We start from the raw sequence: 56,205 nt of genomic DNA, 5'->3' as shown, positions 1-56,205 counted from the left end.
TCAGATAGACCAGCCCCGCAGCCTGACAGGCCGCGACCGAGCGGTGTGCGATGACAGCCCCGTTCACGGTGGCGCGCCCCTGCGACGGTCGCAGCCCCATCAGGCCCTCGCAAAGCTCTGTGCGGCCGGAGCCGATCATGCCGCCGATGCCCAGCACCTCACCGGGGCGGACGGTGAAACTGCCCTCGACCGCGCCATGGTCGACCGACAGGTTTTCCACCGTGAGCAAGGGCTCCCCCCGCGCAGGGGGGCGTTTGGCCGGATAGAGCATGTCAAGCTTGCGACCGACCATCAGTTCGGCCATGTCGCGCTGGCTCAGGCCCCGGGCGGGCCAGGTGCCGATCATCCGACCATCGCGCAACACGGTGATGCGGTCGGCCAATGCCTCGACCTCGTCCAGCCGGTGCGAGATATATAGCACCGCCGCCCCCTGATCGCGCAGGCCGCGCACCACGGCCAGCAGGGCTGCAACCTCGTCATTGGCCAGAACCGCGGTCGGCTCGTCAAAGATCACCACCTTGCGCGGTTCCAGCAGGGCGCGGGCGATCTGGACCAGCTGGCGCTGCGCAAGGGGCAGATCGCCGACGACGCTTCGCGGATGGCACTGCGCGCCGATCGAGGCCAGAACCTCCGCCGCGCGCCGGTTCATCTCGCGGTCGTTCACCAGAAAGCCGCGCGACAGTTCCCGGCCAAGGAACAGGTTCTCGGCCACCGTCAGATCAGCGGCGAGGAGGATTTCCTGATGCACCAGCACAACGCCCGCTGCCTCGGCCGCCACGGCATTGGGGAAGGCCACGCCCTGCCCTGCCATCTCGATCTGGCCCGCGGTCGGCGCCACATAGCCCGACAGCAGCTTCATCAGCGTCGACTTTCCCGCGCCATTCTCGCCGATGATGGCGTGAATTTCACCGGCGCGGATCTCCAGCGCCACCTCCGACAGCACGGTGATCGCGCCGTAAGACTTTGACAAAGCATCCGTCCGCATTGCGGGCACCGGCGTTGGCAAGGGCACGGAGGCCACGCCGAACAAGGGAGAAGCCTCGCTCATGGTCATTCGAACGCGGAAAGCAGGCGGTCGCGCGAGCGCAGGATATGGTTGCGCATTGCCGTTTCGGCGGCCAGCGGGTCACCGGCGCGGAAGGCCACCAGCAGGTTCTCGTGTTCTTCCAGCGCCTCTTGCGTGACGCGGGTGTGGAACATCAGCCGGAAGATGTGCAGATGCACATGCTGATTGAACAGCGTGGTGCGGATGACCTCGTTTCCGGCGATCTTCAGGATCGCATCGTGAAAATCGGCGTCGGCGCGGGCAAAGCGGGAATAGCGGCTGGTGCGGTCCACCGGGGTGGCGCCGTGACCCATGTCGGCGGCGGCATCCTCCAGCAGCTTCAGCGACTCCGGCGTCATGTTCAAAGCCGCAAGCCGTGCGCCTTCCGGTTCCAGCAGCAGGCGGAAGGTGTAGAGGTCGTCGAACTGCTTGCGGACCAGTTGCGGTGCAGCCGAGTAACCAATCAGATGCGCCTTGCGTACCAGCCCCTCGCGTTCGAGGAGCGACAAAGCCTCTCGCACGGGGGTCTGCGACACGCCCAGATCGCGGGCAATCACATCGATCGGAATCCGCGCGCCCGGTGCGATCTCCAGCGACATCAGGCGTTCGTAGATGCTGTCATAGACGCCATCCACGATGCTGGCCGGGCGCAGTGACGCCGTCCGTTTCCCTGCTCGATCCGCTGCCATACCCATTCCGTTTCTCCAGCATCTTCGACTTGACACAAGCGATTGACTCGCAAATATGGTATCAAATGTCAAACACAATATCATATACGATCCGATATAGGATTATGAATGCAAGTCGCTGAACCCGAACTGCGGCGGCTGGCAGTCTCGCTTTTGCGCGGGCGCGGCGCGTCGGCGTCGACGGCCTGGCTGCAGGCCGATTTGCTGATGGAGGCCGAATTGCGCGGGCTGCCGTCACACGGCGTGCAGCGCCTGCCCCGCCTTCTGACCCGGATCGACCGCGGTCTGGCCGACCCCAACGCCTCGGGCCGCCACCACTGGCGCCACCGCAGTTTTCTGGAGGTCGATGGCCAGGCCGCGCTTGGCCCGGTGGCCCTGATGGCGGCGCTGGAGGCCCTTGTCGGGCCGGCCAGAGACAGCGGCATCGCCCTGGCCGCGATCCGCAATTCCAACCATAGCGGCATGCTGGCCTATTACGCCGAGGCCGCCGCCAACCGTGGCCTGATCGGGGTTGTCCTGTCGACGAGCGAGGCGCTGGTGCATCCCTTTGGCGGCACCCAGGCCCTGCTGGGAACCAATCCGATCGCGATCGGCATCCCCACGGGCGAGACCCCTTTCGTGCTGGATCTGGCGAGCAGCCTTGTTTCCATGGGGAAAATTCACAACCATGCCCTGCGCGGTGCGCCCTTGCCCCCGGGCTGGGCGGTGGATGCCGCAGGGCACCCCACGACAGACCCCGAGGCCGCCAAGACCGGCGCGATTGCGCCATTCGGCGGGGCCAAGGGCTATGGTCTGGGCCTGGCTTTCGAGCTGATGGTGGCGATGCTGGCGGGCTCCAATCTTGCGCCCGACGTGCGGGGAACCCTGGATGCGACCTCTCCCGCGACCAAGGGCGATGTGCTGATCCTGATCGATCCCGGCTCAGGCCAAGCCATGGCGTCGCGCTTTGCGGCCTATCTCGACGTACTGCGCGGCTCGCGCGCGGCCGATCCGGCCACGCCGGTCGCGGTGCCGGGCGACGGAATGCGCGCCCGCCGGGCCTTGGCGCTGCGCGACGGCATCGACGTATCAGACAGCTTGATGAACGACTTGCGGGCCCTTTCGGCCGCCTGACCCCGTACTGGAGGAAACAGACCATGGATTATTTCGGCACCATCAGAGCCCCGCGAGAGATCGTTTTCGGGTCCGGGCAACGCCGGGCGCTTGGCGTGATTGCGGCGCGTCTTGGCCACAGGGCCCTCGTCGTCACCGATGCGCGCCTGGCCGGGGATGCCGAGTTTCTGGCCATGATCGCGGATCTGCAGGCCTCGGGGCTGGTTGTGCGAATCGAAAGCGGCACCCTGCCCGATGTGCCCGTCGACACCGCCGTCATCGCGGCCGAGGCCGCCCGCGCCTTCGCGCCGGATCTGGTGATCGCCGTCGGCGGCGGGTCCTGTCTGGACATGGCAAAATGCGTGGCGCTGCTGATCTCGCACGGCGGGCGACCGCAGGATTACTACGGCGAGCTGAAGGTGCCCGGCCCGATCCTGCCGTTGATTGCCATCCCGACGACGGCGGGCACCGGGTCGGAGGTCACGCCCGTGGCCGTTCTGTCCGATGCCGAACGCAGCCTGAAAGTGGGGATCTCCAGCCCCTATCTCATTCCCACGGTGGCGATCTGCGACCCCGATCTGACCATGACCTGCCCCGCCGGCCTGACCGCCATCGCCGGCGCCGATGCGCTGACCCATGCGATCGAGGCTTTCACCGCCACCCGCAGGACGCCGACCTCGGGCTTGGCGCAGGAACGTGTCTTCATCGGCAAGAACGCGATTTCTGACCAGTTCGCTTTGACGGCGATTTCGCTCCTGTGGAAAGGGTTGGAGGCCGCCTGCACCAATGGCTCGGACGCCGAGGCGCGCGCACAGGTGATGCAGGGGGCGACGTTTGCCGGGCTTGCCTTCGGCGTTGCGGGCACGGCAGCGGCACATGCCATTCAATATCCGGTCGGCGCCTTGACCCACACCGCCCATGGTCAGGGCGTCGCCTGCCTGATGCCCTGGGTCATGGCGTGGAACCGCCCCGCCATCGGCCCCGAACTGGCGCAGATCGCCGCGGCCATCGGCGTGCCCTCTGCTGACGAGGTGATCCCCGCGATCTCGGCACTTTTCGCCCGCATCGGCATTCCCCCGACCTTGGCGGCGCTTGGCCTGGCCGAAGACCGCATCACCTGGGTGGCCGAGCAGTCTTGCGGCATCGAGCGGCTGATCCAGAACAATCCGCGCCCCTTGGGCAAAGCCGAGATGACCCTGCTGCTGAGGGCCGCCTTCACAGGCGACCTTGGCCTGATCCACTAATTGTTAGGACATGACATGACCCTTGCGCCCTCCCTCACCCGCTTTGCCGATCCTGCCTTGCATGCCCAGGGCCTTTTCATCGGCGGCACCTGGCATCCCGGCCACGGCATTCCGGTGACCGACCCGTCTTCGGCGCTGGAACTCGCCGAAGTGCCGGACGCGTCCATTTCAGACGCCATGCGGGCGGTTGATGCCGCCGAAGCCGCAGCCCCCGGGTGGCGGGCAACGCCAGCCCGGCAGCGCGCCGAGATTCTGCGCCGCTGGTTCGCGCTGATGGTGGAAAACGCCGAAGATCTCGCCCGGCTGATCTCGCTGGAAAACGGCAAGGCCCTGCCGGATGCACGCGGTGAGGTGGCCTATGCCGCAGAGTTCTTCCGCTGGTATGCCGAAGAGGCGGTTCGCGTCGGCGGCGAGTTTCGCCACGCCCCCTCCGGCGCGCATCACATCCTTGTCGACCATGACCCGATCGGGATCTCGGTGCTGATCACGCCGTGGAATTTTCCCGCCGCGATGGCCACCCGCAAGATCGGCCCCGCCCTTGCGGCGGGCTGCACGGTAATCCTGAAACCGGCCTCGGAAACCCCGCTGACCGCCTATGCCATGGCTCGGCTCGGGGCAGAGGCCGGCGTGCCCGCAGGCGTCGTCAATGTCGTGACGACCACCCAGCCCGGCCCGGTGGTCAGCGCCATGCTGGCCGACCCGCGCGTGCGCAAGCTTTCGTTCACCGGATCGACCGGCGTCGGCCGCACCCTTCTGGCTGAAGCCGCAAAGACCGTGGTGTCCTGCTCGATGGAACTGGGGGGCAATGCGCCCTTCGTGGTCTTTGACGACGCCGATCTGGAGGCCGCACTCGACGGGGCGATGGTCGCCAAGATGCGCAACGCAGGTGAGGCCTGCACCGCCGCGAACCGCTTCTATGTCCAGGCGGGCATTCACGACGCCTTCGTCGAAGGGCTGACCCGGCGTATGGCGGCCTTGAAGATCGGGGCGGGCACCGATCCCGCCACGCAGGTCGGCCCGATGATCACCCCCAAAGCGGTGGCCAAGATCGATCGGCTTGTCCGTCAGGCGGTGGCGCGAGGCGCCAAGGTGACCACGGGCGGCGCGCCCCTGCCCGGCTCGGGCTATTACTATCCGCCGACGGTGATCGAGAACGTCCCCGCAGATGCCGAGATTGCGCATGAAGAGATCTTCGGCCCCGTCGCCGCCGTCTACCGGTTCGAGACCGAGGCCGAGGCGATCCGGCAAGCCAACGCGACCGAATACGGGCTTGCGGCCTATGTCTATTCGCGCGACCTTTCGCGGGCATTGCGGGTTGGAAAAGGGATCGAGGCGGGTATGGTGGCCATCAACCGTGGATTGATGTCCGATCCGGCGGCGCCATTTGGCGGGGCCAAGCAAAGCGGCCTGGGCCGGGAGGGCGGTGTTACCGGCATCCTCGAATTCATGGAACCGAAGTATTTCGCGGTGAACTTCTAGGGGCGTGCATGGAACAGGATCTCTACCGCAACCGCGATTTCATCCCGGATTTCGACGCATTGATGGCCGAAACCGCGGCCCGGTCACGCGAACTTGCCGCGCGGGTCACGGTCCAGGCGGATGTCGCCTATGGCGCCTCGGCGCGGGCGCGGATGGATATCCTGTTCCCGCCCTCCCCGGCCCGGGGGGCGCCGCTGCATATGTTCATCCACGGAGGATACTGGCGGGCGGGGTCGAAGACCGACCACCACCTTGTGGCCGCACCCGTCCTGGCCGTCGGCGGCATTGCCGCGATCGTCACCTATGATCTGATGCCGAAGACCCGTCTGGCACAGATCGTGGCCGAGGTCCGTGCCGCGGCCCGGCATCTTTCGGCGCTGGCGCCCGCACTCGGGGCGGACCCCGCACGCTTTTCCGTCAGCGGCCATTCCGCCGGAGCGCATCTGGCAAGCTATCTTGCGGCCCATGGCCCTGAGGAGGAGACAAAACCCAAGCTGCCCGACCTGCGCGGTCTCTTGCTGGTCAGCGGCATTTACGATCTGTCCCGGATCCCCTTCAGCTTTCTGAAGGACGAGGCGGAAATGACGGTTGCGGAGGCGCGGGCATGGTCGCCCCTGACATCATCGCAACTGCCCCTGCCCCGACGCATCGTGACGCGGGGCGCGCTGGAGATGGCGCCGTTTCAGGATCAGGCCGTGGCCTTTTCCGCGCAGCTGATCGCCGCGGGCCAGCCCTGCACCCTGCGCTGCGAACCCGGTCTCAATCATCTGAGCATTGTCCTGTCGCTCGCCGATCCCAAATCGGCCCTGGGCGAAGTGCTGTCAGAACTGACCCTGGCCTGACCCGGCAGAAGGCAAGCCCCCCTTTCCGACCGGGAATTGCCGCCGAAGCGGTCATCCACGCAAGGCGCAGAACGGACCCGGCCGGGCATGGTGGCCAGCCGCTTCAAGATGGCGGGCGGGGTGGCATGCACGACCCTGTGCCGACGTCTGCAGACCCTCGCGGCCCGGACCCCGCAGCGCCGCGCCCAAGGCCCGTTGAACCTGCCGGGGCTATAGTGCCACGGGAATGACGCCGGTGCGCCTTAGCATGGCGCGGGGGATCAATTGCCTCGGCGATGGCGCGTGGCAGGCCCGACACCATCGCGTTCCAGCGCGGCGCCAGTGGCAAAAGTGATCCGGCGATGGGCACCGCTGACCCCAGGCCCTGCGCCGATGACCAGCGCGTATTCGACCCCGTTTCGGGAAAAGCGACAGAAAAGACCGACGCGCGCGAATATCGGGAACCAACCCGGACCTCGGGCGTTTGCTTGTTACGCCAGATGTGACCCACGCGATCGTCACGGTGCTTTTGGCCAGCGCACGTCCGGGAGTCATGCAGACCTTCGGTGTGAGAAATCTCAGGAGACAGAAATGACCATTCGCACCGTCGGACCGACGTCCGACTTCCCCTCTATTGCTGCCGCAATGACTGTCGCCGGGCCGGGAGATACCATCTATCTGGAAGCCGGCTACAGCAACGAGACGGCGACGATCTCGTTCAACAACATGACGATCTTTGGCGGCGCCGCCTCGCAGGGCATCGTCCTGAATCTGGCGCCCGGCATTGCGACGGTGACGATGACCGGCACGGCGCCGATGCATCTGAGGGATGCGAGCGATGGAAACGGCATCGTCGGAAACGCCGGCAACAACCTCATCACCGTCACCGGCGGCGTGGATGCGGTCGATGGCGGCCTTGGGGTGGACCGTCTGGTCGTGGACTACCGCCATGCCACCGGCGCCGTCACCGGCGACAGCACCTCGAACTTCACGGAAGCCGGGGGTGGCGGACGTTCGGTCACGATGACCGACGGCACCATCGAGCATTTCACGATCCTGACCGGGTCGGGCGCCGATACCATCACCACGGGTGCCGGGAATGACATCATCAAGACCGGCCAGGGGGCCTCGACCATCTCGGCCGGTCAGGGGGCCAACGTGATCGTCAGTGGCGCGGATTCCGACACGATCACCGCGCTCGGCGGGGGCAACCGGATCCATGCCGGCGACGGCACCAATACCGTCACCACCGGGGGCGGCCGTGATGTCATCTTTACCGGAAAGGGATCTGACACCATCGTCGCAGGCGGCGGCATGGACCAGATCCACCTGCACGGCGGCGCCGATACGGTTGACGCGGGCGCGGGGTCGGACCGGCTGTTCCTCAACTACGCGGCGATGACCTCGGCGGTGTCCGGTGGCGTGGCGGGTGGCAATCTGTCGACCGGCTATGTCGGCCACATCGCGGACTTGCTTGGCAGTTCGGTGGATTTCCAGCGCGCCGAGAATTTCACCATCACGACCGGCAGCGGCAATGACAGCCTGTCCACGGGCAAGGGAAATGATGCCCTGTCCGGCGGCGCGGGGCGCGACGTCTTCAACGGCGGCGGCGGCAGCGACACGCTCTTTGGCGGCGCGGGCGACGACCGGCTTCGGGGCGGTCTTGGCGACGATATCACCCGAGGCGGCGCGGGCGCCGATGTCTTCGTCTTCGCCACGGTCAAGGAAACCGGCACCGGCACAGGCCACGACGTGATCCGCGACTTCGAGGCAGGAACCGACCGTATTGGTCTCGCAGGCATCGACGCAAACTGGAATCTTGCCGGCAATCAGGCGTTCCACTTCATCGGCGCGGCACAATTCTCCTCGATCGAAGGCGAGCTTCGCTATGCCGCGGGCCTGGTCACAGGGGATGTCAACGGCGACGGGCTGGCCGATTTCAGCATCGAGGTCGGACCGCTTCTCGCCCTCACCCAGCACGACTTCGTGCTCTGAAGCGACGGGCTGAGACCCACCCTGATGGGTTTCCAAATCCATGGGCCTGCACCGGTTTCGCTCCGGTCAGGTGCCCACGTCAGGCGGCGGTACGTGCAACGGCCCCGGGTGGTTTCCACCCGGGGCCGAAGTGTTTTCGAGGTGCCCTGTCGAAGCCGTTGATGTTCCAGAAGAACGGCTTCAAGCCCGCGCCGGGTTTGCCAATTGCGGCGGCAGACCCGTTCAGCGCCCCGCGATTGAAAGACGCTCTCGACGGCAGAATTGTTCGAGCAAGCGCCCTTCCCACCCATCAAGCGCGTCAGGGCGCGCCGAGCGCCCTGACGCGTATCCTGCGGTCGCTGATGGCTGAGCCGGGCATGCCAACGAGGAAACCTCAGATGGCGCGGTTCTAGGGGCGCCCCTCGCAGGCTCGATGCTGGCCTGCGCGTCAAACCCGCTGGCGCAGCCTACACCGGTTTGTGGTGACGCCCTCAGTCACCGCCCTCAGCCACGTCCTCAGTCACCGCGCTTTTCGGTCGAGGCGGCGTATATCTGGCTGATCGCGGCGCTCAGGAGGCGATGGAAGGCCGCGTCGTCCAGATCCTGGCGCAGGTCCTCCAGCAAAGCGCGGGAGAAACTGGCGATCATCCCATGGTTTCTGGCCAACCGCTCGCAAGCCTCGCGCCTCGACAGGCCCCCCGACAGCGCCAGCACGCGCAGCACGCGGGGATGTGCGGCGAGCGGGGCGTAGGTGTCGGGCTGTTCCGGAAGGGTGAGTTTCAACATCACCGGATACTGCCCGGGCATCGCATCAAGGCGACGGGAGATTTCCGCCACAAGGAAAAGCTCGGTGGCCCGGCGATCCGCCGCCTCTGTCAGCACCTCGGGCTCAAGGATCGGCAGAAGCCCTGCGGCGGCGATCTGCCCGGCCAAATCGAACTGCTGGTCCAGAAGGGCGGCAATCCCCGCGCGGTCCATCCTTCTGATGACCGATCTCATCTTGGTGCCAAGAACACCCAGTGCCGTCGCGCGTTGCAACAGCCGGCCCAGATCCGGAATGGGCTTCATCAGCTGGACGCCCAGCGCCTCGGGCGCCAGACCCTGATCGATTTTCAGGAAGGGCGCCACGCCACGGCTTCGCAGGTAGTGGGGGACGGGTTGGCCCGCCACCTGCCCCTCCATCGTCCGCTCGAAGAGGATCGCCGCCAGCACCTTGCGGCCATCGAAATCCGGCGCCGAGATGATGCGGACCCGCATCTGGTGGATCAGCGCGGCCATCTCCGTGGCATCGCCCCAGCTTTCCTTTGGTATTCCATAGGCTTGAAGGGTGGCGGCGGTGGAGCCTCCGCTTTGGTCGAGGGCCGCGAACACCCCGGCGCCGGCCTTTACATGTGCCATCATCGCAGAATCAGTCATGACCGACATCCATGCCCCCCAGAGGCTGCAGCCTGGCTTGAAGAGGTGCCAAAAGCGCAAAAGGTCAAAGCCTCGGCAGAACGCATGCCGTGAAAACCCAAGAGGGATTTCCCGGTGCGCAGCGGCGATCTCCGGACCTTTCCTGAGACTTTAGCAAGGCCTGGCGCCCGTCCGGAAGTGAAGCCTTGTGAGATGGGAAGAGCGGGTGGCGGAAGGCACATGAACCCCTCGGAGGACGGTCGCCCCGCAGACCGCGGCCGTGACGCGGAGGCGTATCGTGAAGCGTTGAAGGACGCGGGGGGCCTGTGGGCCGTGCGCATTGCAACACCCGCCAAGCATAGGGCCAAGGTGCCCGAATTGGGGCCGATCGCCCGCTCACAATGTCTCACACCCCCTCATTCCATCTGTTTGGCCGCCAGAAAGGGCAATGGCTAGGGTCGGGCCATGCAGTTTCAGGAGACCTCACGATGGGCATTCTCAAAACCAAGGATGGCACCGAAATCTACTACAAGGATTGGGGCTCGGGCCAGCCGATTGTCTTCAGTCATGGCTGGCCCCTCACCGCAGATGCCTTCGAGGACCAGATGTATTTTCTGGCCTCCAAGGGCTATCGCTGCATCGCGCATGACCGGCGCGGCCACGGCCGGTCCAGCCAGCCCTAGACCGGCAATGACCTTGATGGCTATGCCGATGACCTGGCCGAACTGACCGCGGCACTTGACCTCAAACACGCCATCCACGTCGGCCATTCGACCGGCGGCGGCGAGGTGTGCCGCTATATCGGCCGGCACGGCACCAAGCGTGTGGCGAAGGTGGCCCTGATCGGGGCCATCCCGCCCGTCATGGTCAAATCCGAAAAGAACCCGGGCGGAACGCCGATCGAGGCTTTCGACCAGATCCGCGCGGCGGTGCTGGCCGACCGGTCGCAGTTCTGGATGGATTTGAGCCTGCCGTTCTACGGCTACAACCGCCCCGGTGCCAAGGTCTCCGAAGGGGTGCGCAAAAGCTTCTGGCTGCAGAGCATCATGGCCGGCTTTCCCGCGTCCTACTTCTGCATCAAGGCCTTCTCGGAAACCGACCTGACCGAGGACCTCAAGAAGATCGACGTTCCGGCGCTGGTGCTCCATGGCGACGACGACCAGATCGTGCCGATCGCGGACTCGGCACTTCTGTCGTCCAAGATCATCAAGGACGCGAAACTGGTGGTCTACAAGGGCGCGCCGCACGGGATGTGCACCACGCACAAGGACCAGGTGAACGCAGAGCTTCTGGCCTTCATCGAGGCCTGACAGGCCGCCTGCCCCGCCCCCGCGCCCTGCCGGGCGCGCGGCATTTCGCGCCCCATGCACCTTCAGGAGATCGGCAATGATCATAAAGGACACGCGTTCCGCCCTGGCCCCTTCGCGGCGCAGCCTCCTGACCGGCGGGGCGGGGCTGATGGCTGCCTCGGTTCTGGGCATCGGGGGGCTTTCCGCGCTGCCCGCGCGCGCCAAGACGGCGCCCACGCACCACAAACTGACGGGCAGCACGCTGACGACGGCGGATGGCGCCGAGATCTATTTCAAGGATTGGGGCCAAGGACGGCCCGTCGTCCTCAGCCACGGCTGGCCCCTGTCCTCGGATGCCTTCGAAGACCAGATGTTTTATCTGGCGTCACATGGGTTCCGGGCCATTGCCGCCGACAGGCGCGGCCACGGCCGGTCCAGCCAGACCTGGGAGGGTAACGATCTCGACACTTTTGCCGACGATCTGGCAGCCCTGACCCTGGCGCTGGATCTGAAAGATGCCGTCCACGTCGGGCATTCGACCGGCGGCGGCGAGGTCGCCCGCTATATCGGGCGGCATGGCACCGGGCGGGTGGGAAAGGTCGTGCTGATCAGCGCCATTCCCCCGATCCGGGCCCAGACCCCGACCAACCCGATGGGCGCGCCGCTTGCGGCCTTCGACGATTTGCGCGCCACCTTGCAGGCCGACCGTACCCAGTTCTGGCAGGAGCTGTCGTTGCCCTTCTACGGCTACAACCGCCCCGGCGCGCGGATCTCGGAGGGCGTGCAGGCGCAGTTCGTCCAGCAATGCATGATGGCCGGCTTTCCGGCCTGCTATCTGGGGGTCAAGGCGCAATCGGAGACCGATCAGACCGAGGACCTGAAGCAGATCAGCGTGCCGACGCTGCTGATCCATGGTGCGGATGACCAACTGGTGCCGATCGCCAATTCCGCCGAATTGTCGCTCAGGTTGATCCCGGATGCGGCGTTGAGCGTCTACGCGGGCGCACCGCACGGTCTGCCCACCACACACAGGGACCGGCTGAACGCCGAATTGCTGGCCTTCTGCTCCGGTTGAGGCGGCAGAGGCGCCTGTCCACGAAGGCGCTGCCTGCGCGACGGCTCCCCTTTCCCCTTATCGAAGGATGAAATCATGCACATCACGTCCCCCCACAAGATGTCGCGTCGCGGCTTTTGTCTGTGCTGTCTGGCCGCAAGGACTGCCGCGCTGACGGGCGTTTTCCTGACACCCCGGCAGGCCTTCGCCGAGGCACGCGGGATTGTCACCGTCATCAAGGACAGCGCCGCGGTCACCCCGATCGCGGTCCACAAACTGCGGGGAAATATCACCGTGCTGGAAGGATCGGGGGGCAATGTCGGCGTGCTGAACGGGCGCGATGGAAAGGTGCTGATTGATGCCGGAATTTCGGTGTCGCGTGAGAATATGACCAAGGTGCTGGCCGAGATTGGCCCTGAACCCGTCACGCATCTGATCAACACGCATTGGCATTTCGACCATGCCGATGGCAATGTCTGGCTGAACGCGGCCGGCGCCTCGATCATCGCCCATGACAACACGCGCAAGTATCTCTCTCAAGTTCAGCGCGTCTCGGACTGGGACTATAATTTCCTGCCGACCGCGGCCGAGGGGCTTCCGTCGAAGGTCTTCACGAAAAGCCTGGACCTGTCCTTGAACGACACCTCCCTCGGCCTCAAGTCCTATGGCGTGGCCCATACGGACGGCGATATTTCGGTGACATTTGCCGAAGCGGACGTGATCCATGTCGGTGACACTTACTGGAACGGCATGTACCCGTTCATCGACTATTCGACGGGTGGCAGCATCGACGGCATGATCGCGGCCTCGGACGCGAACCTTGCCGCGACCACCAAGTCCACCATCATCATCCCCGGCCACGGCAATCCCGTCAGCAACCGCGCCGAACTGCAGGCCTTTCGCGACATGCTGGTGGCGGTGCGAGACAATGTCGCGGCGCTGAAAGCGGAAGGCCGGTCGCGCGCAGAAACCGTCGCGGCCAAACCGACCGCGGCCTTCGATGCCCAATGGGACAAGTCCTTGGTGGACCGTGACTATTTCACCTGGCTGGTTTACGAGGGCGTCTAGGTCCCGCTCCGGTCTGATCGGCGCCGCCGTTGGGAGATCCGGCAATTCCGGCGCTGCCACCGGCCAGCGACGCCGGCTTTCCAGCCCGGTGGAACCACAGGGTCAAGGCGGCGAAGCGCGCCGTCTGAAGGAGGAGAGACACATGGCATCAGACGGTTTCATGTCCATCGTCAGCGCGCATGACTTTGCAGAGACCCTCGGTCGTCTGGAAGGCGCATGTTTGCGGCACGGATTTACCGTCTTTGCCCGCATGGATCATGCGGCGGCGGCGGCCTCGGTGGGGCTTGCCATGCGCCCCACCCGGGTTCTTTTCGTCGGCAACCCCAAGGCCGGAACGCCCCTGATGCGCGCCCTGCCGCAGGTCGCCATCGACCTGCCGCTGCGCCTTCTGCTGTGGGAGGATGACGAGGGCCGCGTCCTCATCGGCACCAATGCCCCCGCATGGCTGATGCGGCGCCACGCGGATACACTGGCGGAAAGCCCGCAGGTCAAGGCGATGCAGGCGGGACTGTCCGCCCTCCTGTCCGAGGCGGCGGGTGAGATGCCCCAAGGCGCATAACCAGCCCGGCGACACGTTCGGGAGCACGGGTCAGGCGGCGGATCCGGCACGGTCCGCCCTCTCTCACACATCAGCATCGTGATCCGGCCACAGGCCCGGCGTGGCGCCACGGATGCAGATCGGCACCCGGTGGTGACATTTCGTCGGCACCGCCGGAGACGAACTCCGCCGCCCGCGGCAAGCTTCGGCGGGTCGGCGGACCACCGGACGATCCGGCCAAGAGCGGGAAATGCCACTGCGCCCCTTTCCGTCGCGAGTCGGGAAAGGATGCGGCCCGGGCTGCGGGCGCGCTGGCAGGATGCGGCGCGATTTTGACACGCGGGCTGCGGGTCGGCCCGGGGGCCGTAAAAAGCGACAGGATTGCAGGGCGAATAAGGGAAACTGGCGCCCGCAGGTGAAAATCAGGGTCACGACCCGGCGGAATCCTGCACATTCCCGAGATTTTTGCGACAGGTGTCTGCTAAGCTTGTCGGGAGATGTCCCGAAATCCCTCAGGCACAGGCGAACCCGACACTTGCGGACAAATCAAATTCAAGATCTTGAGGATCTGGTTTTCTTCGGGCCATTCAGACTTTCCGCTGCCGGACGGCGGCTTGAGAGAAATGGAATCCCCGTCGTTATCGGGGCGCGAGCCCTTGATATTCTGATTGTCCTTGTGGATCAGGCGGGCAAGATCGTGAGCCAGCAAGAATTGCTCGACAAGGTCTGGCCAAACCTCACCGTTGCCGAAAGCGCATTGCGGGTGAATATCAACAAGCTGCGCCAGGTGCTTGGCGAGGCCGATCTGGGTGCGGGATATGTTCAGAACGTGGCAGGCCGGGGCTATTGTTTTGTCGAACCGATTTCGCGCCTGCCAACCTCAAGGTCCTGGACGCTGAATGAAGTGCTCTGGACGCCGAAGCAAAACCTGCCCCCTGCCCCGATGCGGATGGTAGGGCGGGATTCAATCGCCGAAGGAATTGCGGACCGCGTTTTGGCACATCGGTTTGTGACCATTGTCGGCCCCGGCGGGGTCGGAAAGACCACCCTTTCCATCGCCGTCTGCTATGCCATTGCTGACCGGTTTGACGGAAAGGTCGTCTTTGCAGACCTTGGCGCGATCAGCGACCAGTTGCTTGCGCTGACGACCATCCGCACGGCGCTTCATCTTCCCAGCAACGTCGAATCCCTGTCCGGGCTTGTCGCCGCTCTGAAAGGACATCGCCTTCTTCTTGTCCTCGACTGCTGCGAACATGTCGCGGACGAGGCCGCCGCAATCGCCGAGCGGATCTTTCAGAACACCGACGATTGCCATCTGTTGCTGACCAGCCGTGAGCCCATGCATTGCGATGGCGAACAAGTGTTCAACGTGCCGCCGCTGCAATTTCCGGCAGCAACCGAAACGCTGACGGCACGCGAGGCCCTGGCCTATCCCGCCGTCCGGCTTTTCGTCGACAGTATCAGCGCCAAGGATCAGGGCTTTCAGCTGCAGAATACCGAAGCACCGGTCGCCGCGAAAATCTGCCAGCGCGTGGACGGCATCGCGCTGGCGCTTGAGCTGGCCGCAGGGCGGGTCAGCGCCTTTGGGCTTGACGAAGTGCTCAGGCAACTCGACGGCCGCATGAAGCTGCTGTGGCATGGACGCCGGACCGCCCCGCCGCGGCAACAGACCCTGGAAGCGACGCTTGACTGGAGCTTCAAGCTGCTTGGCGACATCGAGCGCATGCTGTTGTGCCGACTGTCGATTTTTGTGGGCGTCTTCACGCTGAAGGATGCCGAAGCGGTGGCGGCGAACGAACGGCTCTCCGAATTACTGATCTCGCAGCACCTCGGCAGTCTGGTGGATCGCTGCCTGGTTACCGTCGATCTGGCGGGGCCGTCGCCGCACTACCGCCTTCTGGACATGACGCGGGAATTTGCTTTGGGCAAAATCGCGACGGAAACCGAGCGGACCAGTCTGGCGCGCCGCCACGCCGCGCATTTCCTCCAGCTTCTGGCGGAGGATGCAGGCATTCCGCCGGGTCGGATGGCCGTGCACCAGAACCTGCCCGCGGCATTTCGGCTTGGCAACATTCACGCCGCACTCGAATGGTGCTTTTCGGCGGACAAGTCTGGGGACATGCGTCTCGGCCTGCGTCTGGTCGCAGCATCGGGGAATTTCCTGCTCTCGCAAGGATTGACGCTGGAATGCAGGAGGTGGGTCGAGAAGGCGCTTGCCGAACTGGATGCCACGGAATTGGGCACGCAGCTGGAATTGCAGTTGCAGATCATTCTGGCCTCGACCTTTGCTCTCGCCGAATATCACAAACGCGTTCCGATATTTGATCGCGCAATTGCGCTGGCGCGTGATCTGGGGGAGCGCCGCATTTATCGCACCCTGACCTATGAACGACGCTACGATCAGGCGTTCTGGGGTGAATCCGAGATCGCACTCCGGGCCGCCTTTGCGGCAAGGGCCGAGCTGTCCGACGACGATGACGGCGTTGAACTGATGATCGCCGAAGCCACGATCGCGTCAATTTCCCACACCTTCGGACTTGACCTTGAGGCGAACCGGCATTTCAGGTCCGCATTCGCGCATCTGAAAAGATCAGGGCATCAAGCCGCTGATCTGATGAGCGAAAAATCCTTCCGCCGAATGCGCTCCACCTATGCGAACAACTTGTATACCTGCGGGTTTGTCGATCAGGCGGCAGCCATCGGTGAGGATTTTATCGAGAGGTTTGAAACCTCGAGGGATTTTCTGGCCTATGGCGAAATCATGACCCGGATCTCCTTCATCTTCGAATGGAGACAGGAGTGGCACAAGGTCGCCCAGATCTACAATGCGTTCGTGAAGAACTCGCTGCGGCAACCCACCGATGACATGCACTACCTGTATTCGGTCATGCGGTGCAAACTGCTGATGAGCATCGGCGCGTTCAAGGAAAGCGTTGCCACGTTGCAGGGCCACTTCGACCAGGTCCCGGCAGGGTCGCCGGGGCGTTTCATCCTGTTTGTGCCGCTCTGTGAAGGGCTGGTCAGAATGGACCGGCAGGCCGAAGCGCTGCAGATCATCGCGCAGGCGCTGGTATATGAGGCCACCTATCCCAGAACCGGTTTTCGCGCGGAATACCTGCTGTGCAAGGCAAACATCCTGATCTCCATGCCGGACCCGGACGCGGCAGAGATCGAGCGCATCCTGCATGTTTCGCTGGACGCAGCCCGCGAGCAGACCTCGCTCACCCGTGAAATGGACACTGCCCTGGCCTTGGCCGGCTTCTTGCAGCGCCAGAACCGGGTGGCCGAAAGTCGGGCTGTTCTGAGACCGGTGCATGACCGCTTCACGGAAGGATTCGAGACCAAGGTCCTGATCGCCGCCGGGGAGATTCTGGGGAATACCGCCACAGCCTGACGGCCCGGAACGCCCTCGTCTCCGGGGTCATCACCTGCCTTTGAAGGCAGCCGAGGGCAGAGCCCGGACCCGGGCCATTTCGCCTCAGCCGTGTGCGGAGGAGAGGACCTCTTTCGCGGTTTCAATCGAGCCATAGGCTTCCACAAGCTGCTGGGCAAAACGCATGAAAAGGTCGACCACGTGATCGTCACGCCCACCGGTGCCGATCACGCCGGCCCGCAGTCGGTTTCGCAGACCGTCGTCAAGGCCATGCGGCTTGCCGAGAGGTCCGGAAAGTTCGCCCCAGAAGTCTGACGTCGCGGGCGCCGATGCCGGTGGCGCTTCGGACTCCGGGTCGCAGGCAAAGAAGTAGCCACGACCTGGAACGCTGATGATGAGGTCCCGGTCGGCGCCCAGCACATTGCGCAGCGTGGCGATCTGGAACCGGAGGTTGCATTCATCCACCGTGGTCGATGGCCACACCCGTTTCAACAGCTCGGCCTTGGGGATGACCGAGCCGCGCCCTTCCAGCAGCACGACGAGCAGATCAAAGGCACGGCTGCCCACAGGGACGACCTCTCCCGATTGCAGCAGAAGCCGGGATTTCGGCCACACCTGGAAATCCCGGAACGCGAGGACGCCGTGAGGAAGAACCTCCTGCATCCCCGGCCAGGACGCGTCCTCAAGCGACGGGATACCGGTGTTTAGGGGAAACTGGCCTGGTCTGAGCATGTTCAATCCTCCAACAGAGTCGAATGGGCAGAGCGCCGCCGCGATTGCCGCTTCACCGATCGAACGGTTCAATGGGGTGAGATGTTCTGGCCCCTTTGTCCCTCTTCCGAAAGCAAAGTGTGAGTCACGAGTTGTTAAGAGATGTTAATGCGGCGATGGCAGCATGGACCGGTCCTGATGGGCGGGCCGCAGAAGATCACCGGCATAGCCCCGGCCCGGCGGGCGCATTGTCGATCGCATCTCTCTTGACCCGTGACTTGCGCGCGCCAAACCTTGGGCGGGTTCTGCGCACCCAGACGGGTGTTGCAATCTGGTTCGCGCGGCCGCGTCCCGGTCGCAAGCTCCCCCAACCCGGATCTGTGGGAATGGGCCGCGGTGCGCAAAGCGGACCCGGGGGCGGGCCTTTCTCTCACCAGGGGTCTTGGGGGAAGACGCGACTTTTTCTCTGCACCTTCCGCCCCTCTTCGCGCCTCACATCTTCTCACCCCACCTCAGGACAACTTGGTGGGTGGGCCTGCGGGCGCCGGCTATCGTGGTCGCATCGCATCGGCGGCCGTGCAGTGCCCGTGATCCTGCATTGCACCGCCGTTCGCGCAGCGAGATCAGCACAAAAGGAGATGAACCATGGGCAGGTTAGAGGGCAAGGTCGCCGTCGTGACGGGCGCCAACAGCGGAATCGGCCTCGCCACCGCAAAGCTTTTTGCAGCCGAGGGCGCGCGGGTCTTCATGACCGCGCGCCGGAAGGCCGAACTGGACGCGGCGGTCCAGCAGGTTGGCGGTCAGGCGCGCGGCGTGCAGACCGACATCTCGGTGTCGGGCCAGCTTGATCACCTGTTCGGGATCGTCAGGGACGAAGCCGGCCACATTGACATTCTCTTTGCCAATGCTGGCGGCGGCGAGTTCGCAGCCCTTGGGGCGATCACCGAAGAGCATTTCGACAAGACCTTCTCGACCAACGTCAAGGGCACCGTGTTCACCGTGCAGAAGGCGCTGCCGCTGATGAAGGATGGCGGCTCGATCATCCTGACCGGGTCGACCGCAGCCTCGACCGGGACGCCGGCCTTCAGCATCTACAGCGCCACCAAGGCGGCCATCCGCAGTTTCGCCCGCAACTGGATTCTTGACCTCGGGCCCAGAAAGATCCGGATCAACGTGCTGGTGCCGGGCAATACCTCGACCCCCGGCTGGCATGGTCTGGCCACCAACGACGACGACCACCAGAAGATGATGTCCTATGTCGAGATGACGACGCCGCTTGGACGGCTGGCGGAGGCAAGCGAGATCGCCCATGCCGCGCTGTTTCTTGCTTCGGATGAGAGCAGCTATGTCACCGGCAGCGAGCTTTTTGTCGACGGCGGCACGGCGCAGATCTGACGCGCCTCCGCCAGGGGAGCCGGGGGCAGACCGTCCTGCCCTCGGGCGCCAAATTCAATCTTGCAGGCCGGTCTCAGGACAAGGCGGAGGTGGAGAGCGCCCGGCGGCGGTTCCCTCCCTGCGGGCCGGCATAGGTCAATCGGACCACGAGGCCCAAAGATGATACGCTTGCCGTCCTGGGCGCCGGCCTTCGGATCTGGCGCCGCCGCTTTCACCTGGAGGTCTGCCGATGCCCAATCATCATCCCGCCGTGGGCCGCGCGATGCGACGCGGCCTGATCGGGCGCTGCCCGAACTGCGGACGCGGCAAGATGTTCTCCGGCTATCTGAGCATCATGCCACAGTGTCTGGTTTGCGCAGCCCCGCTGGGGCGCTATCGGGCGGCGGACGGCCCGGCCTTCGCCACGATGACCGTGCTGGGGTTGTTGCTGATCCCCGTGATGGGCATCGCCTATGTGCGGTTCCGGCCCGACCCGCTGCACATGGCGGGCTGGGTGGCGGTTTCCTTCACGTTGCTGACGCTGCTCGCTCTCAGAGTAACGAAGGGCATGATCGTGGGATACCTGTGGGCCACCGATGCCTTTGACGACGGCGCGTGACCGCAAGACAGGCCACGGAGCGCACGGGCCACGGCCGGCGGCCGAACCCGGCACACGCCATCTCACGACAACTCATCGCGTCTAAGCCCATCTCCTTCGCGTCAGGGCAAGCTTGACCCTAGCCTTGAGATATTCGCGGCAGGCGAGGCCCTCCCTCGGCCGTGCCGAAGGGTCCGGATGGCAGCGGACCGCATTTCCCACAACGGACAAGGGGTTTTCCGATGACGATGCAGCCTGCAAGATTGCAGCCGAATGCCCAGGCCGCGCGAGGTCTTTTCGCGACCCTGGCTGGAATGATGATCCAAGCCGGCGATCTGCTTCCGGCTGACCCGCACACCACGAGCCGTTGCCCGGGCAGCGCGGGCATCCTGCGCGAGGCCAACCCTGCCCGGCTGAGCACCGGCCAGTCCCCATGGCAGATGCGCCGCGTGCAAGCGGTCATTGCGGCAAGGATCGGCGAAGCGATCAGCAACCGCGAACTTGCCGCCGAGGTGCGGCTGAGCGTCAGCCATTTTGCACGGGCGTTTCGCAGAAGCTTCGGCCACGCGCCGCACGCCTATGTGCTGGCCCGGCGGGTGGCCCATGCCAAGCACCTGATGAGCAGCACCGAAGACCCTCTGGCGCAGGTGGCCGTGTCCTGTGGTTTTTGCGATCAGGCGCATTTTTCCAAAGTCTTCCGCCAGGTCGAAAAGACCACGCCCCACCGCTGGCGGGCGCATTCTCGCGCCGCGGCAGGGGCCGGGGTCCGACATGCGGCGACAGGTTGGCCGGGCCGGGCACGCGGTCCGGATCTGCGGTGCGCCCCCTTGCCCGAACGGAGGCAATCATGGATGTGACCGATGCGACGGATCGCCCCGTTCGGGCGGATCCCAAAACCGCACCGCCGGCGGGGGAGGCGCAGCCGCAGATCACGCGGCGGCGTCTTGATTATCTTCCGGTATCGCTGTTCGGCTCCGTCATGGGGCTGACCGGGCTCAGCGTGGCCTGGCGCGGTGCTTCGAAGACTTTTGGCATGACCACCGCGCCGGCCGACTGGATCGGCATCGCGGCCATCGTCGTTTTCGTGGTTCTGGCTCTGGCCTATGGCGTGAAGGCTGTCTCCGCTCCCGATGCCGTCCGGGCCGAGTTTCGCCATCCGGTTGCGGGCCCCCTGTTCGGCACATTGCTGATCAGCCTGCTTTTGCTGCCAATCGTGCTGATGCCCTACGCGCCCCTGCTGGCACAGGGCATGTGGATCGCTGGCGCGGGGGCCATGTTGGTCTTTGCCTGGAGCGTGGTCGACCGCTGGATGGGCAACCGTCAGCAGATGGAGCATGCGGCGCCCAGTTGGCTGGTGCCCGTGGTGGGGCTGCTGGATGTGCCCTTGGCGGTGCCCTATATCGGGCTGCCGCCGATGCATGCGCTGATGCTGACCTGTCTGGCGATCGGCATGTTTTTTGCCATCCCCCTGTTCGCCATGGTCTTTTCGCGCGTTCTGTTCCAGCCGCCCTTGCCTGCCGGAATGCAGCCGACGCTGATGATCTTGCTGGCGCCCTTTGCCGTCGGGTTTCTGACCTACGCTTCGGTGATGGGCGGCGTGGATGAGTTCGCCGGCGCACTTTACGGCCTGTCGCTTTTCATGCTGGTGGTTCTTCTGGGGCGGCTGAGGCATGCGATGCTGTGCTGTCCGTTCCACCTGGCGTGGTGGGCGGTCAGCTTTCCCCTCGCCTCTGCCGCCGTGATGGCCTTCCGCTTTGCCGGCGCTCGGCCGGGGATGGTAAGCGAGGGCATCGCCCTGGCCCTCCTGGCGCTCGCCTCGGTCGCGGTTGCGGGGCTGGCGGCGCGCACCGTCTTCGGCATTGTGACGGGGGAACTGCGCCGGCTCGCCGGGTAAGCCGCGGCGAAGTGCAGGACACGCCCTGCCCTTCGCCGCATTTGCGCCCGTCGCGGGGAGGACGGCAGAACGGCCCGGCCTCCTGGGGTCCGGGCCGAGGCCTTTTCGGGGGAAGGCCGATGCGCCTCGCCGGGCAATCCCGGCTAGGGCACGTCAAAGCTCACGATCTGCCGGTCGATCACGTGATGCGTGGGATCGGCCAGCTCGACCAGGACTTTGTGAGGGCCGGAGGTCAGGCCGACCACGATGATCGTCTGGCCCGTCGCATCGACAAAATGCCAGGGCAGATCATCCACCGTGATGTGGACATGACCGATCCGGGGCGACACATCCATGGCACCCGGGCCGAACACCGGCACCACGCGCAGGTTCTCTGTCCGGTACTGGATGAACACCCTTCCCTGCGCCAGGGGGCCCGCAAGCGGCGGATCAACGATCAGCTTCGCCGGCGGTTCGTTCTGGATCGCCACCAGCGGCGACGGGCCGATGATGTCGCGCGCCGTCCGCGCAGCGGTCTGGGTTGCCGGCAAGTCGGATACTGTCATGGGAAAAAGCCCTTTCAGGAATTGGCGCCCGGACCATCTCCGGTCGCATTGACCGCATGCGCATGGGATGCATCGCACGCTCCTTTCGGCACTGGAGGGCGCCAAAAAGCGCCACGCGGGAACAGATCAACCGCGTGGCGCAGGTCCCGGTCTGTCACGGGGAGGGGACAGGCAGGCCCGGTCTCAAATCGAGGCATCCGCAGGTTTCACGCCGTCCTGCGGCCGATCGGTTGACCCTTCCGGTCAAAACCGGCCCGATCCGCTTGCGGAACGTAGTGCCGCAACATCGGCGCGTGCATGACGAAGGGGAGGCTTGCAGCCCCGCGCATCCCTGTTCCGCGATAGCTGCCGAAGCGGCAGATCCAACCCGGCCCGACGATGTGGCGCTCCATTTTCGCGGTCTCCGATAAGTCCTGAACCTTTCATAAGCCACTGCCGCGGACCTCGCCAAGGAGACCTGGTGAAAGCGGGCGAGATCGGGTGAGCGGCACGGTTTTCAACATCAACTCACACCGTTTCATTCGCGCATTTCAGGGGCCAAACCTATCCTGACCCCGGGCCTCGCCAAGACACCGCAGATGGGGAGGCTGGTCTGACGCCCTCGCGTGACGCGATCCGACCGGGACCGATTGTCATGTCGGGACCTGCCCGGAAGATCATGCCCAGGCCCTTCGCCCAGACTGGAGAATTGATGTGACGACGCCCACCGATCCGATCGCCCCCTCCGTCACACGACCCGAAACCCTGACGCGGCGACACTTTCTTGCCGCAGGTACGGGGGGTGTCGCGGTTGCTTCCCTCGCCAGCAGGGCGATGGCGGACAGCCTTGCCGATGTTCCGGCGCGCGGGCCCGGCGCCCCGCTGTCGGCCACCAGCGCAAGGTCGGAGTTCGTTGACATCGGGAGGGTCCTCGAATCCTCGCCGGGCCACAGCAACGTCGACCCGGAAGAGGCGATCAATTCCAAAACCCCGCTGCAAAAACTGGTCGGGACGATCACGCCCTCAGACCTGCATTACGAACGCAGCCATGCCGGCGTGCCGGACATTGATCCTGCCGTCCATCGCGTCTTGGTCCACGGCATGGTCCGGAAGGCCATCGTGCTTGACATGGACGACATCCGTGCGATGCCGTCGGTGTCGCGCGTGGCCTTTCTGGAATGCACGGGCAACGGCTGGGAGAACTGGAAAGCGGCGGCGCCCGATCTGACGGTGCAGAACACGCATGGCCTGATCAGCACGCATGAATGGACCGGGGTCCCGCTGGCCTTCCTGATTGATCACGTCGGGGTTGACCCCGCATCAACCTGGATGCTGGCCGAAGGCGGGGATGGCGCGGCCGTGGCCCGCAGCATTCCCCTGACGGATGAGATCATCGCGGAAGGCATGCTGGCCTATGGCCAGAACGGCGAAGCCCTGCGCCCAGCGCATGGGTTTCCACTGCGGCTGTTTCTGCCGGGCTTTGAGGGCACCCTGAACATCAAGTGGTTGCGGCGCCTGAAATTCGGCAACCAGCCCTTCATGACCCGATGGGAAACGGCGCGGTACACCCAGCTTCAGGCCGATGGCCATGCACGCCAGTTTCAGCTGCGTCAGGAGGTGAATTCGGTCATCACCTCGCCTTCCGGCATGATGCAGATCAGGAAGGGCCACAACCGGCTCACCGGTCTGGCATGGAGCGGGTTTGGGCGGATCGTCCGGGTGGAAATCAGCACCGATGGCGGGGCCACATGGCGGGATGCCGATATCGGCCCCGCAGCCCTTCCCAAGGCGCAGACCCGGTTTCAGACCGGGTGGCAATGGGACGGGGCGCCCACGAAAATCGTGAGCCGCGCCACCGATGAGGCGGGAAACCTCCAGCCCAACCGCGCCGATTTCATCGCGAAAACAGGCACCAACGCGCTTTTCCATTTCAATGCCCAGCAGACCTGGGCCATCGATGCAGAAGGAAACGTGCGCAATGTTCTGGCTTAGGATCTGCGGGACAAGCTTGGTGGCCCTTGGCCTCGGCCTTGGCACCGGCGCGCGGGCCGAGGAGTTCGGGCGTCCCGCGACAGCGGCTGAAGTGGCGCTCTGGGATATCGACGTCTTGCCCGACGGAACCGGCCTGCCGATGGGCAGCGGCACCGCAAAACGCGGGGAACAGGTCTTCGCGGACACCTGCGCAGCCTGCCACGGCGACAAGGGCGAGGGCGGCATCGGCGGGCGGCTCTTTGGCGGCATCGGCACGCTCGCATCGGACAAGCCGGTCAAGACGGTGGGAAGCTACTGGCCCTATGCCACCACCCTTTTCGACTATGTGCGCCGCGCCATGCCCTACAGCGCACCCGGAACGCTGAGCGACGACGAGGTCTATGCGGTTTCCGCCTATATCCTGAGCCTGAATGGCATTGTCGGCCCGGATGACGTGCTGGACCGGACCAGCCTTCCGAAGGTCCAGATGCCAAACCGGGCGGGATTCGTGCCCGACAAAGCCTTTCTTCACATCCACAACGCGCGGCAAACGAAGTGAGCGCGCGGGCGCCGTCCGGCACGGCGCGGCGCAGCAGGATCAACCAGCGAGGGTAACATGACGACCAGACGGCACGTGCTAATGACCGCGGGGGGTGCGGCCCTGGCCCTCGGCCCTGGCCGAGACGGCATCGCTACCCTTCGCCAACGGCGACCGCGATCTCGTGGCCTATCCCGGCAAGCGGCCGATGCTGGAGCTGTCCGCCCGGCCGCCCCAGCTTGAAACCCCGTTCGCGGTCTTCGATGAAAGCCTTTTCACCCCGAACGACGCCTTCTTTGTGCGCTACCATCTGGCCGGGATCCCGACGGAGATTGACCCTGCCACCTACCAGATCGAGATCGGCGGCAGCGTCACGGCGCCTTTCAGGATCAGTCTGGCAGAGCTGAAGGCGCTGGACGCGGTCGAGCTTGCGGCTGTTCACCAATGCTCAGGCAACAGCCGCGGCTTCGCCGTCCCGCGCGACGGCGGGGGTCAGGCGGGCAATGGCCTGATGGGGTGTGCGATCTGGAAGGGGGTCCCCCTCAAAACCCTGCTCGACAGGGCGGGCGTGGGCGATACGGCAAAATTCGTGGCTTTCGAAGGGCTTGACGGCCCGGTGCTGGACGACACCCCCGATTTCATCAAGTCGCTCGACATCGGCCATGCCCGCGACGGCGAGGTGATGATCGCGTGGCACATGAACGGCGAGGACTTGCCCTGGCTGAACGGCTTTCCGGTCCGGCTGGTCGTGCCGGGCTATTTCGGCACCTATTGGGTCAAGCACCTCAGCAAGATCACCGTGCTGGATGAGGCGCTGGATTCCTTCTGGATGACCAAGGCCTACCGCATCCCCGACAATGCCTGCGCCTGCGTGGAGCCGGGAGAGACGGTTCTGTCCTCGGTTCCGATCAACCGGTTCGGCGTCCGGTCCTTCATCACCAATGTTCGGGATGGTGCAAAGGTGACGCCGGGACCGCTGACCTTGCGTGGCATAGCCTTTGACGGTGGCTACGGCATCACCGACGTCGACCTGTCCACCGATGGCGGTGCGACGTGGACGGGCGCGAAACTCGGCGATGATCTGGGAAAATACGCCTTCCGCGCCTGGACTGCCGTGGTGACGGTTGCCAAGGGTGACAGTGCCATCAAGGTGCGCGCCGTCAACAGGATCGGGCAGAGCCAACCGATGGAGCCGCTGTGGAACCCGTCGGGCTATGCGCGCAATTGCGTCGAAACCACCAGGATCACCGTCGCCTGAGGAGGTCAGCATGAACCGAATGTCACGCAGTGCCGGCGCCTTCATCTTGGCGGTCCTGCCCCTCTCCGGCCTGGCCAGCCCCGTCACTTACACCCTGCCCGATGAGACCGCGACCTTTCAGCCCGGGCCGGGGGTCGATGTGGCAGAGGCCAATTGCGCCACCTGCCACTCGACCGACTACATCAACTATCAGCCGCCACATATGGGCGAAAAGTTCTGGACCGGCGAAGTCACCAAGATGATCAAGGTCTATGGCGCGCCGATATCCGAGGCGGATGCAAAAGCGATCATCGCCTATCTGGTGGCTTCCTACTGACCCCGTCCTGCACCGAGGGTCAGAACCCGTTGACCCCGAATTTGCGGCCCCTTTCAGGCCCGGTGTGGCGTATGATCAACGCCCCCCGGAATGCCGCAATGTCTCAAAGTGGCCTCGGCACAGGCCGCTATTCGGCGGCGAGCGCGCGGTCTTCCTGCGTGGCGCAGGGCGAGGACGGGTAGAGATAGTCGCGCGTGAGGGGGACGACTTCCTGCTTGTGCGCAAGCTGGATCTGGAAGACGCATTGGTTAAAGTGGCGGAAGGTCTGCTCTGAGGCCACCAGATAATAGCGCCACATCCGGCAGAAGCGGTCATCGTAAAGCGCGCGGGCCCTGTCGATATTGGCCATGAAACGCTCCTGCCAATGACGCAGCGTCTCGGCATAGTGCAGGCGCCAGACCTCGATATCGGTATTGTACAGCGCCTGTTTCTCGATGGCGGGCATCACCTCGGACAGGGCCGGGCAATAGCCACCGGGGAAGATGTATTTGGTGATCCAGGGGCTGGTCGCGCCGGGCCGGTCGATCCGCCCGATGTAGTGGATCAAGGCCACGCCTTCCGGGGCCAGCCGGTCGTGGACGTTGCGGAAATACTCGCCGTAATGCGGGATGCCGACATGTTCGAACATGCCGACCGAGACGATGCGGTCAAAAGTCCCGGTCACGGTGCGGTAATCGGCCAGGCGAAACTCCACCCGATCCGACAGCCCGGCGCGGGCGGCCCGCTCGCAGGCGATCTTGTGCTGTTCGACGCTGAGCGTGACACCGAGGACCCGGGCGCCGTAGTCCTGCGCCAGGGTCAGCGCCAGCCCGCCCCAGCCGCATCCGATGTCCAGCACGGTCATCCCCGGCTGCAACAGCAGCTTGTGGGCGATATGCTCTTTCTTCGCGCGCTGCGCCGCTTCCAGGGTCATGCCGGGGGTGCGGAAGTAGGCGCAGGAATACTGGCGGTCCGCGTCGAGGAACAGGTCATAGAGCTCACCCGAAAGATCGTAGTGATGCGCCACGTTGGCACGCGCCCGGCCCATCGGGTTGAACTGCGCCACCCGGCGAAACAAGGCGCTGACCGACAGAAGGCGGTTGCGCCAGTTGCTCGGCGCCCGCCTGACATTGGCGAGCAGAAGCGCGAACATGCTGTGCAGGTCGTCGCCCTCGACGAGGAGGGTGCCGTTCATGTAGCCCTCGCCCAGGGCCAGGTCCGGTTGCAGCACAAGCTGTCGCAGCAGCGCCGGATCGGTGATGCGCAGGACCACTTCGGGCGCGGGACCATCTCCGTAACGTCGGGTCCTGCCGTCGGGCGTGGCAAGGGTCAGGCTGCCCTCCCCCACCAGATCGCGCAGCAACCTGTCAAGCAAACCAGCCCACATGGCACCCCCATCCCGATGCTTCCGTATGCAATCCCAGCAGTCCCACCGCGGAAACCGCGACACGTCGACTGCGAAAACCAAGCCGCTCAATTTTGGCGCCGCCTTAACGCCCAATCAAGACTTTCGGTTCCCAGGCGCGGGGCTGAATATTCAGATCGTGGGACCTGCCGCGATCATGGCCTGATTTGACCTTGTAGCCACCTTTTATCCAGCGTGAGCGAGCCTACCGGGGTGGAGAACAGCCGCCTCAATGCCGGCCCCGTCAGAGTGGAAGGGGCGCATGGCCCGGCGGCCCGAGCGGGGCCACCGGGCGGTTGCATGCGGATCAGTCGAAGACCGCGGCGATGTCGCGCACGCTCGTGCCTTCCTTGATCTCGCGCAAGCGTGCGTAGATCAGTGCGACGGCGACGGAGCTGAGGCCATATCCAAGGGCGGTGGTCATCGTGAGGGCCAGCCCGCCGATCACCATGCCGGCAGCGCCGCCTGCCAGGCCGCCGACCAGCAAACGGATCAACAGGTTCGAGACCAGATTGATGCCCACGATGACGATAAAGATCACCACAAAGGTCCCGAGGATCGGCCAGCGGTACTCCTTGGTCAGGGACGCGCTGCGGCCAAGCCCCCCGAAGCCGACCTTTTCAATCACCACGGCCGCCGGCATCATCGAGAACACCGCGTAAGCCCAAAGGCCCGGAACAACCAGCGCGGCCAGCCCGATGCCCATGATCAAGGTCGAAACCACCCCCAGTATCGCGATCGGCACAGCGGCCCGCACGGCAGGACCGACGTAACGGCCGAGTTTCAGGGGACGTTGCAGCTTGGCATCGTAGGCCAGCTGCACAATCAGCGCCGTGGTCAGACCATTGGCCACCACCTGAAAAATGATCGACAGCACCGTGGGAACGAAATCTGCCGGTTCGACAAGTGGCTTTTTGTCAATGCCCAGGGAGGCGCCCCAGCCGAGCAAGGCAGCGGAGACCAAAAAACCTAGCAGCGTCGGGACGACTGCCAAAAGCAGGACCGATAGAATATGCCGCATCAGGATCGTAAAACTTTCGCCGACGATGGAACCGACGCCCAGCGGCGCGCCCGTCTGCAGGGTGGGGGAAACAGTCATAAAGAACCCTCGCGATCAATATGGTGAGTTGCCAGCCAACGCTTGCCAAATGTACCGGACGCCATCGGGCTTCACGATTGTCTCAGGCCAGAAGACTCCAACGCGCGTTTGACTTCAAGCCGCGCGACAACCTGAGCGATAGATGTTGCAAATTGCTCACGTTGGGGCGTCCGTCCCGGCGTGGTGCTTGTCGGCACGACGGTCGCCAAAAAGCTGGCGTTGCTCCAGATGGGCGCGCTGCGCGGTGTAAAATGCCTTCAGGAAATCGGTGTGATCCTCGGGCAGGACCGGATCCGCGTAACCGATCTTGCGGCGGATCTTCTCGATGATTTCGGCCTGGATCTTGCGGTGGTTCGCATAGGCCACAGGCGACATTTCCTGATCCTCAACGCGCAGAAGCCCCTCCAGCGTCTGCAGTTCGAAGGCGCCGTAGTGGTCCAGTTGGTAGGCGAGGAAGGTCAGTTTGCGCCCATCCCGCACCATCTGCGGCGTCTGGCTTGCGAGGTCTTTCAGCAGCACCGGTTGCGGAAGGTGAATGACGTGGGTTCCGGCCAGCAGATCCCCCAGCCGTTGGCGGTGCCTGTTGAAAAGCGGGATCAGGAACGCCATCACCACCCAGGAAAAGGCGATAAGCGAGGATGTCGGTGAGGCCGCATCAAGGGTCAGAAGCAGGGTGCCCGGCAGAAAGATCTCCGCCTCTTTCATCAGGTTGCGCAGCACGATGGCATGTGTGCTCAAGGAGCGGCCATCATGCGAGACGACCTTGATCTTCATCAGGCGTTTGCCGAGTGTCTGACCGTTCCAGACCAGTTCCGTGATGACATAATAGGGGACGCGGGTCAGGAAGAACAGCATCGCGCCGATGCCGAAAAGGGTCTGTGGCTCGGTCAGCCGCAAAAGGCCGAGCAGGATCAGGATGCAGCCGGAGGCCGTGACCGTGATGAGCACGTCCGTGATCTGCGCGGCCAGCCGCACGCCGAGGCCCGCGACCCGCAGCGTCAGCAGGACGCCCTCGGGCGCAAGGATCGTGTCTGGCGAGGGGCGGTCCTTGCGGCGGCGAAAGATCCTCATGTGCGCTCCCGTCCGGCCAAGACCAGCCAAGCCAGCCACAAAAGCCCTATCCCCCAACCGATGGCGTAGCGCGCGTGCATGTCCTGCACCATCTGACGCAGGTAGCCCTCCAGCAGGGCGGCCACGATCAGCATGACCGAAGCCACCAGCGCCAGTTTCACCGCGTCGCGCCCGGCCAGCCGCAGGGCCTCGCTTCGGCTCAGCGGGCCCGGAAACAGGATCGCTGCGCCCAGTTTAATGCCACCACCGCAGGCGATGCAGATGGCGGAAAACTCCGTCACGCCATGGATGGACAGCCATCCCCCCATGTCCCACCCCAGCCCGCGGTTGACGTGCAGCGCCATCATCGCGCCAACGCCCAGGCCGTTGTAGAAGGTCAGGACGATGGCCGGGGCGCACAGGAACACACCGAGCCCGAAGATGAAGATCGCGATGCGCGTGTTGTGCGAAAAGAGGAATGTCGCCAAAGCGCCAAGACCGGAATGTTCGGGATTGCCGTCGTAGATGACCGAACGCAAGTAGCTGGTGGATGCCCCGGGTGTGCGACCGGCGACGAACTCGGACGGCATGAAGACGAAAAACCACGCTTCATTCTCGGCGAACAGCAGAAAGCCGGTCAGGGCGCCGAGCGCCAGGCACAGAAATCCGATCGCGATGAAGATCCAGGACCGCCGGACCGCCTGCGGCGCCGAAGCGGTGAAGAACCGGCGTACCAGACCGCCCAGCCGCTCTTGCGGGGCATAGACGCACAGGTAGGCGCGCGCGGTCAGGGCTTCCAGATAATCCAGAAGGGCGCGGTCGAGCGAGATTTCCCGCGCGATGGCCAGCGAACTGGTGGCGCGGCGGTAGCTGGCCGCAAGATCGCGGGCGGCCGCGAAATCCATCCGGTGCAGCCCGCGCCGCTCGGCCTGCGCGACCAGGGTTTCCAGCAATTGCCAGTCCGCCTCGCGTTCGGCGCGGAACCGGGCAGAGCGCAGAAGATGGGTCTGCTCCATCAGATCAAATCCTTCGACTTGATCTCGAGATAGGTCGAGACCAGCTTTGCCGTCACCGTTTTGGGCGCTGCGTCCACGATGGTCACGCCCAGTCGGACCAGACGCTCCAGCGCGCGGCGGCGGTCCTGCACCCATTGGTTGGTCGCGACAAGAGTGGCCACATCGTTCAGATCACCAGCCGCGCGGTCGACGATGCTTTCCAGATCGGGATCGCGGATCGTGACGAAAACCACGAGATGCCGCCGCGCCAGAATGCCGATGTTCTCGATCATCAATTCGGCCGAGGTGGTGTCGACGAAATCGGTAAAGATGATGATCAGGCTGCGTTTCGGCGTGCGGGCGTTCAACTCGGTCAAGGCCAGGGTGTGGTTGGTCTCGCGTCCCGTCAGGGACAGGCTCGCACTCCAGCTGCGCAGGCGCGGAAAGGCGATGCGGCCGGGCTGTGGGGCCGCGAAAGCGCGCGGACGCGCGTCATAGGCAAAGTAGCCGACCAAATCTCCGCCGATCGCCGCAGCCCAGGCAGTGGCAAGCGCCGCCGTGATGGCGTGGTCGATCTTGGCCACGCCCGCGATGTCCTCGCGCATCAGATATCCGGTGTCGAGTGCCAGGACGACATGGTGGTTGCGTTCGGCCTGCAGCTCCCGGGCCAGAAGCGAGCGGCGGCGTGCCGACCGTTTCCAGTCGATCGTCTTGACGTCCATGCCGCGGACGAAATCGCGAAGCTGGTGAAACTCGGACCCCTCCCCGATGGCGCGGTTTTCCTTCACGCCATAGAGCGTGGACAGGACGGTGCTGGTGATCTGTCCGGATTGCACCGGCCGGACGTTGGGCACGACCCGCACTTCCAGCGCCACGGACAGGCGGGGCGTGAACTCGAAAAACTTCAGCCGCGAGGGCCAGATCAGCCAAAGGCGGGTCAGGGTCCAGACACCGCGTCTGACCGCCCGGCACGGGATCGTCGCCGTGCTGTCCAGGAAGGCGCCTTGCCCTGGTCCCGACAGTCCTTCGGGCCAGTCCAGCCTTGCCGTCAAACCTGCGGGGGCCGGCGTTACGGTCAAACGCAGGGGGACGGTCTCGCCGACGAAGACCTCAGGGGGTGCGGTCAGGACCACGGCCTTGCGCCGGGTCAGCGACAGGGCGAGGTCGATCAGCGCAATCCCGGCCAGAACGGCCCAGGGGGCGAGCGCCAGATCCCGCGCAGTGCCGCCCAGCAGCCCCGCCGCAACGGATGCTACAAGGGCGGCACCCGCCGCCTTCAGAAGCTTGGGGGCCGGACGGATCAGCGCGGGGCCTCGATCTGGTTGAGGATGTTTTCCAGAACCTGAATCGAGTCCCGCCCCTCGATCTCGGCGGCTGGACCCAGCACGATCCGGTGGCGCAATGCGGGCACGAACAGGCGTTTCACGTCGTCGGGGATGGCGTAGTCGCGCCCGCTGAGTGCCGCCAGCGCGCGCGCCGCCCGCGCCACCGCATCGGCCGCACGGGTCGAAGCGCCATGCGAAATCTCGGGATTGGCCCGGGTCGCGCGGACAAGCCGCAGGATATAGGCCAGGATGTCATCCTTCAGGATGATCCCGTCGATGAGCGCACGCGACTCCGCCAAAGCCGCCGCGTCAAGCACCTTGGCAAGCCCGGCAGTCTCCAGTCCCGCCTCGATCGGCTGGGCGGCGTGCTGCTTGAGGATCGCCATCTCAATGTCCTCGGGCGGAAATTCGATACCCAGCTTGAAGAGAAAGCGGTCGAGTTGCGCCTCGGGCAGCGGATAGGTGCCCTGTTGTTCGATGGGGTTCTGGGTTGCGATGACGATGAAATCGCTGCCAAGCGAGTGGTCCATGCCGTCGATGCTGACAGTGCGTTCGTTCATGGCCTGCAGCAGGGCCGCCTGGGTCTTGGGCGGGGCGCGGTTGATCTCGTCGGCCAACAGGACCTGACTGAACACCGGCCCCTTGGTCAAGACGAAGGCGTTGGTCTGGAAGTTGAAGATCGAAGTGCCAAGGATGTCGCCCGGCATCAGATCGGGCGTAAACTGCACCCGTCCGAAATCCAGCGCCAAAGCGGCGGCGAAACTGCGGGCGAGCAGCGTCTTCGCCGTGCCGGGCGGCCCCTCGAGCAGGACATGGCCGCGCGCGAAAAGTGCGACCAGCAGCAGATCGACCGCGTCCTCCTGACCAAGGACGGTGCGGCCGATTTCGGCGCGCAGCGCATCGGCACGCTCGCGCAGGGTATCAAGTGTCATTGGCAATCAACTCCAGTATCTGTTCAAGCTCGTCGACATGGGCAATCGCCACCGTCGCGGGAACGCGACGGGGCAGACCGTGCAACCGGGTCAACACCCCTTCCAGTCGGACGGAAAGATCAGCCCGGCGGCGGGCGACAAAGCGCAGGAAGGCGCGTTCCTCACCGATCTGGCGCGCGTGACCCGGGCCCACCAGCCGGGCCGCCGTGGCCGCAATCCGCGCCGTCGCATAATCGCCGATCATGGCGCCATCCTGACCGGTCAGCCGCATCAGGCGCGCCCGGGCCTGGATCGCCTGCAGCTTGCCCAATTCCGCGCCCGGAGCGGGCCTCACCGGGCCGGCACGCAAAACGGATCGCCACAGCACCAGGGCAAGCAGGAACCCCGCGCCGAGCCACAGGGCGCGGAACGGCGGCTGGAAGAACCGCAGCAGATCGGCCCAGGTGCGGTCGCGCTGGATCGGTTCGTCAGGCTCCGCAATCCAGTTGTCACGGCTGTAGTCGATGAATACGCTGCCCTCGCCCGCAAGTGAGCCCAGAACGTCGCGCGCGATGGTCGCGTTCTGGCCCAGCCTCAAGCCATGATTGTTCAGAAGATCGGGGTCGGACAGGATCAGGACCTGTTTGTGCACTGCGGGCACGAGGCACGAGGCAAGCAGGGTCTGCTGCCCCGACCCGATGATCGGATCGCAGCCACCGGCATCGAAAAGCTGGGCGGCGTAGAGGTCGGTCTTCAGCTCCGCCCCTGCTTTGTCGCGGTAAGGCAGCGCCGTGAAAGCGTCCTGGCTCCGGTGAAGCCGGATCCTCGGCAGGCGGGTCAGATGGTGAAGGAGGGCGTTGACCCGCGCCTCATCGACCAGAAGCGCCGGATGGGCAATGCCGGTCAGCCGCATGCCGCTGCGCCACTTCGGAAGCACGATCATGGAGGGCACCTCACCCAGCTTGCCCAGAAGCGTGTCCCAGTCGAGGTCGTTTTCATCCTGCTGGAACAGAAGCTGCTCCTTGGTGCGGGCAGGTTCCAGCGCGTGATCGAGGTCGGTGTCATGCAAAGGCACCACCAGAAGCCCGATGGTGCTGGGGTTCACAAGCCATCCGCCGGAAAAGACCTGTGCGTTGCCGCCTTCGGCAGTGAGCCAGAGTTGCAGACCATCCATCCCCACGGGAGAGCTGCGTAGCGCCTGCTGACGTTGCGACAGCACATATCCGGTCGCTGCCAGGCCAATCGCCACGATGACCGCAATGATCAGGAAATCTGCCCGGACCGGCAGGCCAGCCGGGACAGAACGCGCCGTCATGTGACGGTTCCGGTCAGAATGGGGCGGATCGCGGCCACCTGCGCCTGAAAGTCCACCTCCGACACATCGCGATTTCCGAAAAGCACCTTTTCGCCGGCGATCACCAGATTGCGCAAGGCATCAAGATGGCTCTGCGCCTTGGGAATGTGGCTCAGGGTGTCGCGCATCGTCCAGCTTGGCTGCAAGAGCACCCCGTTCGCGGCCACCGTCCGGGCCAGTGCGGCGCGCGCCAGCATGACGAGGGCATGCCGCCGGTCCGTTGTCGCCAGGATCGCCTGCAGATCGGCCGGCGGGCCGTCCAAGCCCTTGCAGACCGCCAGCCCGGGCTTTCGCCGCCGCTCCGGGTTTTGGGCTTCAGACTGCAAGGACAGTGAAAAGTTGCCCGCGTTGCGCAGAACCAGGGCCGCCAGACCAGTGAGGATGGCGAGGGCGAGCAGAATGACCAGGATGCGCCCGGTCGAGAAGGCATCGGCCGCGCCATCTTTTCCGGCCGGGTCCTCCTGCGGCGGGGGGGCCAGCCGGGCCTCAAGCTGCGGCATGGCGCCCACCGGATCGTAGTAGCCGACATCCGCATCGACCCCGCGGTAGCGCACCGCATCAAGATAGGCGGCACCCGACGGCCCGATCGTCAACGCCTGCGGACCAGCCACTTGGGCTGGCACCCCCAACGGGGCAAGAGACAGGCAAACACAAAACAAAACCGTCATCGAATGGCGCATGGCTGGACGCTAATTCAACCTCGCCGTTCGCGCAATCGGAAGCTGTGGAGGTTTCTCACAACCTCACCTCATGGCGCCGCAGAGGGGTTAAGCACGACATCCGCTCCGCCTTGCAGCCGGTGAGGAGGTTTCACCCCCCTCGCCCGCCCCTTCCTCGGTCCTTTTCAAAAGTGACCTCCAAATGAAAGCGCGCAGAAGCCAAAGCGTGGAGGTGACCTTGGCCCGCGTGACACTGCCCGGGTTGGACGCCCGCCCTGCCCGCAAGGGACGTGACAGGCGTCAAGCCATATCAGGGTGTAAAACATTGATTATAAGTATTGTGCGCCACGAGGCCAGATCACCTTCGGGCTCGGGTAATATGCGGAACGGCTTCTCTGGCACCCAGTCGAAGGCATCACCCTACCTTTACGGCTGCAGGATCTCGAATGGGGGACGAAGGTGTCTTCGCCCCCCGAGACCGGGCCACTCAGGGCGAGGGGAACTCCCTAAAGGCCCAATTCGCGCCGCAGCTCCGCCAATGCGGCATCGCTCAAGGTGCGGCCGCCGGCGGCTGTGTCGAGCGTCTGCTGCTCGGTTGCGAGGTTTGCGTCGTAGGTGGTCTGGTTTGCCGCGACCTCTTCTTGCAGGGCGGCCAGATTCTCCTCGTAGGTCTGGGCCTGCTGCAGGTCGGCATTGAGCGCGGTGGTATCGGTCATCTGCGCTTCCAGGGCGGCGCGGTCCGCGTCATAGGTTGCGGAAGTCGGGTCCAGCGCATCGATCTCGCCCTGCAGCGAGGCATTGGCGGCATTTGCCGCGTCGATCTCGTTCTGCAGTTCTGCCGCGGAGGGGCCGGTATAGCTGCCGAGGTAGTCCTCGTAGGCTTTCACGCTGGCGGCCAGTTCGACGGCCTGCGCATTCGTCGCCAGCGCGGCGTTGCGGTAGGCCGCAACCTTGCCCACCCGGCTGTTCGGCGCGGCATTCTGCATCGCGGTAAGGCTCGCATGGGCCGAGTTCAGGCCCTTCAGCTCGCTATGGACCGAGCCCTTGCTCGCGGCGCCGCTTGCGCTGCTGTTGCTGCCCTTGCTGTCGTGCGTACCGGCCGAACTGCCGCCGCCGGAATGCTCCGAGGCGCCGCCCGAAGAATGGCCGCCACCATTGCCACCGCCGTTGCCGCCGCCATTTCCACCACCATTGCCGTTACCGCCGCCGTTGCCGGGGTTGGCCAGCGCAGCCTCGGGTGCGACGATAAAGACCGAGGCCGTCAGCCCCGCCAGGGACATGATCGCGATGGACGAGGCCGTCATCAGGCCTGCAAATTTCTGTCTCATGGAATATTCTCCTTCTGAGCCGCTTCTGAGCGGTTCGCGGCAGCAGGCCGCGAATCGATGCTGTGACCTTAGACGGAGTGGTTTGAACCGACGGCGAACAGCCCGTTCATCGACGGTTCATCATGCTTCTGCTATCGAAGTGCCATGCGAGTCCCATTTGCCCTTGCCCTGTTGCCTGCCGTCCTGCTCGCCTGGCCCTCCCACGGCGAGGCATTCGTCGAAGTCTCGCGTCCCGCGTTGCGCCAGCTGCTCGACAGTGGCGCGGCAGAGGATCCGCGCCGCGCCATGACAACCGCGCAAGGCCAGGCGCGGGGCGAGGTCCTCGACATCCGCGCCTTCCAGGGATCTGGCCTTTATTACCGCGTGCTGGTGAAAAATCCCTCCGGCCAGGTGGTCAGCGTCGTGATCGATGCCGCCAGCGGAGCGTTGGTGGCGCCCTCCTCGCTTGAGGCCTCCGGTGTAAATGCGGCGGCCAGCCAGGGGAGTGCTGCGACCACAGGCACCACAACGGCGGCTGCGGCGTCAGGCAGCACCAAATCGAACGGGAACGCGGGTGGAAATTCGGGAAGCAATGGCAACTCGGGCGGCAATGGCAATTCCGGCGGCAACGGGAATTCGGGCGGCAACGGGAATGCCGGGGGGAACGGCCATGGCCGCGACAAATAGCCGGCCGTCAGCGCGGGGCGCCCGATGCGGCTGTTGATCGTGGAGGACGAGCCCCTTTTGGCCGAGCAGATCCGCCGGGTGCTTGAATCCGAGGGCCGCGTAGTCGACGTGGTGCATGACGGCGTGCAGGCCGCCCATCTTGGCGAGGTGGAGCCCTATGATGCCATCGTGCTCGACATCGGCCTGCCCGGGCGCGATGGGCTTTCGGTGCTGAAGGAATGGCGTGCCACGGGGGTCGCCACCCCGGTCCTGATCCTGACGGCGCGGGATGGCTGGTCCGAACGGGTGGATGGGCTCGATGCCGGGGCGGATGATTATCTCACCAAGCCGTTTCACATGCGCGAACTTTCGGCCCGCATCCGGGCCATGCTGCGGCGCGCGACCGGGCAAGCCAACCCGGTCTTCGAAAAGGACGGCGTCGTGTTCGACAGCCGGACCAGCCGCACCATGCTCGAAGGCCTGCCGGTCGACCTCACGGTGCAGGAGACGGCGGTGCTCTCCTATCTCTTCCACCACGCGGGCCGCCTCGTGTCGCGCACCGAATTGTCCGAGCACATCTATTCGCATGACAGCGACCCGGATTCCAACACCATCGCCGTCTTCGTCACCCGGCTGCGCAAGAAACTCGGGGCCGGGCTGATCCAGACCGTGCGCGGCGCGGGCTACACGATCGGCCGCGACTGATGGGGTCGCTGCGCCGCCGCGCCTTGATCAACGCCGTGGCGGCGGCGGCCCTTTCGGTGGCGGTCGTGTCGTTCGCCCTCTTCGCCTATATCGACGCCGTGACGCTGAAACGCTTCGACCGCGAGTTGCAGGATCGCCATGCCCAGCTTGTCGTCGCCCTGAGCGACGATGCCCGCGATCAGGCGGCGCTGGAAAAGGTCCTGATCGACCCGGCCTACCAGCGCCCCTATTCGGGCCGGTATTGGCAGGCCAGGTCCCCGGATGGCACCGTCTATACCTCGCCCTCGCTGTTCGGGGCGATCCTGGCCGCACCGACACCGGCCACGGATCGTCTGGTCAGCTGGATCGGCCCGGCCCCCGAGGATGGCGAATTGCGCGGGATGCAGCAGAACATCACGCTGGAGGATGGCGCGGTCTGGACCGTGACGGTGGCCGAAACGCTGAACGAACTGCTGGCCGAACGGCAGGAGACGCGCAACAGCCTGCTGATCGCCTTTGGCATCGTGGTGGCCTTCGGCCTCGTCAGCGCCTGGTTGCAGATGGCGGTCGTGCTGCGCCCCCTGACGCGCCTGCGCGAAGAAGTCGCCTCGCGCTGGGACCGCGATGCCCGGCTTGACCCGCAGGATTACCCCTCGGAAGTGGCGCCCCTGGTGGCCGATATCGACGTGCTTCTGGCCCGCAACAAGGAGACGGTCGCCCGCGCCCGCCGTCAGGCCTCCGACCTCGCCCATGCGCTCAAGACGCCCGCGGCCATTCTGCGCAACGAATTGGTCTCGCTGGAGGAAACCGGGCAAGAGGTCGGGCCCGCGCTCGACGCGCTGGACCGGCTCGATGCGCAACTGACGCGGTCGCTGGCCCGGATGCGCGCCATCCACTCGGCCGAAGGCGCGGGCGGGCCGATCAACCTCGCCCAGACGGTGGACCGGCTGGGGCGGCTCTTCGGCGCGATGTGCGCACGGCAGGGCAAAAGGCTGGAGATCGCGACCGCGCCCGACCTGCAGGTCCGGATGGACCCGCAGGATCTGGAGGAGGTGCTGGGCAACCTTTTGGACAATGCGCTGAAATGGGGCCGCTCAACCATCCGCCTCGGCGCCTATGCCGAGCCCGGCGGCGTGGTGCTTTACGTCGAAGACGACGGCCCCGGCATCCCCGAGGCGGAACGGGCCCGCGTCCTGGAAAGCGGCGCGCGGCTCGACCTTTCCGTGCCGGGCGCGGGCCTCGGCCTGGCAATCGCCGCCGACCTGGTCATCGCCTATGGAGGCCGCCTGGAGCTCGCCCCCTCCCCCCGATGCGGCGGGCTTCTTGCCGCGATCCACCTGCCGTCCCATGCGGGACTGTTGCGCGGGTGAAAGGCGGTGCCAAACCGGGGTTCTTCCCGGTCGCCCCCCTGACCGTGTGGCGCAGGCCGAACGACCGACGTTGTGCGCGCCATCCCGAGCGAAAGCCCAAGGATGCGAGCTGCCACCCATCGCGGAAGAAGCCCCGTCCTTGCTGAAGGGACTGCGGTCAGCAACCAATTGCGCAGGGTGTTCCGCCAGCCTGCGATCATCGCCGCCACCTGGAAGCCCGCAAAGGACCAGGGCAGCACATCGCCGACGCCGAGGTCCACGCGGCGCTCATCCAGCTTGATCCCCTGTGGCAGGAACTTTCCCCCGCCGGACAGGCCCGCATCGTCGGGTTGCCAACCGTGCGGACCGACAAAGCCACCAAGGACATGGGGCTTCGGCTTCGGGGAGATGGCCTGTCCCGACTGGCCCGCGAGATGCGGGTGCGGAAGCTGGCATGAAGATCGACGGGCGCCCGGCAGACAGGGTCACGATTCCGGTGCCGCTCCGCCTCGGCAACCCGGGCGGACACGAGGCGGTGGGGCCGCCAGAAGGAGATGTTGGTGAGTGGGCATTTCGTGACCACTGGGGACTTGGCCGACCACAAGAAGATCGCTCCACCCGGCATGACGCGGATCATGCGCTTGACGCGGCTTGTGCCAGAGATCGTCGAAGCCATCATGGAAGGGCCCTGCGGGCTGGGCTTTGCGCTCTTGCTTGAGCCGTATCCAGCTGCCTGGTCAGGGCAGTTCTCGAACCTCGCATGGCGGCACCGGGTCGGGAAGCGGTCGTTCAGGCCCCGGGCGACGGACGCCCGCTTCCCGCCATCTTGTGTCAGGCGAGGATATGCGGCACCGGCACCGGCGCGCCGGATTTCAGCGACAGGCTTGCGGCCTCGGCCATGGCCAGGGCCGCGACACCATCGGCCAGGGTGACGGGCAGGACAGAGCCCGCGTTGACAGCCTCCACGAAGGCCGCCCATTCGGCGCGGTAGGCGGGCATGTAGCGTTCCAGGAAGAAATAGGTCGGCTTGGCCCCGGTCACCCCGGCCACGGTCGATTTGACCACGGTGTTTTCCAGCATGTTCTGCGCCTGCAGCAGACCTTCCGAGCCGAGCAGTTCCACCCGCTGGTCATAGCCGTAAACCGCCCGGCGCGAGTTCTTGATGACCGCGATCCGCCCGTCGGCATAGGTCAGGGTGACAACGGCCGTGTCCACGTCGCCCGCAGCCCCGATGGCGGGATCGACAATGCTGGTGCCCACCGCCGAAACCGTCGCAGGCGCTGCCCCCATCAGGAAATTCGCCATGTCGAAGTCATGGATCATCATGTCGCGGAACAGCCCGCCCGAAACCTTGATATAGGCGACCGGCGGCGGGGCCGGGTCGAAAGAGGTGATCGAGAGCAGTTCCGGCTTGCCGATCTCGCCCTTGTCGAGCGCGGCCTTCAGCGCCGCGAAGTTCGGGTCAAAGCGGCGGTTGAAGCCGATCATCACCGGGCGGCCATGGCCCGCCACCACCTTCTGGCAGGCCCGCGCCCGCGCCAGCGACAGATCGACCGGCTTTTCGCACAGAACGGCCTTGCCGGCGGCGGTGGCCCGCTCGATCAGGTCGGAATGGGTGTCGGTCGAGGTGGCGATCAGCACCGCGTTGATCGAGGCATCGGCGAGGATATCCTCGGTCGTGCGCACCGCGGCGTCGTATTGGGCGGCGAGCTTGGCCGCAGCCTCGGCATTGATGTCCGCGACGGCGACCAGACGGCTGCCGGGATGGGTGGAAATGGCGGTGGCATGGACGCCGGCGATGCGGCCGGCGCCAAGAAGTGCGGTGTTGAGCATGTGTTATCCTTGAGGTTACAGGCCGAGGCCGGCCTTGAAAGCGTCGAATTCGGCGTCTTGCATCGGCACGTTGTGTTGCGCTTGCGGATAGGCGCCGGTGTTCACATCCGCGATGAACTCGCGGAAGGCCGCCACCCGTTCGGCCTGCAGGCGGGCATATTCGGCGGCAAAGTTGCGGTAGGTCTTGGCGTGGCGCGGGCGGTGGCCATTGGTGCAGCCCAGCACATCCTCGGCGAAAAGGTATTGCGCGTCGGCGCCGGGACCGGCGCCCATGCCCAGCATGATCATCGCGGTGTTCTTCGAGATCATCTCGCCCAGGCGGTCAGGCACCACCTCCAGCTCGGCGCCAAAGCAGCCGATGGCTTCCAGCTGCTTGACGTGATCCCAGACGGCGCGCGCCTCAGCAGCCGTCTTGCCCACCGCACGCCAACCGGTCCAGGTGATATAGGAGGGGATCAGCCCGACATGCGCCACGATCGGCACATGGTTGTCGCAGAGCGCCTTCTGGATATCGAGGCTCGCCGCGCAATAAAAGCAATCGCCCCCCATCGCGGTGAATTTGAAGGCGGCGCGCAGGTAATCTTCCGCCGTCGCCAGCCCGCCATAGGGGCCGTAAGGCAGGCCGACCTGGACAAAGCACTTGCCCGCCGCCTCGCGCATTTCGGGGCTGAAGAAGCGGCTTTCGATCGACAGCATATGGATGCCCGCCGCATCCGCCGCCGCCGCTTCCTCCAGCGTGGTGACGTAGAGCATCGAGATTTTCTCGCCGCCCGCCTTCATGGCGCGGATGTCGGCGACGTTGGGGCGGTTGTGAAACTGGACCATGATTACACCGTGAATGCGTGGCGGAAAGCGTCGAGGGCGGCTTCCTCGTCGCCCCTGGCGAAAGCTTCCATCCCGACCGGGCCGGAATAGCCCATCGTCGTCAGTGCCTTGGCCACACCGGCATAGTTGATCTCGCCCGTGCCCGGCTCGCAGCGGCCCGGATTGTCGGCCACCTGAACCTCGCCGATCCAGGGCAGACAGGCCTCGCACCAGCGGATCAGATCGCCCTCGCCGATCTGGGTGTGGTAGAGGTCGAGGTTGATGCGCAGCTGCGGGCGGTTGACGGCAGAGACCAGCGCCAGCACGGCGGCGGTCGAGCCGAAGGGGCAGCCGGGATGGTCGATCGGGTTGAGGTTTTCCAGCGTGAAAACCTGGCCCTCGACTTCGGCCAGATCGCAGATACGGTGGAGCGTGTCGCGGGCGCGCTGCTCCATCCCGGGGGCGAAGGCGCCGATCCGTGGGATCGGGATGCCCATGTCGCCGAGCCCGGTGCCATGCAGGTTCAGCCGGTGAACGCCCAGCCGCTTGCCGATCTTGGCGGTCTCGGCCGCCGAATCCAGCAGCATGGCACAGCCTTCGGCATCGGTCAGGCGGCCTTCAAGATAGCCGTTCATGATGGTGAAGGTGGCGCCGGTCGCCTCCAGCTTCTTCAGATCCCAGGCGGGCCAGTTCCACAGGCCGACACCGAAGCCCATCTCTCTCAGGCGGCTCGCGCGCCAGTCGATCGGGCGGTCGCGCCACAGCATTTCCGCACAGGCGGCGAGTTGGAAGCTCATGTCAGATCTCGATATACACTTGGCCGTCTTCGACCTTGACGGGATAGGAGCGCAGATTGATGCAGGCCGGGGCGCGTTTCGCCTCGCCGGTGCGGTAGTCAAAGACGCCGTTGTGCTTGGGGCATTCGACGGTGAAATCCATCACCAGCCCGTCGCAGAGATGCACCTTTTCATGGCTGCAATGGCCATCGGTGGCGTGGAATGTGTCGTCCGGGCTGCGGTAGATGCAGAAGGACTGGCTGCCGTGGTCAAAACGGATCAGGTCTTCAAGGTCGATGTCGCCTGTCGCACAGGCGCGGGTCCAGGTTGCCATTGTCATGCCTAAGGTTCGGGATCTTGGGGGTCGGGAGCCGCAGTGCGGCGCCCGGCTTGGGGTTGCCTGCCACGGGGGAAACCCGGAGCAAGCGAAACGTCACTGCGCCGCCATCTGAGCCTCGATCTCGGCCTCGAGCGAGGCCATCGAGGCGCCGCCGGCCATGAGGTCGGTGATCTCCTCGCGGGTTTTCTCGCCCTTGCGGAAATCGGCGGCGACCGCGCCACGGATCAGCACGGCGAAATGGTCGCCCACGGCCATGGCATGCATGACCTGATGGGTGATGAAGATCACTGCCAGCCCGCGCTTCTTCGCCTCGTTCACGATGCGCAGGACGTGGGTGGCCTGCTTGACGCCAAGGGCGGCGGTCGGTTCATCCAGGATCAGCACGCGGGCGCCGAAATGGACGGCGCGGGCAATGGCCAGCGCCTGGCGCTCGCCCCCAGACAACCCGCCGACCAGGCGATCGCCGTCGTCGATCCGGGTGATGCCGAAGTTCTGCACGGCCTTGACCGCGATCTCGTTGGCTTTCTTGCGGTCGTAGATCTTCAGCGGGCCGAACCAGCGGGTCGGCTCGCGCCCGACAAAGAAGCTGCGGCCGATCGACATCAGGGGGAAGGTGCCGCCGAACTGGTGCACAGTGGCGATGCCATGGTCGGCAGCCTCGCGCGGGCTTTTGAAATGGACGGGGGTGCCGTCCATCACCATCTGCCCCGAGGACGGCCGGTGGACGCCCGACAGGAGCCGGATCACCGTGGACTTGCCGGCGCCGTTGTCGCCCAGAAGGCAGAGGACCTCGCCGGCCTTCACGTCAAGATTGATGTCATGCAGCACGTCGATCGGGCCGAAGCTCTTGTTGATGCCCTGCAGGGACAGGATGGTCTTCCCGGTGTCCTGGCCCATCATTTGGCCCCTTTCTTCGGCGCGGCGGACAGCGCCATCTTGCGGAAGGTGTTGTTCATCAGAACCGCGCAGAGCAGCAGCACCCCGATGATCAGCGAAGACCAGTTGCGGTCGAAATTGGTGTAGTAGATGCCCTGGTTGACGATGGCGAAGGTGATGGTGCCGAAGAAGATCCCGATGATCGACCCGAAGCCCCCGGTCAGCAGCACGCCCCCCACCACCACCGAGATGATCGCGTTGAAGATGAAGCTTTGCCCACCCGCCACCTGGGCCGAGTTGTAAAGGATCGCCTGGCACATGCCGACGAAGGCCGCCGAGGTCGAGGAGAGCACGAACAGCAGGATCGTCATCCGCTCGGTCGGGATGCCGGCATTGCGGGCGGACACCTTGTCGCCGCCCATGGCGAAGATCCAGTTCCCGTAGCGCGAGAAGTGGACGAAGTAGACATAGGCCATGGCGATCACCAGCCACCACAGCACCATGGCCTGAACCTGCCCGCCGAGGATGAAATCGCCGAACAGGGCCTTGGCCGGCCCCTCGACCTTCAGCGCGACCGAGGTGGATTTGGTGATCAGCACGGTCAGGCCCAGCACGATGCCCTGCACGGCAAAGAGGCTGCCCAGGGTCACGATCAGCGAGGGGACGGCGGTGCGGATCACCATGAAGCCGTTGATCAGCCCGACGAGCAGGCCCAGCCCCAGGGCTGCCGCGACGCCCAGCCAGATCGACATTCCGTAATGGCCGGAAATCACCGCCACGGTCATGGCGCCAAAGGGCACCATCGCGCCGACCGAGATATCAAGCTCTCCGGCGATCATCAGAAGGCCGACCGGGATGGCGATCACGCCCAGGTTGGCGGCGACGTTCATCCAGCTGGACATGCCGCCCGGTGTCAGAAAGGTCAGCCCGCCGAAGATGGCGAAAAAGCCGAGGACGGCGGCAAGGCCAAGGAAGGCCCCGGCTTCAGGACGGCGCAACAGGCCGCCCAATGCGGAATTGCTGTTCATGGGGCTCCCCCGAGGATGTGAAGAGGCCCGCCGGTCGTGCGGCGGGCCGGGTCAGTGGGTCAGCGCGCGCCCTTGGACACGCCGGCCAGGGTGGCCTCGATGTTGGAGGCGTCGACGATGCCCGGGCCGGTCAGCACCGGGTTGGTGGGCAGAACCGTGCCAAAGTCGATGGCCGATGCCAGAAGGCTGACGGCCAGATAGGATTGCAGGTAGGGCTGCTGGTCGATCGCGAACATCTGCGTGCCGCCCTTGATGCGGTCCAGCCCGGCCTTGTTCATGTCGAAGGTGCCCAGCATCGCCTTGCCGGTCTTGCCGGCCTGATCGATCGCGATGGCGGCGCTGTCGGCGTCTCCGGCCGAGATGGTGATCACGCCGTCGATGCTGTCATCCTTGATCATCTCGGCCTTGATCGCCTCGGCCACGGCGGTCGGGTCACCGAACGAGGTCGAGGGCAGCGGCAATTGCGCGCCCTTGCCGCCGGCGGCGGTGATGCCGTCGATCACACCCTTGCAGCGCGCCTCGATATTGGCGGTGCCGGGCAAGGTGTTGACGCAAAGGACATTCTTCTGGCCATGGGCACCGAAATAGGCGCCACCGGCCTGGCCCGCGACATATTCGTCGGAGCCGACATAGTTGATGGCCCCCAGCTCCTTGGCCTTTTCGGCGCCGCCGGCGTTCATCAGGATCACCTTGATCCCTGCCGCCACCGCCTGCTTGATCGCCGGGTCCTCGGCCTCGGCCACCCAATCGGGGATCACCAGCCCATCGACCTTCTGGCTGATCGCGGTCTGGATCAGTTGCACGACATCGGGGGCGAAGTTGTCGTAATTGACCAGGCGCAGGTAGTTGACCGTGCCGCCATTGGCCACGACCGCCGGGGTGGCATCATCGATGCCCTTCTTGATGATGTTCCAGAAAGCATCGTCGTTCGAGCCGCCGATCACCGCGATATCGGCGGCGCTGGCCGTGGTGGCCATCAGCGCCATGACGGCGGTGGCCCGCAGCAAGGTCTTGGTCAGTGTCATGTCAGTCTCCTCCCTTGTGTCGCCCGAAGGCAGTCTTGAAACCGGGGTTTCAGGTGATGGCGCCCTTTGCGGGCTGCCCTTGTGTTCGTTCCGCCTCCTCCCGGGCCGAAGTCGTTCCTGCAATCTCAGAGGGTAGCCAGGCCCTATTTCGCCGCATTCAGCCGGGCCTTCTTCTTCTGAAAGCGGGCATCCATCCGGGCCTCGCCTTCCTTGGTGCCGTCGTGCCAATAGCCGAACCACTTGTCCAAGGGGATCAGGCCGTCGCCGCCGTAATTCACCTCGAAATACTTGTGGTGCAGGTAATGGGCATAGGCGTGGCTTTCGAGCGGGGTGTCCTCGGTGATCTCCAGCTTGTCAAAGCCGATATGGCCGTTGATCGCACCGAACCCGGCCGAGTGCAGCTGGAACAGCGCCACGATCGGATTGGACGGGATCACCAGGTGCCAGAAGGCCACGGCATGGTACAGGAACCCTTCCACCGGATGCATCGACAGCGACGACCAGGGCGAGGGGTTGACCGAGTTGTGATGCACCGAATGCACCCATTTATAAAGGAAAGGCGTGTGGATCAGCCGGTGGATGCAGAAGAAATGCACCTCGTGGATAACCGGCACCAGCAGCGTCAGCACGGCCAGGTAAACTGGATGATCGGCCCAGGTCAGCCAGGGCACATAGCCCTTGGCGAAAGCATGCAGGAAGATCACCTCGACCAGCGTCCAGAGCGGGATCGAGAAGAAGAACGAGCGCAGGAAGTTGTCGATGTTCTGGCTCTTGAACCAGAAGACGTCCGAGGGCTGGTCGGCCGGGAACTTGCCGTTGTACTTGAACCGGGTGCCCTGCTTGCGCTTAACGTACCAGAACAGCTCGACCGAGCCATACATGACGAAAATCGCCGCCGCATTCACCGCATAAAGCCAAAGCGCCCAGCCGAAGCCGAGGGTCTTCATCGTCTCGACATCGGGGATGATGAAATACCAGTAAAGCAGCGTCGTCGCCATGTGGAAGGCATTCCACGGCCACAGGTAGTCGAGCACGAAACGCAGGAATTTCATTGGGTTGAAGGGCCAGGCCCAGCTGGAGGCAATCTCCAGGGCCGCGCTCGGGGCCCAGTCTCCGCGCTTGTTGCGTGTGCCGAATTTCAGATCGTCCATCTCATCCCTCCCCCCGGCACGTCGCGCCGAATCCATTCCGTTCAGACAGGTCGACAGGCACCGCCGCAGGCTGCAGCGGGGCATGGCAGGGCCGTCTTCGGTGCGCGCGGGGCGCAGCCGGACATGCCATGAAGCCTGTCGGTGTCGTTGTTTCCCTCCGAAGCTGCCTTGACCCTTGGGCCCGGGCACCTCGTCCTTGCCGCAGACATTGCCAGCTTGACGGCTGTTGAATCAAGGTGCGATGTTGTGTCGCAATTCATTTCGTCTCACCGTATCAAAGATGAGGTGAAATGTGATATGAAATGAGATGATCTCGCCATGACGCGCCCAACCATCCCTGATCTGGCCAAGGCGGCAGGCGTCTCGGTCGCCACCGTCAACCGGGTTCTGGCCGGGGCCGAAAAGGTCCGCGCGCCGACGCGGCTTCTGGTGCAGGAGGCCGCGGAACGTATTGGATTCTACGGGCTTGCGACCATTCAGGCCAAGGTCTCGGCCAGCCGCCCGCGCTTTCGCTTCGGCTTCCTTTTGCTTCAGCCGCACCGGCAATTCTACCAGAACTGCGCCGCAGCCATCCGCGACGCCGCCAGCGCCGTCGCGGACACCGGGGTCGAGGTCGAGGTGCGCATCGAGTTTCTTGAAGACCTGTCGCCGCAGAACACCGCCGCCCGCGCCCTGGCCCTGGGCGAGCAGTGCGATTCGATCTGCCTGACCAGCGCGGTGCATCCCGCCGTGACGCAGGCGGTCGAAACCCTGCAGGGCCGCGGGCTGCCGGTCTTTGCCCTGGTCGCGCAGCTTTCGGCGGCGGGCCTCGTGCATTATGTCGGGCTCGACAACTGGAAGGTCGGGCGCACCTCGGCCTGGGCGATCGAGGGCCTGTGCAAGCGGCCCGGCAAGATCGGCATCCTGATGGGCAACCCGCGCTACCGCAATCAGGAGATGAACGAGGCCGGGTTCCGGTCGTACTTCCGCGAACATGCGCCGGAGTTCACCTTGCTCGAACCGCTCTCGACCTTTGAATCCGGGGCGGTGGCCGAAGAGATGACCGAAAAGCTGCTGCGCGAGCATCCCGACCTGACCTCGCTCTTCGTGTCCGGCGGCGGCATCAGCGGCGCGATGGCGGCAGTGCGCGCCTCGGGCCGGGCGTCGGAGCTGGTGGTGGTCGGCTATGACCTGATGGACAGCACCCGCGCAGGGCTGCTGGACGGCACGCTGAAACTGGTGATCGCCCATCCCCTGCGCCAATTGGCCGACGAGTTGATCCGCGGCATGATCCGCGCGACGCGGTCGCCCTACGACGGGGTGAACCACACCCGGATCGTGCCCTTCCAGATCTACACGAGGGAGAATATCTGAAGCGGCCCGGCGCCCAGACGCGGAGGCGCGGCCGGGGATCCGCCTTTTGACCTCCGTCAGACCCACCAGACCCGCAGGACCGAGGTCCGGATCAAGGCCTCGGGCATCCGGGGCTGTCACCACCTTCGCGGTGGCCGTGGCAAAGCGAGAACCGCCCTCGGCGCGGGCAGCGCAGTGTCAAGGCTCGCGGCTTGCCCCCTGCCCCGGCGTGCGCCCCCCGCGCCACTTGGTCCAACCCTGACAAGTGGCCGATGGCTCGCCAAGCCGCGGATGTCAGATGCCGGCGCGGGCATCACGCGACATGGGCGTTGACGCGAACGTACTGCCGAAGTCGATGCCGAAGATGGAGCCGGATTCTGTCCAGACGTGTCCCGGGCTCGGGCCGATGAAGCCCGAGCCACCCGAGATCAACCGGCTGCGCAAGGCGGTCGCCAAACTCAAGGTGAGGCACGAAGTGGCCCGGCGCTGGAAAAGGTTCGCGATCACACTCCACCGGTCAGCAATTTAAGCCGTATGAGGCTTTCGGCGCTGGCGATGATTGCTTCTGCACTTGGGCGCGGCGACCATCCCAGCCTCTGCCTGGCCCGCTCGCTGCTGGAGCGGCGACGAGGGGTGTCGGAGGAGACTGGCACGCTTCGGTCAGAGACACGGGCGGCCAGATCGCCGTAAGTTTCGCGCAAAATGGTGGCGACGTTCAACAGGGACAGGGGCTCACCACTGACGGCAATGAAACGTTCCCCTGCGGCAGCAGGCGCCGTCATCGCCCGCAAATGCAGGTCGGCCACGTCGCGGACGTCCACCACGCCGAACCACATATCGGGCAGCACGGGCGGGAAGGCGCCGTCCAGCAAGCCCTTGACGATTTGGAGGGAGGTCGAAAGCTGAGGACCGAGCGCAGGTCCGAATATTCCGGTCGGGTTGACGACGCTGAGTTCGGGCGACCCGTTTTCTCGCACGAAGTCCCACGCCGCGCGTTCCGCGATGGTTTTTGACAGAATGTAGGGTTGGTTCCGAGAGGTGACGGGCGTCCAGTCCGCCTCGGTGTAGACATGGCTTGCTGGCTCCGGACCGTAGCCTATGGCGGCAAAGGACGAGGTGAGGACAACGCGCCGCACTCCGGCCTGACGGGCGGCACGAAGAACCCGCAAGGTCCCGTCGCGCGCCGGCGCAATCAGGTCATTCGGGTCGTCCGGCTGGACAGAGGGAAACGGCGAAGCGGTGTGCAAGACATAGTCGCAACCCGCGACGGCATCGGCCCAGCCCGCGTCATCCTTCAGATCTGCGGCATGAAAGCTGACCTCGCATTTCGGATCGACACCCGCCGCCGCGAGCATCGAGCGGACCTCACCCGCCTTGTCCGGATTGCGCAGCGTCGTGCGAACCTCGTGCCCTGCGGCCAGTGCCGCGGCGATGCAATGGCTGCCAAGGAAGCCGGAGCCGCCCGTTACAAGAATTCTGCTCATAGGATCTACCCTCACTTTTCCTTGCGGCTACCCTTCGCGAACCATATGAAAAGTGGCAAGTAGGATGAATTTTCAGAGGTAGCATGAAAAACCAGACTATAGCGCCGCGGGTCTATGGCACGGCGTGTGACGGGTGTACGGGGCCCGAACCGATCGATGTCATGCGCTTTCAGCGGGCCATCAAGGCCATCACCGGCAAATGGAAAATCGAGATCGTGTGCAGCCTGGTCGGGGGCTCGATGCGTTTTGGTGAACTGCGCCGGGCGCTGCCGGGTATCACCCAGCACATGCTCACCGAACAGCTTCGCGACCTCGCGGGAAATGGCATCGTCATCCGCACGGCCTATGCCGAGATCCCGCCACGGGTCGAATACGCGTTATCTCAGGCGGGGATCGACCTCATGCCGACTTTTGCCACGCTGCGCGACTGGGCCATGCGCTACGAAGACCAGTTGACGCTTTAGGTTTCCAAACCTGTGGGGTCACATGCGCTTGCTCAGGGCGTCACGCGGGAACCCGGCCGCGAGATGGTCGATCAGCGCGCGGACGGCAGGTGACAGGCCCCTTCGCGTCGTGAAGACCAGGTGCACGGTCCCATGCATCCCGCGCCATGCCGGCAAGACACGGACGAGCTGTCCTGCCTCCAGGGCCTCGCGGCACACATGATCCGGCAGGTTCGCAATCCCCAGGCCAGCGATTGCCGCATCGCGCAGGGCCACCATGTCCTCGCATCCCATGCGCGGCTGGACACGGACAACGCTTCTGCGCCCCTCGTCGGTTTCAAGATGCCAGTCGAGATCGTCCGACGTGTCATCGGTTGCGAGTATCGGGAAGTCGGCCAGTTGTTCGATATTTTCCAGCTTGCTGGCAATCTGGGGACTGGCCACAAGAATCCGGATCGATATGCCGAGAGACCGCATGGTCAATGCGGCGTCCGAGGTGAGGCTGGCGCGCACGCGCAGCGCCAGATCGATGCGCTCTTCAATCAGGTCGACGGCCCGATCGGTCGCCACCAATTGCAGCCGGACTTTCGGGAAACGCGCCAGAAAGGATGAGATCAGCCCGGCAACGGGCGCCACCATCCCGGTCGGGCAACTGAAGCGGATGCGGCCATGCGGTTCGGCCTGCGCCTGGGCCACCACGGCTTCCGCCTGCTCGGCCTCTGCGAGCATGGCCCGGCAACGCTCGTAAAACGCCTGGCCAGTGTCCGTCACCCGGAACCGGCGGCTCGACCTTTCGATCAGGCGCAGGCCCAGCCGCTCCTCCAGACCCGCGATCCTGCGGCTGAGCTTGGACTTCGGCTCGCGCAGCGCCCGCCCTGCCGCGGCAAAACCGCCATGCGCAACGACTTCGGCGAAATAGGCGTAATCGTTGAGGTCAATCCGCATCATCGTTCTCCTGGTGGAACGCTAGGTGATGGATTTGCTAACTACAAGGATCATCGTTCCTCCTGCACATATGAAGGCAACGGCGCTTGGCCGCAGATGCAAGGAGAAAGACGATGACAGACAGGTTCAACAACAAGGTCGTGGTGGTCACGGGTGGCTCAAGCGGCATCGGTCTCGCCGCAGCGAAGGCGTTTTCCGCCGAGGGGGCCTCGGTCTTCATCACGGGCCGCCGCCAGGACGCGCTGGATGCCGCGGTGAAGCAGATTGGCGGACGCGTGACTGCGGTCCGGGGCGACATGGCAAACCTCGCCGATATCGACCGGCTCTATGATGTGGTTCAGCAGAACCACGCGCAGATCGACGTCCTGTTCGCCAATGCGGGCGGCGGCGAGATGTTAGCCCTCGGCGCGATCAGTGAGGACCATTACACGCGCACCTTCGACACCAACGTGAAGGGCGTGCTGTTCACCGTCCAAAAGGCGCTGCCGCTGCTGAAAGACGGCGCTTCGGTCATTCTGACCAGCTCGACGACCAGCATTTCGGGCACGCCGGCGTTCAGCGTCTACTCCGCGACCAAGGCTGCGGTGCGCAACTTTGCCCGCAACTGGATGCTTGATCTGAAAGACCGCCACATCCGCGTCAACGCAATCAGCCCCGGTGTCACGGACACCGCAGGCCTGGACGGATTGTTCGGCGGCGGCGCTCAGGCTCAGGGAACCCGGGATTATCTTGCAGGCCTGATCCCCGCAGGACGCGTCGGCCACCCTGACGAGATCGCCAGGGCCGTGCTGTTCCTCGCCTCCGACGACGCGAGCTTCGTCAACGGCATCGAACTCTTCGTGGATGGCGGCCTCGCCCAAATCTGAAGTTCCATTCGTCACCGCCGAACCTCGGCACCTGTCCCTGGCCGAGGTTCAGCGGCCTTACAAGGAAAGACATCATGATCCAATCCAAGGAATCCGCAGCCCGCATCCGCGACTTGCTTGACCGCAACCTTCAGGAGGTCTTCGGCGAGGGCGATGAACAGCGCCGCCGGGCGGCTATAGCCGAGCTTTGGGCCACGGACGGCGTGCTTTATGTGCCGCCCGGTGTGGTCACCGGCCATGACGCGATCAACCGCTTCGCCGGCGATCTGCGGGCGACGCATCCCCACTATGTTTACACACCGCATGGCAAGCCTCAGGTGCTGCACGACGCAGGTCGGCTGGCCTGGGGGTCCGGGCCGCGTGGCGCTGCGCCCGAATACACCGGCTGGGATGTGATCACCGTCCGCGACGGCAAGATCACAGCGCTTTACGTCTTCCTCGACGACACCTCGGAAGAGTTTCGCCGGGCGCGTGGCGAAGCCTCGACCTGACCCCTCCCCAACTGGCCCGCTAACGAAGGAGTTCTCCCGTGAACGCGCAACCTATTCCTGAAAAAATCGACGGTCCCACGCGGCGGCAGGCGCTGCTTGGTCTGGTGAATGGCCTGGCAATCGCAACCTTTGGCGGTTGGTCGTCGCGGGCCCTTGCCCAAAACGCGCCATCCGCCGTGGCCCCGGCGACCCCCGACATCGTTCCTTTTCAGGTCGCAGTCCCGCAATCGGCCATCGACGATCTCACGCTCCGCCTCAAGATGGTGCGCTTCCCCGAGAAGGAAACCGTGATCGACTGGACCCAAGGCGTCCCCTTGGACAAGGCCAGGGCGCTGATCACCTATTGGCGCGACAGCTACGACTGGCGGCGGTTCGAGCGGCGCATCAACGCGGTGCCGCAGTTCCGCACCGAGATCGACGGGCTCGGCATCCACTTCATACATGTGCGATCGAAACACAAGAACGCGCTGCCGATGATCCTGACCCATGGCTGGCCAGGGTCGATTGTGGAGTTCCTTGATGTGATTGGCCCCCTCACCGATCCCGAGGCGCATGGCGGCCGGGCAGAAGACGCATTCGATGTGGTCATCCCCTCGCTGCCGGGATTTGCCTGGTCCGACAAGCCCGGCGAGACCGGATGGACCGTCGAGCGTACGGCCCGCGCCTGGGCTACGTTGATGCAGCGTCTGGGCTATACGCGTTGGGTGGCCCAGGGTGGGGACTGGGGTTCGGGCGTCACGCATGCCTTGGCCCACCTGCGGCCCGAGGGGCTGGTGGCGGCGCATGTGAACTGGCAGTTCGTCGTGCCAGAGACTCTCCCCGTCGATCCGACCGCCGAAGAGCAGGCCGCCATTGACGGCATCAAACGCTTTACGGGCGACGGTTATGGGTATTTCCGCGAGCAAGCCACCCGGCCGCAGACGATCGGTTACGCGCTGGCCGATTCCCCCAGCGGACAAGCGACCTGGATTTACGAAAAATTCCAGGCTTGGACGGACAACCGGGGCGCCGCGGAAGATGCCCTGAGCCTCGACGCGATGCTGGATGACATTTCGATCTACTGGTTCACCAATTCGGCCGCATCCTCGGCCAGGTTCTATTGGGAGAATGCGCGCACCGGACGCGGCGTCAATGCCGGGCGCATCGACCTGCCAATGGCCGCGACCGTCTTCCCACATGAGATTTTCACGACCACCAAAGCATGGGCTCAGGCGCTTTGGCCCAATCTGTTCTACTGGAACAAGGTGGATCGCGGCGGGCACTTCGCAGCCTTCGAGCAACCCGCGCTGTTCACGGACGAGATGTGCAAGGCCTTCCGCACCATCCGCAGCCAATAACCCGAAACCTCGCGCCATCCCCCCGATCCGCGCGGCGCGGGCCTCTTGCCCCTCATCCGCATCTCCCCCGCTGCCGGGCACATGTCCGGTGCGGCAGCGGGACCATCCTGCCCGGACACATCTCACAAACCTCAGACAGAAGGACTTCAACCATGCCAACCCAATCCTTTGCCCCCGATGCCCAAGCCTCGGCGAGCGTTCCCCGGACACTTGCGATCCTGCCCGTCGCCGGGCGCGCGATGATCAGTGCGATCTTCATCCTGTCTGGCTTTTCGAAGATCGCGGCGCCGACCATGACGATCGATTACATCCAGTCGGTCGGGCTGCCGTTGCCGACCCTTGCCTTTGCCTTGTCGGCTTTCGTGGAGATCGTCGGGGGCATTGCCCTTCTGCTTGGCTACCGCACCCGCGTCGTCGCGGGCGTGCTGGCGGTGTTCTCTCTCGCAACGGCCCTGATGTTCCACAGCGCGCTCGGCGACCAGAACCAGTTCATTCACTTCTTCAAGAACATCGCCATGGCCGGTGGCCTGCTGCAGGTCATCGCCTTCGGCGCTGGACGCATCAGCCTCGATGCCCGCCGCGTCTGAGTGCAACCGGGAGCGGTCGAATACCGGCCCATTCCAAGCCACAGGAGTATGAAATGCTTGAGATTCATGCCTTTGCGACGCCCAACAGCGTCAAGGTCGTCATCGCCGCGGAAGAGATGGGCCTGCCGTACCGGCTCATCCCCATAGACCTGCGCCGCGGCGAGCAACGGAGTGACGCATTCGTCACGCTGAACCCCCACGGCAAGGTTCCGGTGCTGACGGACCGTGCGGCCGCGACGTGCCACGACGTGGTTCTCAGCGAATCCGCCGCAATCCTCGTCTATCTCGCGGAGAAGACCGAAAAGCTTCTTCCGGCGGACGCCATCCGGCGCAGCAAGGTGTTCGAACAGCTTTTCTTCCACGCTTCCGGCCTCAGCCCTGCCTTCCTTCAGGCCTTCCTGCTCAGACTTCAGAAAGAGCCAAAGGCTGAAGCCCAGGAGGCAAGCCGGAAAGAGATCGAGCGCGTGCTCACACTTCTCGACAAGACGCTGGAAAATCATCCCTTCGTCGCCGGCGGCGCATACACGATCGCCGACATCGCGCATTTCGGGTGGATATGGCGGCATGAGGCGCTTGGGGTGGATCTGGAACGATACACCCACGTCAAGCGCTGGTATGAAAGCGTCTTCGCGCGGCCGGCGGTGGTCACGGCCATCGCGAATACAACGGCACTCTCGCGCTGACCTCGTCATTGCCTCGGTCGGACAGTAGCAATTTGTCCCTTGGGTGCGTCGGCGAAGACAAAAATCCTGGGTCATCCCCCTTGATTTGTGAAGATGCCCCCAAGCTCTATCCAGCATGAGCGAGACTCCGGGGCTGGGTTGATCCGCCCCCCAACGTCGGATCGCCCCAAGGCGGAGCTTTCCGGCTAGGAATAGGAGGTGTCGTCCACCGGGTCCGGTGGGAGGTCAGCGACATGGATTTCATCGACCGGGATGCCGACGGCATGGGGGACGGCATCTGGCCCCGGATCGGGGACATCGACATCGGCCAGATCAAGCCCAAGCGCCAGCGTGTCGGGGAAGATGCCGTGGTCGGGCGGCATCATGGCCTCCGGCGCGACACCCACGCTGTCGAGATATTCCAACATCGACGCCCCCGGCTCCACCAGAACAATCGGCCCGGCGACCTGAGAAACCGCGTCGAGGTAATGTGCCATCGGATCGACCACCGGTTCCGCAAAGCCTTCGGTTGCCGGCGCCGCCTCCTGATGATCCGGCGCCTGCGCGGACAGGGTCGCGGGATCACCCAGCATGCCCCCACCGTCATGGGACGTTGCCGTAGCCAAATAGTGATCGAGGGCGGAGGGACCGGCGGAGGCGTTGCCTCCCTCACCCCAACCCATGGCAAGCACGCCGGCCTCCTGCAGCACTGCGTCCCCATCACCCGGGAGACCCGACACGCCAAGGCCCGAGCCGTCGTCGTCCAGCACGATCACGTGCTCCTCGGCCGTATCCGGAACAGACGCCTGCGCGTCATGCTGGACTGCGGCGACCGAAGCCGAACCACTGTCGCCCGCCCCGGTCACATCGATCGTCACCGTGTGGGTCGTCGTGGCGAAGTGGTCGTCGGTGACGCGGACCTCGAAGGTTTCCTGCGCGGGCTGGCCCGCGGTCAGCGCCTGCGTCTCCGGCCGGGAATTGTCCAGCGTGTAGGTCCAGTGCCCCTGCTGGTCCACGCTCAACGTGCCGTAGGTGCCGGTCGCGTGATCGGGAAGGTGCTCCAGGGGCACGCCGCTCTGGCCCGTTCCGGGCTGCGGGGCGGTGGTGGAGCCCACCGACCAGGTCTCCGGCGCCGCCGTCTGCAGCGCGGCGACCCGCGCACTGGTCATGTCGACATCCGTCACGCTGAGCGACCCC

53 protein-coding genes and 2 pseudogenes (1 of these 55 only partly in view) are annotated in these 56,205 nt (G+C 65.0%); 29 read left to right on the top strand and 26 right to left on the bottom strand.

What is annotated here, in order from left to right:
• Both AC1DVR_RS14585 and AC1DVR_RS14580 read right to left on the bottom strand, forming a co-directional pair.
• Window positions 1–1,048: the 5' portion of a sugar ABC transporter ATP-binding protein gene (locus AC1DVR_RS14585; RefSeq protein WP_478001317.1), read on the bottom strand. 515 nt of this gene lie to the left of the window's left edge; only the first 1,048 of its 1,563 coding nucleotides appear in the window; its start codon is at window positions 1,046–1,048; its stop codon lies off the left edge, out of view.
• A 2-nt stretch (window positions 1,049–1,050) separates the two neighbouring features.
• Window positions 1,051–1,740 carry a GntR family transcriptional regulator gene (locus AC1DVR_RS14580; protein WP_478001316.1) on the bottom strand — a complete coding sequence of 230 codons (690 nt, stop codon included), beginning with the start codon at window positions 1,738–1,740 and terminating at the stop codon, window positions 1,051–1,053.
• 102 nt (window positions 1,741–1,842) lie between these two features.
• On the opposite strand from AC1DVR_RS14580, the gene AC1DVR_RS14575 reads away from it, so the two are divergent.
• The 6 genes and pseudogenes from AC1DVR_RS14575 to AC1DVR_RS14550 all read left to right on the top strand — a co-directional run bounded on the left by AC1DVR_RS14575 (window position 1,843) and on the right by AC1DVR_RS14550 (window position 8,365).
• Window positions 1,843–2,847 (top strand): Ldh family oxidoreductase, encoded by a 1,005-nt coding sequence (locus AC1DVR_RS14575; RefSeq protein ID WP_478001315.1) that lies wholly within the window; start codon window positions 1,843–1,845, stop codon window positions 2,845–2,847.
• 23 nt (window positions 2,848–2,870) lie between these two features.
• Window positions 2,871–4,070, top strand: a complete 1,200-nt coding sequence (locus tag AC1DVR_RS14570) for an iron-containing alcohol dehydrogenase (RefSeq protein WP_478001314.1) — start codon at window positions 2,871–2,873, stop codon at window positions 4,068–4,070.
• Window positions 4,071–4,085: 15 nt separating this feature from the next.
• Window positions 4,086–5,549 carry an NAD-dependent succinate-semialdehyde dehydrogenase gene (locus AC1DVR_RS14565; RefSeq protein ID WP_478001313.1) on the top strand — a complete coding sequence of 488 codons (1,464 nt, stop codon included), beginning with the start codon at window positions 4,086–4,088 and terminating at the stop codon, window positions 5,547–5,549.
• 8 nt (window positions 5,550–5,557) lie between these two features.
• Window positions 5,558–6,391: an alpha/beta hydrolase gene (locus AC1DVR_RS14560; protein ID WP_478001312.1), complete on the top strand. Its 834-nt coding sequence runs from the start codon at window positions 5,558–5,560 to the stop codon at window positions 6,389–6,391.
• A gap of 72 nt (window positions 6,392–6,463) precedes the next feature.
• Window positions 6,464–6,722, top strand: a pseudogene (locus AC1DVR_RS14555) (hypothetical protein); the annotation flags it as partial.
• A 239-nt stretch (window positions 6,723–6,961) separates the two neighbouring features.
• Window positions 6,962–8,365: a calcium-binding protein gene (locus tag AC1DVR_RS14550; protein WP_478001311.1), complete on the top strand. Its 1,404-nt coding sequence runs from the start codon at window positions 6,962–6,964 to the stop codon at window positions 8,363–8,365.
• A gap of 495 nt (window positions 8,366–8,860) precedes the next feature.
• Here the strand turns inward: AC1DVR_RS14550 and AC1DVR_RS14545 are convergent, their stop codons facing one another.
• The gene (locus AC1DVR_RS14545; RefSeq protein ID WP_478001310.1) at window positions 8,861–9,760 is read right to left on the bottom strand and encodes a class I fructose-bisphosphate aldolase; all 900 of its coding nucleotides are present in this window, start codon (window positions 9,758–9,760) and stop codon (window positions 8,861–8,863) included.
• A gap of 380 nt (window positions 9,761–10,140) precedes the next feature.
• Between AC1DVR_RS14545 and AC1DVR_RS14540 the strand changes: the two are divergent.
• The 5 genes and pseudogenes from AC1DVR_RS14540 to AC1DVR_RS14520 all read left to right on the top strand — a co-directional run bounded on the left by AC1DVR_RS14540 (window position 10,141) and on the right by AC1DVR_RS14520 (window position 17,082).
• Window positions 10,141–11,049: pseudogene (locus tag AC1DVR_RS14540) on the top strand (alpha/beta fold hydrolase).
• A gap of 76 nt (window positions 11,050–11,125) precedes the next feature.
• Window positions 11,126–12,103, top strand: coding sequence for an alpha/beta fold hydrolase (locus AC1DVR_RS14535; protein ID WP_478001309.1), 978 nt, complete (start codon window positions 11,126–11,128; stop codon window positions 12,101–12,103).
• Between the two features lie 75 nt (window positions 12,104–12,178).
• Entirely contained in the window at window positions 12,179–13,150 is a 972-nt protein-coding gene (locus tag AC1DVR_RS14530) for an MBL fold metallo-hydrolase (RefSeq protein WP_478001308.1), read from the top strand.
• Window positions 13,151–13,292: 142 nt separating this feature from the next.
• Window positions 13,293–13,709, top strand: coding sequence for a DUF302 domain-containing protein (locus tag AC1DVR_RS14525; protein ID WP_478001307.1), 417 nt, complete (start codon window positions 13,293–13,295; stop codon window positions 13,707–13,709).
• A gap of 514 nt (window positions 13,710–14,223) precedes the next feature.
• On the top strand, window positions 14,224–17,082 hold the full coding sequence (locus AC1DVR_RS14520; protein WP_478001306.1) for an ATP-binding protein: 2,859 nt from the start codon (window positions 14,224–14,226) through the stop codon (window positions 17,080–17,082).
• Between the two features lie 84 nt (window positions 17,083–17,166).
• Here the strand turns inward: AC1DVR_RS14520 and AC1DVR_RS14515 are convergent, their stop codons facing one another.
• Window positions 17,167–17,865 (bottom strand): winged helix-turn-helix domain-containing protein, encoded by a 699-nt coding sequence (locus tag AC1DVR_RS14515; RefSeq protein ID WP_478001305.1) that lies wholly within the window; start codon window positions 17,863–17,865, stop codon window positions 17,167–17,169.
• Window positions 17,866–18,417: 552 nt separating this feature from the next.
• Between AC1DVR_RS14515 and AC1DVR_RS14510 the strand changes: the two genes are divergently transcribed.
• The 4 genes from AC1DVR_RS14510 (at window position 18,418) to AC1DVR_RS14495 (ending at window position 21,638) form a co-directional block, all read left to right on the top strand.
• Window positions 18,418–19,167 (top strand): SDR family NAD(P)-dependent oxidoreductase, encoded by a 750-nt coding sequence (locus tag AC1DVR_RS14510; protein WP_478001304.1) that lies wholly within the window; start codon window positions 18,418–18,420, stop codon window positions 19,165–19,167.
• A 229-nt stretch (window positions 19,168–19,396) separates the two neighbouring features.
• On the top strand, window positions 19,397–19,765 hold the full coding sequence (locus tag AC1DVR_RS14505; RefSeq protein WP_478001303.1) for a DUF983 domain-containing protein: 369 nt from the start codon (window positions 19,397–19,399) through the stop codon (window positions 19,763–19,765).
• Between the two features lie 296 nt (window positions 19,766–20,061).
• On the top strand, window positions 20,062–20,601 hold the full coding sequence (locus AC1DVR_RS14500; RefSeq protein WP_478001302.1) for a helix-turn-helix domain-containing protein: 540 nt from the start codon (window positions 20,062–20,064) through the stop codon (window positions 20,599–20,601).
• Complete coding sequence (locus tag AC1DVR_RS14495) at window positions 20,592–21,638, top strand: SLAC1 anion channel family protein (RefSeq protein ID WP_478001301.1); 1,047 nt, start codon at window positions 20,592–20,594, stop codon at window positions 21,636–21,638. Before AC1DVR_RS14500 ends, AC1DVR_RS14495 begins: the two co-directional genes overlap by 10 nt.
• 143 nt (window positions 21,639–21,781) lie before the next feature.
• Here the strand turns inward: AC1DVR_RS14495 and AC1DVR_RS14490 are convergent, their stop codons facing one another.
• On the bottom strand, window positions 21,782–22,183 hold the full coding sequence (locus AC1DVR_RS14490) for a DUF6130 family protein (RefSeq protein ID WP_478001300.1): 402 nt from the start codon (window positions 22,181–22,183) through the stop codon (window positions 21,782–21,784).
• A gap of 206 nt (window positions 22,184–22,389) precedes the next feature.
• On the bottom strand, window positions 22,390–22,575 hold the full coding sequence (locus AC1DVR_RS14485; protein ID WP_478001299.1) for a hypothetical protein: 186 nt from the start codon (window positions 22,573–22,575) through the stop codon (window positions 22,390–22,392).
• A gap of 301 nt (window positions 22,576–22,876) precedes the next feature.
• Here AC1DVR_RS14485 and soxC point away from each other — a divergent pair, with 301 nt between their 5' ends.
• The 4 genes from soxC (at window position 22,877) to sorB (ending at window position 26,245) form a co-directional block, all read left to right on the top strand.
• Window positions 22,877–24,154: a sulfite dehydrogenase gene (soxC, locus tag AC1DVR_RS14480; RefSeq protein ID WP_478001298.1), complete on the top strand. Its 1,278-nt coding sequence runs from the start codon at window positions 22,877–22,879 to the stop codon at window positions 24,152–24,154.
• On the top strand, window positions 24,141–24,692 hold the full coding sequence (locus AC1DVR_RS14475; RefSeq protein ID WP_478001297.1) for a c-type cytochrome: 552 nt from the start codon (window positions 24,141–24,143) through the stop codon (window positions 24,690–24,692). Before soxC ends, AC1DVR_RS14475 begins: the two co-directional genes overlap by 14 nt.
• Window positions 24,693–24,786: 94 nt before the next feature.
• Window positions 24,787–25,929, top strand: a complete 1,143-nt coding sequence (sorA, locus tag AC1DVR_RS14470; RefSeq protein WP_478001296.1) for a SorA family sulfite dehydrogenase catalytic subunit — start codon at window positions 24,787–24,789, stop codon at window positions 25,927–25,929.
• A 10-nt stretch (window positions 25,930–25,939) separates the two neighbouring features.
• Window positions 25,940–26,245 (top strand): SorB family sulfite dehydrogenase c-type cytochrome subunit, encoded by a 306-nt coding sequence (gene sorB / locus AC1DVR_RS14465; RefSeq protein ID WP_478001295.1) that lies wholly within the window; start codon window positions 25,940–25,942, stop codon window positions 26,243–26,245.
• Between the two features lie 127 nt (window positions 26,246–26,372).
• On the opposite strand, the gene AC1DVR_RS14460 is transcribed toward sorB, so the two are convergent.
• From AC1DVR_RS14460 to AC1DVR_RS14420, 9 genes are all read right to left on the bottom strand, one after another.
• Window positions 26,373–27,611: a class I SAM-dependent methyltransferase gene (locus AC1DVR_RS14460; RefSeq protein WP_478001294.1), complete on the bottom strand. Its 1,239-nt coding sequence runs from the start codon at window positions 27,609–27,611 to the stop codon at window positions 26,373–26,375.
• A 325-nt stretch (window positions 27,612–27,936) separates the two neighbouring features.
• Entirely contained in the window at window positions 27,937–28,728 is a 792-nt protein-coding gene (locus AC1DVR_RS14455) for a hypothetical protein (protein ID WP_478001293.1), read from the bottom strand.
• 156 nt (window positions 28,729–28,884) lie between these two features.
• Entirely contained in the window at window positions 28,885–29,799 is a 915-nt protein-coding gene (locus AC1DVR_RS14450) for an RDD family protein (RefSeq protein ID WP_478001292.1), read from the bottom strand.
• Window positions 29,796–30,794, bottom strand: coding sequence for a stage II sporulation protein M (locus AC1DVR_RS14445; protein ID WP_478001291.1), 999 nt, complete (start codon window positions 30,792–30,794; stop codon window positions 29,796–29,798). The genes AC1DVR_RS14450 and AC1DVR_RS14445 overlap by 4 nt, the downstream gene beginning before the upstream one ends.
• On the bottom strand, window positions 30,794–31,906 hold the full coding sequence (locus AC1DVR_RS14440) for a DUF58 domain-containing protein (RefSeq protein WP_478001290.1): 1,113 nt from the start codon (window positions 31,904–31,906) through the stop codon (window positions 30,794–30,796). Before AC1DVR_RS14440 ends, AC1DVR_RS14445 begins: the two co-directional genes overlap by 1 nt.
• Before the next feature lie 167 nt (window positions 31,907–32,073).
• On the bottom strand, window positions 32,074–33,030 hold the full coding sequence (locus tag AC1DVR_RS14435) for an AAA family ATPase (protein WP_478001289.1): 957 nt from the start codon (window positions 33,028–33,030) through the stop codon (window positions 32,074–32,076).
• Window positions 33,020–34,324 carry a hypothetical protein gene (locus tag AC1DVR_RS14430; RefSeq protein ID WP_478001288.1) on the bottom strand — a complete coding sequence of 435 codons (1,305 nt, stop codon included), beginning with the start codon at window positions 34,322–34,324 and terminating at the stop codon, window positions 33,020–33,022. Before AC1DVR_RS14430 ends, AC1DVR_RS14435 begins: the two co-directional genes overlap by 11 nt.
• Complete coding sequence (locus AC1DVR_RS14425) at window positions 34,321–34,974, bottom strand: DUF4129 domain-containing protein (RefSeq protein ID WP_478001287.1); 654 nt, start codon at window positions 34,972–34,974, stop codon at window positions 34,321–34,323. Before AC1DVR_RS14425 ends, AC1DVR_RS14430 begins: the two co-directional genes overlap by 4 nt.
• Window positions 34,975–35,528: 554 nt before the next feature.
• Window positions 35,529–36,350: a hypothetical protein gene (locus AC1DVR_RS14420; protein ID WP_478001286.1), complete on the bottom strand. Its 822-nt coding sequence runs from the start codon at window positions 36,348–36,350 to the stop codon at window positions 35,529–35,531.
• 144 nt (window positions 36,351–36,494) lie between these two features.
• Between AC1DVR_RS14420 and AC1DVR_RS14415 the strand changes: the two genes are divergently transcribed.
• From AC1DVR_RS14415 to AC1DVR_RS14405, 3 genes are read left to right on the top strand one after another with little or no spacing between them, the layout of a single operon-like run.
• Window positions 36,495–37,016, top strand: a complete 522-nt coding sequence (locus AC1DVR_RS14415) for a PepSY domain-containing protein (RefSeq protein ID WP_478001285.1) — start codon at window positions 36,495–36,497, stop codon at window positions 37,014–37,016.
• A gap of 24 nt (window positions 37,017–37,040) precedes the next feature.
• On the top strand, window positions 37,041–37,700 hold the full coding sequence (locus tag AC1DVR_RS14410) for a response regulator (RefSeq protein WP_478001284.1): 660 nt from the start codon (window positions 37,041–37,043) through the stop codon (window positions 37,698–37,700).
• Window positions 37,700–39,049 (top strand): sensor histidine kinase, encoded by a 1,350-nt coding sequence (locus AC1DVR_RS14405; RefSeq protein WP_478001283.1) that lies wholly within the window; start codon window positions 37,700–37,702, stop codon window positions 39,047–39,049. Before AC1DVR_RS14410 ends, AC1DVR_RS14405 begins: the two co-directional genes overlap by 1 nt.
• Before the next feature lie 810 nt (window positions 39,050–39,859).
• On the opposite strand, the gene iolG is transcribed toward AC1DVR_RS14405, so the two are convergent.
• The 8 genes from iolG to AC1DVR_RS14365 all read right to left on the bottom strand — a co-directional run bounded on the left by iolG (window position 39,860) and on the right by AC1DVR_RS14365 (window position 46,861).
• The gene (iolG, locus tag AC1DVR_RS14400) at window positions 39,860–40,861 is read right to left on the bottom strand and encodes an inositol 2-dehydrogenase (RefSeq protein WP_478001282.1); all 1,002 of its coding nucleotides are present in this window, start codon (window positions 40,859–40,861) and stop codon (window positions 39,860–39,862) included.
• 15 nt (window positions 40,862–40,876) lie between these two features.
• Window positions 40,877–41,686, bottom strand: coding sequence for a 3-methyl-2-oxobutanoate hydroxymethyltransferase (locus AC1DVR_RS14395; protein ID WP_478001281.1), 810 nt, complete (start codon window positions 41,684–41,686; stop codon window positions 40,877–40,879).
• Between the two features lie 2 nt (window positions 41,687–41,688).
• A complete protein-coding gene (locus tag AC1DVR_RS14390; RefSeq protein ID WP_478001280.1) occupies window positions 41,689–42,462 on the bottom strand; it encodes a TIM barrel protein in 774 nt (257 codons plus the stop codon).
• A 1-nt stretch (window position 42,463) separates the two neighbouring features.
• Window positions 42,464–42,775, bottom strand: coding sequence for a MocE family 2Fe-2S type ferredoxin (locus AC1DVR_RS14385; RefSeq protein WP_478001279.1), 312 nt, complete (start codon window positions 42,773–42,775; stop codon window positions 42,464–42,466).
• A gap of 99 nt (window positions 42,776–42,874) precedes the next feature.
• A complete protein-coding gene (locus AC1DVR_RS14380; protein WP_478001278.1) occupies window positions 42,875–43,678 on the bottom strand; it encodes an ATP-binding cassette domain-containing protein in 804 nt (267 codons plus the stop codon).
• Window positions 43,678–44,685: an ABC transporter permease gene (locus AC1DVR_RS14375; protein WP_478001277.1), complete on the bottom strand. Its 1,008-nt coding sequence runs from the start codon at window positions 44,683–44,685 to the stop codon at window positions 43,678–43,680. The genes AC1DVR_RS14380 and AC1DVR_RS14375 overlap by 1 nt, the downstream gene beginning before the upstream one ends.
• A 59-nt stretch (window positions 44,686–44,744) precedes the next feature.
• Window positions 44,745–45,710 carry a sugar ABC transporter substrate-binding protein gene (locus AC1DVR_RS14370; RefSeq protein WP_478001276.1) on the bottom strand — a complete coding sequence of 322 codons (966 nt, stop codon included), beginning with the start codon at window positions 45,708–45,710 and terminating at the stop codon, window positions 44,745–44,747.
• A 143-nt stretch (window positions 45,711–45,853) separates the two neighbouring features.
• Window positions 45,854–46,861 (bottom strand): sterol desaturase family protein, encoded by a 1,008-nt coding sequence (locus AC1DVR_RS14365; RefSeq protein ID WP_478001275.1) that lies wholly within the window; start codon window positions 46,859–46,861, stop codon window positions 45,854–45,856.
• Between the two features lie 318 nt (window positions 46,862–47,179).
• Between AC1DVR_RS14365 and AC1DVR_RS14360 the strand changes: the two genes are divergently transcribed.
• Window positions 47,180–48,214: a LacI family DNA-binding transcriptional regulator gene (locus AC1DVR_RS14360; RefSeq protein WP_478001274.1), complete on the top strand. Its 1,035-nt coding sequence runs from the start codon at window positions 47,180–47,182 to the stop codon at window positions 48,212–48,214.
• Window positions 48,215–48,696: 482 nt separating this feature from the next.
• Here AC1DVR_RS14360 and AC1DVR_RS14355 read toward each other — a convergent pair whose 3' ends face one another.
• Entirely contained in the window at window positions 48,697–49,677 is a 981-nt protein-coding gene (locus tag AC1DVR_RS14355; RefSeq protein WP_478001273.1) for an SDR family oxidoreductase, read from the bottom strand.
• 83 nt (window positions 49,678–49,760) lie between these two features.
• Here AC1DVR_RS14355 and AC1DVR_RS14350 point away from each other — a divergent pair, with 83 nt between their 5' ends.
• A complete protein-coding gene (locus tag AC1DVR_RS14350; RefSeq protein WP_478001272.1) occupies window positions 49,761–50,141 on the top strand; it encodes a winged helix-turn-helix transcriptional regulator in 381 nt (126 codons plus the stop codon).
• Window positions 50,142–50,159: 18 nt separating this feature from the next.
• Here the strand turns inward: AC1DVR_RS14350 and AC1DVR_RS14345 are convergent, their stop codons facing one another.
• Window positions 50,160–51,065 carry a LysR family transcriptional regulator gene (locus tag AC1DVR_RS14345; protein WP_478001271.1) on the bottom strand — a complete coding sequence of 302 codons (906 nt, stop codon included), beginning with the start codon at window positions 51,063–51,065 and terminating at the stop codon, window positions 50,160–50,162.
• 113 nt (window positions 51,066–51,178) lie between these two features.
• Here AC1DVR_RS14345 and AC1DVR_RS14340 point away from each other — a divergent pair, with 113 nt between their 5' ends.
• From AC1DVR_RS14340 to AC1DVR_RS14320, 5 genes are all read left to right on the top strand, one after another.
• Window positions 51,179–51,931, top strand: coding sequence for an SDR family oxidoreductase (locus AC1DVR_RS14340; protein ID WP_478001270.1), 753 nt, complete (start codon window positions 51,179–51,181; stop codon window positions 51,929–51,931).
• Between the two features lie 74 nt (window positions 51,932–52,005).
• Window positions 52,006–52,422, top strand: a complete 417-nt coding sequence (locus AC1DVR_RS14335; RefSeq protein WP_478001269.1) for a nuclear transport factor 2 family protein — start codon at window positions 52,006–52,008, stop codon at window positions 52,420–52,422.
• Between the two features lie 38 nt (window positions 52,423–52,460).
• Entirely contained in the window at window positions 52,461–53,759 is a 1,299-nt protein-coding gene (locus AC1DVR_RS14330; protein ID WP_478001268.1) for an epoxide hydrolase family protein, read from the top strand.
• 152 nt (window positions 53,760–53,911) lie between these two features.
• Window positions 53,912–54,346 (top strand): DoxX family protein, encoded by a 435-nt coding sequence (locus AC1DVR_RS14325; protein WP_478001267.1) that lies wholly within the window; start codon window positions 53,912–53,914, stop codon window positions 54,344–54,346.
• A 53-nt stretch (window positions 54,347–54,399) separates the two neighbouring features.
• Window positions 54,400–55,029, top strand: a complete 630-nt coding sequence (locus AC1DVR_RS14320) for a glutathione S-transferase family protein (protein ID WP_478001266.1) — start codon at window positions 54,400–54,402, stop codon at window positions 55,027–55,029.
• Window positions 55,030–55,214: 185 nt separating this feature from the next.
• On the opposite strand, the gene AC1DVR_RS14315 is transcribed toward AC1DVR_RS14320, so the two are convergent.
• Window positions 55,215–56,205, bottom strand: a 991-nt coding sequence (locus AC1DVR_RS14315; RefSeq protein ID WP_478001265.1) for a VCBS domain-containing protein, incomplete at its 5' end; no start/stop codon positions are given.

It is taken from the genome of Rhodobacter sp. P2_H5, from assembly GCF_056403335.1.
This window is presented reverse-complemented; position numbering and strand designations above follow the sequence as displayed.

Bases quoted from the DNA above. Each gene is read 5' to 3' on its own strand.
- AC1DVR_RS14580 (WP_478001316.1), bottom strand. From the start codon at position 1,740: ATGGGTATGGCAGCGGATCGAGCAGGGAAACGGACGGCGTCACTGCGC.
- AC1DVR_RS14575 (WP_478001315.1), top strand. From the start codon at position 1,843: ATGCAAGTCGCTGAACCCGAACTGCGGCGGCTGGCAGTCTCGCTTTTG.
- AC1DVR_RS14570 (WP_478001314.1), top strand. From the start codon at position 2,871: ATGGATTATTTCGGCACCATCAGAGCCCCGCGAGAGATCGTTTTCGGG.
- AC1DVR_RS14565 (WP_478001313.1), top strand. From the start codon at position 4,086: ATGACCCTTGCGCCCTCCCTCACCCGCTTTGCCGATCCTGCCTTGCAT.
- AC1DVR_RS14560 (WP_478001312.1), top strand. From the start codon at position 5,558: ATGGAACAGGATCTCTACCGCAACCGCGATTTCATCCCGGATTTCGAC.
- AC1DVR_RS14550 (WP_478001311.1), top strand. From the start codon at position 6,962: ATGACCATTCGCACCGTCGGACCGACGTCCGACTTCCCCTCTATTGCT.
- AC1DVR_RS14545 (WP_478001310.1), bottom strand. From the start codon at position 9,760: ATGACTGATTCTGCGATGATGGCACATGTAAAGGCCGGCGCCGGGGTG.
- AC1DVR_RS14535 (WP_478001309.1), top strand. From the start codon at position 11,126: ATGATCATAAAGGACACGCGTTCCGCCCTGGCCCCTTCGCGGCGCAGC.
- AC1DVR_RS14530 (WP_478001308.1), top strand. From the start codon at position 12,179: ATGCACATCACGTCCCCCCACAAGATGTCGCGTCGCGGCTTTTGTCTG.
- AC1DVR_RS14525 (WP_478001307.1), top strand. From the start codon at position 13,293: ATGGCATCAGACGGTTTCATGTCCATCGTCAGCGCGCATGACTTTGCA.
- AC1DVR_RS14510 (WP_478001304.1), top strand. From the start codon at position 18,418: ATGGGCAGGTTAGAGGGCAAGGTCGCCGTCGTGACGGGCGCCAACAGC.
- AC1DVR_RS14505 (WP_478001303.1), top strand. From the start codon at position 19,397: ATGCCCAATCATCATCCCGCCGTGGGCCGCGCGATGCGACGCGGCCTG.
- AC1DVR_RS14500 (WP_478001302.1), top strand. From the start codon at position 20,062: ATGATCCAAGCCGGCGATCTGCTTCCGGCTGACCCGCACACCACGAGC.
- AC1DVR_RS14495 (WP_478001301.1), top strand. From the start codon at position 20,592: ATGGATGTGACCGATGCGACGGATCGCCCCGTTCGGGCGGATCCCAAA.
- AC1DVR_RS14490 (WP_478001300.1), bottom strand. From the start codon at position 22,183: ATGACAGTATCCGACTTGCCGGCAACCCAGACCGCTGCGCGGACGGCG.
- AC1DVR_RS14485 (WP_478001299.1), bottom strand. From the start codon at position 22,575: ATGGAGCGCCACATCGTCGGGCCGGGTTGGATCTGCCGCTTCGGCAGC.
- AC1DVR_RS14475 (WP_478001297.1), top strand. From the start codon at position 24,141: ATGTTCTGGCTTAGGATCTGCGGGACAAGCTTGGTGGCCCTTGGCCTC.
- sorB (WP_478001295.1), top strand. From the start codon at position 25,940: ATGAACCGAATGTCACGCAGTGCCGGCGCCTTCATCTTGGCGGTCCTG.
- AC1DVR_RS14460 (WP_478001294.1), bottom strand. From the start codon at position 27,611: ATGTGGGCTGGTTTGCTTGACAGGTTGCTGCGCGATCTGGTGGGGGAG.
- AC1DVR_RS14455 (WP_478001293.1), bottom strand. From the start codon at position 28,728: ATGACTGTTTCCCCCACCCTGCAGACGGGCGCGCCGCTGGGCGTCGGT.
- AC1DVR_RS14450 (WP_478001292.1), bottom strand. From the start codon at position 29,799: ATGAGGATCTTTCGCCGCCGCAAGGACCGCCCCTCGCCAGACACGATC.
- AC1DVR_RS14445 (WP_478001291.1), bottom strand. From the start codon at position 30,794: ATGGAGCAGACCCATCTTCTGCGCTCTGCCCGGTTCCGCGCCGAACGC.
- AC1DVR_RS14435 (WP_478001289.1), bottom strand. From the start codon at position 33,030: ATGACACTTGATACCCTGCGCGAGCGTGCCGATGCGCTGCGCGCCGAA.
- AC1DVR_RS14430 (WP_478001288.1), bottom strand. From the start codon at position 34,324: ATGACGGCGCGTTCTGTCCCGGCTGGCCTGCCGGTCCGGGCAGATTTC.
- AC1DVR_RS14420 (WP_478001286.1), bottom strand. From the start codon at position 36,350: ATGAGACAGAAATTTGCAGGCCTGATGACGGCCTCGTCCATCGCGATC.
- AC1DVR_RS14415 (WP_478001285.1), top strand. From the start codon at position 36,495: ATGCGAGTCCCATTTGCCCTTGCCCTGTTGCCTGCCGTCCTGCTCGCC.
- AC1DVR_RS14410 (WP_478001284.1), top strand. From the start codon at position 37,041: ATGCGGCTGTTGATCGTGGAGGACGAGCCCCTTTTGGCCGAGCAGATC.
- AC1DVR_RS14405 (WP_478001283.1), top strand. From the start codon at position 37,700: ATGGGGTCGCTGCGCCGCCGCGCCTTGATCAACGCCGTGGCGGCGGCG.
- iolG (WP_478001282.1), bottom strand. From the start codon at position 40,861: ATGCTCAACACCGCACTTCTTGGCGCCGGCCGCATCGCCGGCGTCCAT.
- AC1DVR_RS14395 (WP_478001281.1), bottom strand. From the start codon at position 41,686: ATGGTCCAGTTTCACAACCGCCCCAACGTCGCCGACATCCGCGCCATG.
- AC1DVR_RS14390 (WP_478001280.1), bottom strand. From the start codon at position 42,462: ATGAGCTTCCAACTCGCCGCCTGTGCGGAAATGCTGTGGCGCGACCGC.
- AC1DVR_RS14385 (WP_478001279.1), bottom strand. From the start codon at position 42,775: ATGGCAACCTGGACCCGCGCCTGTGCGACAGGCGACATCGACCTTGAA.
- AC1DVR_RS14380 (WP_478001278.1), bottom strand. From the start codon at position 43,678: ATGGGCCAGGACACCGGGAAGACCATCCTGTCCCTGCAGGGCATCAAC.
- AC1DVR_RS14375 (WP_478001277.1), bottom strand. From the start codon at position 44,685: ATGAACAGCAATTCCGCATTGGGCGGCCTGTTGCGCCGTCCTGAAGCC.
- AC1DVR_RS14370 (WP_478001276.1), bottom strand. From the start codon at position 45,710: ATGACACTGACCAAGACCTTGCTGCGGGCCACCGCCGTCATGGCGCTG.
- AC1DVR_RS14365 (WP_478001275.1), bottom strand. From the start codon at position 46,861: ATGGACGATCTGAAATTCGGCACACGCAACAAGCGCGGAGACTGGGCC.
- AC1DVR_RS14360 (WP_478001274.1), top strand. From the start codon at position 47,180: ATGACGCGCCCAACCATCCCTGATCTGGCCAAGGCGGCAGGCGTCTCG.
- AC1DVR_RS14355 (WP_478001273.1), bottom strand. From the start codon at position 49,677: ATGAGCAGAATTCTTGTAACGGGCGGCTCCGGCTTCCTTGGCAGCCAT.
- AC1DVR_RS14350 (WP_478001272.1), top strand. From the start codon at position 49,761: ATGAAAAACCAGACTATAGCGCCGCGGGTCTATGGCACGGCGTGTGAC.
- AC1DVR_RS14345 (WP_478001271.1), bottom strand. From the start codon at position 51,065: ATGCGGATTGACCTCAACGATTACGCCTATTTCGCCGAAGTCGTTGCG.
- AC1DVR_RS14340 (WP_478001270.1), top strand. From the start codon at position 51,179: ATGACAGACAGGTTCAACAACAAGGTCGTGGTGGTCACGGGTGGCTCA.
- AC1DVR_RS14335 (WP_478001269.1), top strand. From the start codon at position 52,006: ATGATCCAATCCAAGGAATCCGCAGCCCGCATCCGCGACTTGCTTGAC.
- AC1DVR_RS14325 (WP_478001267.1), top strand. From the start codon at position 53,912: ATGCCAACCCAATCCTTTGCCCCCGATGCCCAAGCCTCGGCGAGCGTT.
- AC1DVR_RS14320 (WP_478001266.1), top strand. From the start codon at position 54,400: ATGCTTGAGATTCATGCCTTTGCGACGCCCAACAGCGTCAAGGTCGTC.